This window comes from Candidatus Albibeggiatoa sp. nov. BB20 (genome assembly GCA_016744725.1).
In the GTDB taxonomy this organism is placed as follows: Bacteria; Pseudomonadota; Gammaproteobacteria; order Beggiatoales; family Beggiatoaceae; genus Albibeggiatoa.
In genome coordinates, this window is the sequence record JADGDW010000006.1 from 11,652 (window position 1) to 56,731 (window position 45,080).

Annotated in this window: 40 protein-coding genes; 19 read left to right on the forward strand and 21 right to left on the reverse strand. The window is 38.1% G+C overall.

Features of this window, described 5'->3' with window-relative positions:
• Window positions 1-225: 225 nt before the first annotated feature.
• Window positions 226-1,632: a sigma-54-dependent transcriptional regulator gene (locus tag ABXH34_RS01275; RefSeq protein ID WP_353570037.1), complete on the reverse strand. Its 1,407-nt coding sequence runs from the start codon at window positions 1,630-1,632 to the stop codon at window positions 226-228.
• A 68-nt stretch (window positions 1,633-1,700) separates the two neighbouring features.
• Complete coding sequence (gene metF / locus ABXH34_RS01280; RefSeq protein WP_353570038.1) at window positions 1,701-2,543, reverse strand: methylenetetrahydrofolate reductase [NAD(P)H]; 843 nt, start codon at window positions 2,541-2,543, stop codon at window positions 1,701-1,703.
• A 532-nt stretch (window positions 2,544-3,075) separates the two neighbouring features.
• Here metF and ABXH34_RS01285 point away from each other — a divergent pair.
• Window positions 3,076-6,873 carry an Npt1/Npt2 family nucleotide transporter gene (locus tag ABXH34_RS01285; protein WP_353570039.1) on the forward strand — a complete coding sequence of 1,266 codons (3,798 nt, stop codon included), beginning with the start codon at window positions 3,076-3,078 and terminating at the stop codon, window positions 6,871-6,873.
• Between the two features lie 47 nt (window positions 6,874-6,920).
• Here the strand turns inward: ABXH34_RS01285 and ABXH34_RS01290 are convergent, their stop codons facing one another.
• The 7 genes from ABXH34_RS01290 to ABXH34_RS01320 form a co-directional block, all read right to left on the reverse strand.
• Window positions 6,921-7,472, reverse strand: a complete 552-nt coding sequence (locus ABXH34_RS01290) for a HEPN domain-containing protein (protein ID WP_353570040.1) — start codon at window positions 7,470-7,472, stop codon at window positions 6,921-6,923.
• Window position 7,473: 1 nt separating this feature from the next.
• Window positions 7,474-8,649, reverse strand: coding sequence for a GmrSD restriction endonuclease domain-containing protein (locus tag ABXH34_RS01295; RefSeq protein WP_353570041.1), 1,176 nt, complete (start codon window positions 8,647-8,649; stop codon window positions 7,474-7,476).
• Between the two features lie 62 nt (window positions 8,650-8,711).
• The gene (gene ilvC / locus ABXH34_RS01300) at window positions 8,712-9,728 is read right to left on the reverse strand and encodes a ketol-acid reductoisomerase (protein ID WP_353570042.1); all 1,017 of its coding nucleotides are present in this window, start codon (window positions 9,726-9,728) and stop codon (window positions 8,712-8,714) included.
• A 102-nt stretch (window positions 9,729-9,830) separates the two neighbouring features.
• The gene (locus ABXH34_RS01305; protein ID WP_353570043.1) at window positions 9,831-10,367 is read right to left on the reverse strand and encodes a ComF family protein; all 537 of its coding nucleotides are present in this window, start codon (window positions 10,365-10,367) and stop codon (window positions 9,831-9,833) included.
• 340 nt (window positions 10,368-10,707) lie between these two features.
• On the reverse strand, window positions 10,708-11,094 hold the full coding sequence (locus ABXH34_RS01310; RefSeq protein WP_353570044.1) for a hypothetical protein: 387 nt from the start codon (window positions 11,092-11,094) through the stop codon (window positions 10,708-10,710).
• A 133-nt stretch (window positions 11,095-11,227) separates the two neighbouring features.
• Complete coding sequence (locus ABXH34_RS01315; protein ID WP_353570045.1) at window positions 11,228-13,495, reverse strand: LPS-assembly protein LptD; 2,268 nt, start codon at window positions 13,493-13,495, stop codon at window positions 11,228-11,230.
• 296 nt (window positions 13,496-13,791) lie between these two features.
• Complete coding sequence (locus ABXH34_RS01320) at window positions 13,792-13,911, reverse strand: DUF3418 domain-containing protein (protein ID WP_353570046.1); 120 nt, start codon at window positions 13,909-13,911, stop codon at window positions 13,792-13,794.
• Between the two features lie 123 nt (window positions 13,912-14,034).
• Between ABXH34_RS01320 and ABXH34_RS01325 the strand changes: the two genes are divergently transcribed.
• The 5 genes from ABXH34_RS01325 to ABXH34_RS01345 all read left to right on the forward strand — a co-directional run bounded on the left by ABXH34_RS01325 (window position 14,035) and on the right by ABXH34_RS01345 (window position 17,035).
• On the forward strand, window positions 14,035-14,265 hold the full coding sequence (locus ABXH34_RS01325) for a type II toxin-antitoxin system MqsR family toxin (RefSeq protein ID WP_353570076.1): 231 nt from the start codon (window positions 14,035-14,037) through the stop codon (window positions 14,263-14,265).
• 2 nt (window positions 14,266-14,267) lie between these two features.
• A complete protein-coding gene (locus ABXH34_RS01330; RefSeq protein WP_353570047.1) occupies window positions 14,268-14,672 on the forward strand; it encodes a type II toxin-antitoxin system MqsA family antitoxin in 405 nt (134 codons plus the stop codon).
• Between the two features lie 304 nt (window positions 14,673-14,976).
• Window positions 14,977-15,756 carry a reverse transcriptase domain-containing protein gene (locus tag ABXH34_RS01335; protein ID WP_353570048.1) on the forward strand — a complete coding sequence of 260 codons (780 nt, stop codon included), beginning with the start codon at window positions 14,977-14,979 and terminating at the stop codon, window positions 15,754-15,756.
• Window positions 15,757-15,760: 4 nt separating this feature from the next.
• Complete coding sequence (locus tag ABXH34_RS01340; RefSeq protein WP_353570049.1) at window positions 15,761-15,955, forward strand: hypothetical protein; 195 nt, start codon at window positions 15,761-15,763, stop codon at window positions 15,953-15,955.
• Between the two features lie 324 nt (window positions 15,956-16,279).
• The gene (locus ABXH34_RS01345; protein ID WP_353570050.1) at window positions 16,280-17,035 is read left to right on the forward strand and encodes a hypothetical protein; all 756 of its coding nucleotides are present in this window, start codon (window positions 16,280-16,282) and stop codon (window positions 17,033-17,035) included.
• Between the two features lie 327 nt (window positions 17,036-17,362).
• Here the strand turns inward: ABXH34_RS01345 and ABXH34_RS01350 are convergent, their stop codons facing one another.
• The 8 genes from ABXH34_RS01350 to ABXH34_RS01385 all read right to left on the reverse strand — a co-directional run bounded on the left by ABXH34_RS01350 (window position 17,363) and on the right by ABXH34_RS01385 (window position 28,350).
• On the reverse strand, window positions 17,363-17,488 hold the full coding sequence (locus tag ABXH34_RS01350) for a DUF3418 domain-containing protein (protein ID WP_353570051.1): 126 nt from the start codon (window positions 17,486-17,488) through the stop codon (window positions 17,363-17,365).
• Window positions 17,489-17,528: 40 nt separating this feature from the next.
• Entirely contained in the window at window positions 17,529-18,527 is a 999-nt protein-coding gene (locus tag ABXH34_RS01355; RefSeq protein ID WP_353570052.1) for a virulence RhuM family protein, read from the reverse strand.
• A gap of 31 nt (window positions 18,528-18,558) precedes the next feature.
• Window positions 18,559-22,470: an ATP-dependent RNA helicase HrpA gene (gene hrpA / locus ABXH34_RS01360; protein ID WP_353570053.1), complete on the reverse strand. Its 3,912-nt coding sequence runs from the start codon at window positions 22,468-22,470 to the stop codon at window positions 18,559-18,561.
• 59 nt (window positions 22,471-22,529) lie between these two features.
• On the reverse strand, window positions 22,530-23,267 hold the full coding sequence (locus ABXH34_RS01365) for a hypothetical protein (RefSeq protein WP_353570054.1): 738 nt from the start codon (window positions 23,265-23,267) through the stop codon (window positions 22,530-22,532).
• 345 nt (window positions 23,268-23,612) lie between these two features.
• On the reverse strand, window positions 23,613-25,067 hold the full coding sequence (gene gatA, locus ABXH34_RS01370; RefSeq protein WP_353570055.1) for an Asp-tRNA(Asn)/Glu-tRNA(Gln) amidotransferase subunit GatA: 1,455 nt from the start codon (window positions 25,065-25,067) through the stop codon (window positions 23,613-23,615).
• 265 nt (window positions 25,068-25,332) lie between these two features.
• Window positions 25,333-25,698 carry a CoA-binding protein gene (locus ABXH34_RS01375; protein WP_353570056.1) on the reverse strand — a complete coding sequence of 122 codons (366 nt, stop codon included), beginning with the start codon at window positions 25,696-25,698 and terminating at the stop codon, window positions 25,333-25,335.
• Window positions 25,699-26,245: 547 nt separating this feature from the next.
• The gene (gene argF / locus ABXH34_RS01380; RefSeq protein ID WP_353570057.1) at window positions 26,246-27,163 is read right to left on the reverse strand and encodes an ornithine carbamoyltransferase; all 918 of its coding nucleotides are present in this window, start codon (window positions 27,161-27,163) and stop codon (window positions 26,246-26,248) included.
• An 11-nt stretch (window positions 27,164-27,174) separates the two neighbouring features.
• On the reverse strand, window positions 27,175-28,350 hold the full coding sequence (locus ABXH34_RS01385; RefSeq protein ID WP_353570058.1) for an aspartate aminotransferase family protein: 1,176 nt from the start codon (window positions 28,348-28,350) through the stop codon (window positions 27,175-27,177).
• Between the two features lie 260 nt (window positions 28,351-28,610).
• On the opposite strand from ABXH34_RS01385, the gene ABXH34_RS01390 reads away from it, so the two are divergent.
• A complete protein-coding gene (locus tag ABXH34_RS01390; protein WP_353570059.1) occupies window positions 28,611-29,501 on the forward strand; it encodes a PfkB family carbohydrate kinase in 891 nt (296 codons plus the stop codon).
• Between the two features lie 29 nt (window positions 29,502-29,530).
• Here ABXH34_RS01390 and ABXH34_RS01395 read toward each other — a convergent pair whose 3' ends face one another.
• Together ABXH34_RS01395 and ABXH34_RS01400 are read right to left on the reverse strand one after the other, a co-directional pair.
• The gene (locus tag ABXH34_RS01395; protein WP_353570060.1) at window positions 29,531-29,782 is read right to left on the reverse strand and encodes an HP1242/YdcH family protein; all 252 of its coding nucleotides are present in this window, start codon (window positions 29,780-29,782) and stop codon (window positions 29,531-29,533) included.
• A gap of 180 nt (window positions 29,783-29,962) precedes the next feature.
• Window positions 29,963-30,184 carry a hypothetical protein gene (locus tag ABXH34_RS01400; RefSeq protein WP_353570061.1) on the reverse strand — a complete coding sequence of 74 codons (222 nt, stop codon included), beginning with the start codon at window positions 30,182-30,184 and terminating at the stop codon, window positions 29,963-29,965.
• Window positions 30,185-30,483: 299 nt separating this feature from the next.
• Here ABXH34_RS01400 and ABXH34_RS01405 point away from each other — a divergent pair, with 299 nt between their 5' ends.
• From ABXH34_RS01405 to ABXH34_RS01460, 12 genes are all read left to right on the forward strand, one after another.
• Window positions 30,484-30,645 carry a hypothetical protein gene (locus ABXH34_RS01405; RefSeq protein ID WP_353570062.1) on the forward strand — a complete coding sequence of 54 codons (162 nt, stop codon included), beginning with the start codon at window positions 30,484-30,486 and terminating at the stop codon, window positions 30,643-30,645.
• Window positions 30,630-30,881, forward strand: a complete 252-nt coding sequence (locus ABXH34_RS01410) for a hypothetical protein (protein ID WP_353570063.1) — start codon at window positions 30,630-30,632, stop codon at window positions 30,879-30,881. The genes ABXH34_RS01405 and ABXH34_RS01410 overlap by 16 nt, the downstream gene beginning before the upstream one ends.
• A 47-nt stretch (window positions 30,882-30,928) precedes the next feature.
• A complete protein-coding gene (locus ABXH34_RS01415; RefSeq protein WP_353570064.1) occupies window positions 30,929-32,311 on the forward strand; it encodes a PhoH family protein in 1,383 nt (460 codons plus the stop codon).
• Window positions 32,312-32,714: 403 nt separating this feature from the next.
• Window positions 32,715-34,934 carry a TonB-dependent receptor plug domain-containing protein gene (locus tag ABXH34_RS01420; protein WP_353570065.1) on the forward strand — a complete coding sequence of 740 codons (2,220 nt, stop codon included), beginning with the start codon at window positions 32,715-32,717 and terminating at the stop codon, window positions 34,932-34,934.
• A 186-nt stretch (window positions 34,935-35,120) separates the two neighbouring features.
• Complete coding sequence (locus ABXH34_RS01425; protein WP_353570066.1) at window positions 35,121-35,930, forward strand: OmpA family protein; 810 nt, start codon at window positions 35,121-35,123, stop codon at window positions 35,928-35,930.
• Between the two features lie 223 nt (window positions 35,931-36,153).
• The gene (gene rlmH / locus ABXH34_RS01430; RefSeq protein WP_353570067.1) at window positions 36,154-36,624 is read left to right on the forward strand and encodes a 23S rRNA (pseudouridine(1915)-N(3))-methyltransferase RlmH; all 471 of its coding nucleotides are present in this window, start codon (window positions 36,154-36,156) and stop codon (window positions 36,622-36,624) included.
• A 3-nt stretch (window positions 36,625-36,627) separates the two neighbouring features.
• On the forward strand, window positions 36,628-37,206 hold the full coding sequence (locus tag ABXH34_RS01435; protein ID WP_353570068.1) for a Maf family protein: 579 nt from the start codon (window positions 36,628-36,630) through the stop codon (window positions 37,204-37,206).
• Window positions 37,207-37,281: 75 nt separating this feature from the next.
• On the forward strand, window positions 37,282-37,938 hold the full coding sequence (locus ABXH34_RS01440) for a DUF302 domain-containing protein (protein ID WP_353570069.1): 657 nt from the start codon (window positions 37,282-37,284) through the stop codon (window positions 37,936-37,938).
• A gap of 149 nt (window positions 37,939-38,087) precedes the next feature.
• A complete protein-coding gene (locus ABXH34_RS01445) occupies window positions 38,088-39,692 on the forward strand; it encodes a sensor histidine kinase (RefSeq protein WP_353570070.1) in 1,605 nt (534 codons plus the stop codon).
• Window positions 39,692-41,095, forward strand: coding sequence for a sigma-54-dependent transcriptional regulator (locus tag ABXH34_RS01450; protein WP_353570071.1), 1,404 nt, complete (start codon window positions 39,692-39,694; stop codon window positions 41,093-41,095). Before ABXH34_RS01445 ends, ABXH34_RS01450 begins: the two co-directional genes overlap by 1 nt.
• Window positions 41,096-41,174: 79 nt before the next feature.
• Window positions 41,175-42,443, forward strand: a complete 1,269-nt coding sequence (locus ABXH34_RS01455; protein ID WP_353570072.1) for a glycosyltransferase family 4 protein — start codon at window positions 41,175-41,177, stop codon at window positions 42,441-42,443.
• A complete protein-coding gene (locus ABXH34_RS01460) occupies window positions 42,440-43,660 on the forward strand; it encodes a glycosyltransferase family 4 protein (RefSeq protein ID WP_353570073.1) in 1,221 nt (406 codons plus the stop codon). The genes ABXH34_RS01455 and ABXH34_RS01460 overlap by 4 nt, the downstream gene beginning before the upstream one ends.
• A 191-nt stretch (window positions 43,661-43,851) precedes the next feature.
• Here ABXH34_RS01460 and ABXH34_RS01465 read toward each other — a convergent pair whose 3' ends face one another.
• Entirely contained in the window at window positions 43,852-44,118 is a 267-nt protein-coding gene (locus ABXH34_RS01465; RefSeq protein WP_353570074.1) for a DUF4389 domain-containing protein, read from the reverse strand.
• A gap of 41 nt (window positions 44,119-44,159) precedes the next feature.
• A complete protein-coding gene (locus ABXH34_RS01470; protein ID WP_353570075.1) occupies window positions 44,160-44,936 on the reverse strand; it encodes a hypothetical protein in 777 nt (258 codons plus the stop codon).
• Between the last annotated feature and the right edge of the window lie 144 nt (window positions 44,937-45,080).

The window sequence follows — 45,080 nt, forward strand, 5'->3', positions numbered from 1 at the left end:
GCTCATTATATAAGCAACTAACTTATTTGGAAGTCTGTTTAAAAATAAAAAAGGCTGACAATTATTCAACTGACAGCCCAATCTAAATATATTTGAGATATAGTCAATTTCGTTTTGGGTGTTAGGACTGGCAGTCCTATAAAACTTTAAATATCAATTGCTTTTAAAACTAAGGACTGCCAGTCCTGTATCATCTTAGAATAAAACGACTATACAAGCTTAAAATTACATATTGTTTTTATTTAAGCGTTGCATTTTACTATATAACGTAGTGCGGTTAATTCCTAAAATTCGAGCGGCTTGACTTAAATTGCCTTGGCTTTTATTTAACGCAGCATCAATATAACGTCGTTCCCATTGCAACAATACGTCATCCAGTGAAAAACCACCTTTACTCAATTTTTTACTAATCGCCTCATCACTATCCAATTCCAGCTCTTGTTTATCCATAAACTCATTTTCAAGCTCTGGCTCTAATTGCATACGAGTGATTTTTTGATTTGGATATTTTGCACCTAGACGAATCACAATATTACGCAGTTCTCGTACATTGCCCGGAAATGAATATGTGCCCCAAATTTTATGTGCCGCTTCATCTAATTGGAATAATGTCCCCATTTCGCCGTAAAACTTCTGAAAGTGGGTTAATAGCAAAAATTTATCTTCATCACGATCACAAACTGAAGGGACTTTCACGGTTAAAACGCTTAAGCGATGATACAAATCCGCTCTAAAATGGCCTTTTCGCACTTCATCACGTAAATCTCTATTGGTTGAGGCAATAATCCGTGCTGACGATTGACGCACACGGGTTTCACCTAAACGATAATATTCGCCATTTTCTAAGACACGTAATAATTTAGATTGCAAAGGCAAAGGCATCTCACCAATTTCATCTAAAATCAAACTGCCTTGAGATGCTTCTTCAAAGAAACCTGCTCTGGCAGTACCCGCACCTGTAAACGCCCCTTTGGCATGACCAAATAATTGGGCTTCAAGTAATTCAGTTGTAAACGCCGCACAGTTCAAAGTTAAACAAGGTTCACTCAATCGCTTACTTTGAATGTGTAAACACTGGGCAACTAGCTCTTTACCAGTCCCGGATTCCCCTTCAATTAATACTGAAAAAGGTGAATCGGCAAATTGTTTAATTTGCGCCCGCAAAGTATCCATCGCTGCACTTTGCCCCACTAAACCACATTCTTTTTGTTTAGCTTGGGGCTGTTTATGCCGCTCGGCTTCGTGGATCATTAATTGGTGACTCAAACGCGCTTTTAGCAATTCCATATCACAAGGCTTCGGAATAAAGTCAACTGCACCTAACGTCAGTGCGTGACGTACATTGTCCTCACTGTCTTGCCCTGATAACATCAGAATCTTCATGGCTGGATTAAATGTCAGGAGTTCTGACACTAAAGCAAACCCTTCATCTGGTGTATGCGGTGTCGGTGGTAATCCTAAATCCACTAACGCCACATTAGGCAGCACAGGCATTGAATATAATAGATGCTTTGCTTCTTCTCTCGTAGAGACTGCATGAACCTTAAATCTATCCCTTAATACAAAAGCAAATGATTCTGTAATAATCGGATCGTCGTCGATTAACAATAAGCTTGGTAATTCCTCGGTCATAAGCAATCCCTTCTAAGCAAAAGCATAATTGAGTCTCATAGCGCAAATAGTGTTCCAGTTTGAGTATTTTATTGTGTCAGTCCGATATTTCGAGCAATATTCAGCGTTAAGTTCGCTTTATTTAAGGTATAAAAGTGTATACCTGGTGCACCACCTTGAATCAAGCGTTCACACAATCGTCCGAGAAATTCTGCCCCAAATTTTTGTAAACTGTCACTATCATCTTTAAAAGCGTCTAGTTTCCAACGCAACCAACGTGGGATGTCCGCACCACAGGTATCGGAAAAGCGGCTTAACTGCTCAAAATTGCTGATGGGCATAATCCCTGGTACAACAGGAATATCAATGCCACGTTTTTGACATTCATCCATAAAATAGAAATAGGAATCAGCATTATAGAAATATTGCGTAATTGCTGCGTTCGCACCCGCTTCTACTTTTTGTTGAAAATATTTAAATTCTGTTTCAGCCGTTTTTGATTGTGGGTGAAATTCTGGGTAAGCTGCCACTTCTAGGTGAAAATAGTCACCCGTTTCTTCTCGAATAAAGCTAACCAATTCATTTGCATAAGAGAATTCACCAATACTGCCTAACCAACCTGACGGTTTATCGCCACGTAAAGCCACAATCCGGGAAATACCGTTATCTTTATAACTTTGCAAAAGTGCTCGAATATTGTCTTTAGCACTGGCAATGCAAGATAAATGGGGAGCGGCTTGTGAGCCAGATTGCTGAATATGTACAACCGTTTCAAGGGTTTTTTCTTGAGTTGAGCCGCCTGCCCCAAATGTGACAGAGAAATATTCTGGGTTAAGTGCTTGGTTTAATTTATCGTGAACTCGTTTAAGTTTTTCCATACCTTGTTCAGTACGAGGTGGAAAGAATTCGCAGCTAACAGGTGTTGTTGTCATGGCATCCATCCGTTGATCTTTTATTTAATTTCCTGAAAATATTGTACCATGAGGATTGTTACCAGTCGCATTTTATCAATCAGAATCTTAATAAGATGGCTTTGGTTATTTGGATTGACCCTGTGATTATTGGAAGATAGGGTTTTATCGAGAACCATCATTATTTTCGCATCGATTATTTAGAGTATTTAAGCTTTTAAGAATTGATGAGCTTAAGATGCAAAATTTAAAATAATATAGGGGCGTGACTGCATATTTTATCTGCTCAAATATCCTGATTCAATCTTCCTCATATTTCAATGTTTTTAAGCACTGTTTTGGGACTAAAACACGTTTCTATCACAAGTTATTTACCCAATATGCAGCAATAAAGGAAAATATTGTTATCTTAAGTTAATCCGTGTAGGCTATCGGTCTACACCTCGTGCCGTTCTGATATGGGCATACTTCTTGCGAAATAAGCACCAGAAGTCAAAATGCTGTTAGTAAAACAAACAGTGCGAACAGGAGTCAAAACGCTTTGGTGCGTTGCATGTTAAACCATCTATTTTTGATATTCAGCCAACTGGTCGGCAAAAACACAAATACCACTACTCGAAATGGTTATTTTTTGCGCAAATCTCTCGTTAAACTATTTAACTTAGAATTTGGAGAAGAACGTTTAGTTTTTCTTAATTTTTTGCAATCTGTGTTTGTGGGAATGCCTAAGTTGTTCACCCTTATGGTAGCGAACTCATTATTTTTAGAAAAGTTCTCTGCCGAAAACTTGTCCTATGTCTATCTAGCCTCTTCATTACTCCTGCCATTAACAGGTTTGCTGCATTTATATTTTGAAAAGCGCATCTCTTATATCAAGTTGCAAAGCGGTACGCTGTTCGCTATGTCAATGGTTTCACTATTATTTTTAATAATGCTATGGATGACCCAAGCAACTTGGCTGATTATCGCGTTGTATATTTGGCTAGCGGTAGAAATTGCCATGACCGACATTGTGTTGTGGGGCACAGCCAATCGATTATTTACAGTACGTCAAAGCAAACGCTTATTCGGATTAATTGGTACGGGCGGAATTATTACAGTTATTGTTGGTGGTTTGCTTACGCCTTATCTCGTGGCTTTGATCGGCACGCGCGGTTTATTGTTTTTCTCATTTGCAGGCTTCATTTTAGCGTTTTTCAATCTGCGTTATATGAATGTGGTATACCATAAAAAACTGGTGCAAAATTCAGGTAAGCAAGACAATAATAATGACAGCTCACAATCATTTATCTCATCATTTACCTCATTATTTAAAAACCGCTATTTAGTCCTGATCTTCTTGTTTTTCACACTGTATTCACAAGTGATCTATTATTTTCTGGATAATATTTTTTATTTTCAGATTAATAGCTATTTCCCTGATGCTGATGAATTATCCAGTTTTATTGGTCAATTCTGGGCAGTATATGGCATTGGTAGCTTATTATTTCGTACCTTTGCTGCGGGACGTTGGATGAGTAAAGTGGGTTTACACGGTGGGATGCTGACAGCCCCATTAATCGTAGGCTTTAGCATGTTAGGCGTTATTGTCGTAAGCGTATTTGATCTATCTCCTCAAGCGGTTTTAATCTTCTGGCTGATTGCCATTACCAAACTATTTGACCGAATTTTAACGGGCTCTGTCACCACGCCTGCTTATCATACTTTATACCAGCCTTTTTCTTTAGAAAGTCGTACCCGTGTTCAAACCTTGACTGAATCAATTGTAGGCCCTTTAGGTGGGATTCTAACCAGTCTATCATTATTATTTCTCACCAAAGTCATGGGACTCAATATTGAACAGCTTACAGGCGTATTACTTGCCATCGTGGCCTTATTTGTATCTGTCAGTATTTTGACAATCCGTGAATATCGTAAAGCGTTAACCACTGCATTGAGTCGGCGCGGCTTAATCGGCACTGATTTATCCCTGGATGACAATTTCAGCGTCCAGATTTTAGAAAATGGATTGCAAAGCCATCGCCCCAAAGAAATTCTATATTGTTTAAAACTGTTAGAAGAAGTCAAACATCATCATTTAAAACGCCATTTATTCCGTTTGATTCATCATGAAAATGAAGAAGTACGTGAAGGTGCTTACAGCGTGCTAGAGCGTTCGGGTTATGAAGAGGGTTTCTTGTCATTAAAACGCCGTTTGGCAATTGAAGATAGTCCCTATTTACGAGCCGCTTTATTGCGTTCATTGGCTGCAACCAGTGAAGCTGAAGCATTTGATATTATTGAGCCTTATTTGGAATCGCAGGAAAGTGTAGTCCGTCAAGGCGCGATGGTGGCATTGATTCGTTATTGTGGGATTGAAGGCGCGGTGCGAGCAGGTAGCGTATTAATGGAATTGCGCGAATCGAAAAACTCTCAAGAGCGTGAATTTGCTGCCACAGTGTTAGGTCAAGTAGGTATTTCTAGTTTTTATCGAAGCTTATTACTATTATTACGTGATGAAGATATTGAGGTGCGAAAGGCTGCATTATTGGCTGCGGGTCAGTTAGATAATCGAAAATTATGGCCATTGGTGATTGAAAGTCTGATACAACTCCCAACCCGTGAAGTGGCTGCCAAAGCATTGATTCATGCGCGTGAGTCGGCTTTCCCCGCATTAGAAGAAGCATACGAAGGTAACAGCAAAAATATTAAATTACTGCGTGAAATTATTCACATTTATGGACGGATTAAAAGTAAAAAGTCGATTACCTTATTGCTGCAAAAATTGAATGAGCCTGACCGTAATTTGCGTTATGAAATTCTCTGGTCGCTGTATTTATGCGGTTATCAAGCGAATTCTACTGACTTGCACGTTATAGAAAATCTACTCACAGATGAAGTGTTCTATGGCGTAAGAGTGATTAATATGCTGCAAGACTTTGTCGGTGATATTCAAAGCACCTTATTATTTACCGCATTAAATTATGAATTAGTCAAAACCCAAGCTCGTATTTTCTTGCTATTAGCCTCGATTTACCCTGCTGAATTGATTATGAAAGTATGGAGTAATTTTCGTGAATCCTCGGTTGAAAAACGGGATTTAGCCTTAGAATTACTTGATAACTCGGTGAACAAAGCCCACAAAGCAATTGTGTTGCCCGTATTAGAAGTGAGTTTAGTCCAAAATTTACCTGTGGGAAAATATGAAGATGTCGGCTCTATTGTGCAATGGATTATTGAAATCTTATCTACAGATATAGGCTTAGGTAGCAATGCGTGGATTAAGACCTGCGCGATTGATGCTGCGATGCAATTGTCTTCTTTTGAGGTCATGCAAGAGTATTTGACTCCGTTGCTACACGATAACGATAATTTGGTGCGTGAAACAGCTTGGACCGTATTTTTAAAACAAGAGCAAGAAGATCATCAAGCTTTAGATGCTGTATTGGAAAAAGTCAAAATATTAAAATCGGTCAGTATTTTTTCACAAATTCCTGATGAGATTTTAGCTGAAGCCACTAATTTTGTAGATGGAATAGAGATTCAAGAAAATGAGAATGTATTCCAAAAAGGTGAACTCGGCACAACGATGTATGTGATTGCAGATGGTTTATTTCGTGTACATGATAAAGCGGATACTTTAGCAGTGTTAGGCAAAGGCCATATTTTTGGTGAACTCTCTGCACTTGACCCTGAGCATCGCACCGCATCCGTTACCGCAATTGAGAAGAGTTATTTATTCAAACTATCGCAAGAAGAATTAAATATTTTAATTGAGAGTCATATTGAAGTGGCAAAAGGGATTATTCAAATTCTTTGTCAGCGTTTGAAAACCTCGATTAATCGTACTCATAAAGAAGATAAAACTGCGGATAAAAAGCCAGAAAAAATACCTGTTCAACTTGAAGAAGAAAATACAATTGATCCTGATGCTTTATATCAGTACAACGAAGTTCGCGACGAATTAACGTTGATTGAAAAAGTCATTATTTTGAAAACAGTAAGTATTTTTGCTGATACACCCGATAATATTTTGTCAGATATTGGACATTTAACCAAAGAAGTCTATTTAGCCAAGGATGAGACTTTATTTAATAAAGGTGAAGTGGGTACTTCCATGTATGTGGTGGTCAGCGGCAAAGTCAAAGTGCATGATGGCGAACAAATGATTGCTGAATTAGGCGAGCGGGCTTTGTTAGGGGAAATGGCGGTATTATCGTCTGAGCCGCGTACAGCCTCAGTTACTGCCAGAGAGGAAACCTTATTATTATCTTTATCCCAATCATCACTATTTGAGCTTATGTGGGATCAGCATAAAGTGGTGCGTGGCATTATTCGGGTATTGATTCAACGTTTACGTAGTTTTAGCTGACTGATTCATTATAAGCCGCCATATCGGTTGACAAAATGTACAGTCAATTATTTTATTTGAATTTTAAATTCACAAGCCAAGTGTTTAAATTGATTTATAAAAGATTGTGCACTGCTGAATTTTTGCTGAATTTCTTCAACCGTCAAATTAAGTAAAAAAGTGACATAATTATCGTGAACCAGTTTATTTCTCAATCTGCCCAATTCTAAAAAATCTTCTATTGCTATTTTAAATTGCTCATTATCTTTAACCTGTTGTTTCATGAAAATTTTGAAATCATCACCAAATAATCCAAATAATCCAAAGAAGCTATTTGCATTTTTATCATCCCATCGGAATAATGTATGATATTGACGGGTTAAGGCTTTTTTTGAAATGAATGAATAGGTTAAAGGGCAAGTTTGAGTATTGAGTGTATCAAGTAATATCTTAGTTAATTTTGATTCAAAGTAGCTGGCACAAGCCAATAAAACGATTTTAGCAAATTGATTTTTATAATCATTGGCGAAACTTATTTCACCCTTATCTATCAATAAAGCGTAATTCTCAGTGTAATCTGAAAAAAGTTTCTCTATTGCTGATAACGCGTCATCTTGCACACTATAACCCTCTTAATAAATCATGTGCTCGATTTAAACGTCCTAACATATTATTTTTTAAAGTCGGTTTATCTTGAATAAATCGTTTAAATTGCTCATCATTTTTCAAATTTTCAATAAATTGTGCTGTAATAGTGATTGTTTCAAGAGAGTTATTATCAAAAGCATCTTTAGTTGAGGCATAAAAAATGGATTCAAAAAGCATAATACTAAAGCGGTTAGAAGTTAAGATAATTTCAGCTTGTGTAAGCCCTTTGCAACTTTGTAAAAAATGTGTCCATAATGCTTGGTAATATTCAATTTTATCTTTATCTTGGTTAAATGATTTGGCATGATTAGAAAATTTATTCAAAAAGCCTTGTATTCTTGATTTATATTCATGTAAATACGCGATTAACGCGAATACTCTTAAAATTGCTTCCACATCATTTAAGTGAATATTAGGTTCATCTTTACCCCAAATAATGCGCCATTGAGGGTTTTTATTCATTTCTAATAAAATACTCAAAAAATCTGAATGGTATAAACTCATTCGTACTTCTTGCATTCCTAAATTCATACCACCACTGTTTAAACGATTAAATATTTCAAACATAGCTTCATTTTCTTCATTATTTACAACAGGTTTAACAATCATATTGCGAATAGTGGCAAGCTTTAAGCTGGTTTGATATTCATCATCTAAAGTGTCATAGCTTTTCCCAGCAAACCGATTTGAATGATCTTCAATAATACCATCAAGCTTAAGTTTGAAATTTTGGAATAAATCATTATCCTGCATCACTTCTTCAGAAATATAGCCTTCTTTATCAAATATTTCACCAACTTGTACACGCTTCTCCATTTTAGGAAAACGCCCTTTTACAAAATAGTAAAGAGTCATCAAACGTTGTTGACCATCGATAACCAAAAATTCATTACGGCTACTTTCATATAAAAATATTTGAGGAATCGGGAGACCAATTAAGAGGGATTCAATTAGTTTAGAGGCTCGTTTTAAGTCCCAAACATAATGGCGTTGAAAGGAAGGAATTTTAAAAACTTTGGACTCAATAAAGCTAACAATGGTTAATATATTGAAATCATTAGGGGTAGTGGTGAGTTGATATTCATTAAGAGGATAGCCTTCTTCTTCATCTTCTTCAGTAGTTGATACTAATTCTGGACTACCTGTCATTATTTTACTCCAATAAGTTAAGGTAGGAGAGACTTTAACAATCTTTCCTACCTAAAAACTAATTAGTTCATGTCTTTGTCGACAAGCTGATTGGCTTTAATCCATGGCATCATACCACGCAATTTAGTACCAACTTCTTCAATTGGATGCTCTTCAGAAATACGGCGTTTTGATTTCAACGTTGCTGCATTGGCTTGGTTTTCTGCGATAAATTCACGCGCAAACTCACCATTCTGAATTTCTTTAAGAATCTTAGCCATTTCAGCTTTAGTTTCTTGAGTAATGATACGAGGGCCGCGTGTTAAATCACCATATTCCGCAGTATTAGAAATTGAATAACGCATGTTAGCGATACCGCCTTCATACATCAAATCAACGATTAATTTCAATTCGTGCAAACATTCAAAGTAAGCCATTTCAGGTGCATAACCTGCTTCGGTTAATGTTTCAAAGCCCGCTTGAACCAATGCAGTTGCGCCACCACATAATACCGCTTGCTCACCGAATAAATCTGTTTCAGTTTCTTCACGGAAAGAAGTCTCGATGACACCTGCACGGCCGCCACCATTTGCACTTGCATAAGATAATGCGATCTCTTGTGCTTTACCAGACGCATCTTGATGAACTGCAATTAAGCTAGGAACACCACCACCTTGAGTGTAAGTAGAACGTACTAAATGACCTGGGCCTTTTGGTGCAATCATAATCACGTCTAAATCTTCATTAGGTTCAATTTGACCGAAATGAATGTTAAAACCATGAGCAAATGCTAGCGCAGCACCCTTTTTGACATTTGGTGCAATTTCGTCACGGTAAATGCGTGCTTGATGTTCATCTGGTGCTAATATCATGATGACATCAGATTCTTTCACTGCTTGCGCTATTGGTAAATGTTTTAAGCCTGCTTTTTCTACTTTTTGTGCAGAAGCTGAGTTAGGACGTAAACCAACAACAACCTCAACCCCAGAGTCTTTTAAATTGTTTGCATGAGCATGGCCTTGAGAACCATATCCAATAATCGCGACTTTTTTGCCTTGAATTAATGAGAGGTCAGCGTCTTTGTCGTAATATACGTTCATGTACGTTCCTTTGTTTATTGTGCATCTCAGGTAAACAGTTAACTTTAACAGAAATAGAGGTTATATATCAATGATTCCGTATCATTTTTTAACATGATTCTGTTACTCATTTGTAAAACGCGCAGCACAACACCATACCGTAATTTGTTTCACCCCTACTGACTTCAGGACCTTACTGATTTCATCAACCGTTGTACCCGTGGTCAGCACATCATCAATTAACAATACATGTTCCCATTCAGTCGGCCATTGCTTGATTGCAAAGGCATCAGCCAAATTAGTTAAACGTGCTTTGCCATTTAAACCTACTTGAGGCACGGTATAACGAATCCGTTGGCAATGAGAATAATTCAACGGCAACTTAAGTTTATTGCGCACCATTTTCGCCAACTCTACGGATTGATTGTAACCACGCTGACGTAGCCGTTTAATATGTAAAGGAACAGGAATAATCACATCGGGTATTTGTTCAAAATCAAGGTGTTGCGCCATTAATGAGCCCAGATAATGTAACACAACTAAGTTATTGTAGAATTTTGCACTTTGAATCAGACGGTTAACAGGATAAACATAATCGAAAACAGCATAAGCATGATGAACATGTTTAAAGGCTCTGGCTGATTGTATTGAGATATCCAAATAGGGCAGCTCTTTTGAACACGCTGCACATACTGGTTTAGGTGCTAAATTACCACATAAAAAACAGCTTTGGGGAAAGAGAGTATTGAGTATTTGAGAAACGGAAGAAGGCAGGTTTGCTTGCATAATTGAGGATGATTTAACACACAGGAACACTGGATATTGTCGTAATACAGGAACAGCGTGGCAAAGGATGTAGTGATAGGTAGGAGCACAGACTGTACTGCACTCCCAATAGAAATAAACAACTCAAATTACGGCTGGAATAGTCCAAAAATTAAATGGGTGAATACATCATCACGCACGGTATTCCACCACGTCACTTAAGTAAATCATTATTCTATTTAGCTTGTTCTTCAGCATACATTTGTATCATTGCTTCATAGCCACCACGTAAAACGGCAGCATCTTCTTCACTGACAGACTTTGATTTTAAATTAACATACGCTTCTAATGCAGGAATTCCTTCTTCTTCGGTTTTTGCTTCTAATACAGCTTTAGCCGCAGCTTGTAATGCCGCATCTTCTGCCTCTGCATCTTTTTCAATATGCCCCATTAAAAAGGACATTTTTTGCATAGGCTCTAATGCTTCTTCAACTGCTTGTTCTACATCCACTTTTGCAGCTTCTTCAGCAGCAGCCTGTGCTGCATCCGACTCATCTGCATAAGATGTTAAAGGAAAACTTAACACCGCACTTAATACAATTGCTAATGGAAACTTAGACATAAACTTGCTCCTATTTGGACTCGCGAGATCATTTATAATTATCAATGAACAGCGCACAATTATCAATCTTAAGTGTACTGTTCAGGACGGCCAAACCTCGATTATCACATCATAAAGCAATTAATATTCCTATTTAGAAGTTATCGTAATAACCTGGAATACTTTGCTCAAGTAGAATATCAGCTTTTTGACCTACACCACCTAAGCCTTTTAAGTGGAATTGCACAAAAATACCATTGACAAAATCACTACGTTCGACATCGGTTAAATAGCGGCGTGCTACGACACGTAATGCCCAACAACAAGAGTCATATTCAACCCCAACAAATGTTTCAAGCTCGGTATTGTACAAAATTGATTGATTCCAACGCCCTAAAATCCGCCAATTTTGGCTTAAAGGCCAATGGAATGAAACATCAGTTTGTTCGAGTTGTCCATCACGTAAACGATAAGCCAAATTTAAAATATGTTTTTTGTTCTTATTATGATAACGGGCACGAACGACTGAATATTCATTGTTATTCTCATTAGGATTCCAGCGTATAGTAGTTGAGAGTTTCCATGAATCAGAAACTTGGCTAGCAACTTCACCGACAATACTTGATGATGAAGTGGTATCTTCCACAAAGCCATCGCTAGGCAATACAACACGACGGTCTTTAAAATAATAAGTTTGGCCTAAACTGGCACGTAAACGTTCTTTACCATTTTGTTTTTCTAATAAACGAGTGGTAACCCCAAAAGTGACTTGATTCGTGTCTTGAACTCGATCGGGTCCACTATAGCTGTGTTCACGGAACATCTGACCATAAGTTAAATCATAGCGCACCGTATCAAAAATAGGAATGTTATCTTGCTCTTCATAAGGGGCATAACGGTACAATAAGCGGGGTTCTAAAGTATGGAGTAAATCCGTTTTAAATAAAGAAGTATCGCGGTCAAAAATCAGTCCTGAATCTAGGCTTGCATTCCAAGTCACACGATTAATTTGACTATCAACAGGATTTGAGCCTTCTTCATCTAAATCATAGCGGGTATAACGCGCTGCTAGGCGTGGCACGATAAAGCTACCGGGTTTGCGGAAAGGATAGCTTAGAGCAGTATATACATCTAAGCGGTTACCTACTGGATTCGGAGCGATGTCAGTATCACGTTCAAAGCGGTTAAAATCAAAATGGCCTTCGATATTGAGTTGCTTGTTACGCTCAGGTAAACTGGTTTTAAGCAATAATTGGGGTGCGCGATAATAAGGACGCGCTGCAGAATCATCGGTTAAAGTTTGATACGCTTGAATTCGACCTAATCCAGTCCATCCATTACCAAAATAGTATAAGTCAGCACGGCGTTCCACATGGGTAATACTGCTTAATTGTAAATCATAACCTAAGTCTTCAAAATAACGATCATCAGATAAATAATTGTAATTAATATCTGTATACCAGCGGCTATCCTTAATGAGTTTGCCACTATGGGCAAATGAGACCGAAGCACGTTTATCATCAAAATGCTTGTCGTGGCTCATATAGCTGGCATTCAGCTTGCCACCTGAGTTAGCAAGTAAATAGCGAAATTCACCATCCAACAAAATACCACGCTTTGACATCGTCCGCATTCCAACAGTCGCATCATAGCTTGGGTGAAGATTGAGATAATACGGAATCACATATTCATAACCAACACTATCAGATGTGCCAAAGCTCGGTGTTAAAAACCCTGTTTTACGGGCATCATTGAGCGGATATGAAATATATGGTGTGTATAAAATGGGGATGTTTAAGAAGTCAATGCGCACATGTTTTGAGATACCAATACTTTTTTCTTTATCTAAAACGGTCTTTTTTGCACTCAGCTTCCAGTATTCATTTTCTTTGTCGCAAGTGGTATAAGTTGTATTGAGTAATTCAATTTTGCTACGGCTCTTTTGTGAAGCTTGCTCTGCTTCGCCATGTGCATTGCCAGTATTTTCGTCAAATTTTTGCAATAACCAATAATTTGCATGAGTCACTTCGCTTTGATGGTTTGGTAATAGTTTTAAGCGATCACCTTGCACCACAAAATTATCATCCCAATAGGTAAATCCTGTCAGTGCATCTACGCTGTTATCTTTATTATTATAAATAACCACTTCGCTGCTTAAAGTTTGGTCATCACGCTTAAATAATACATTACCCGCAAAAGTGGACAGCTCACCTTCTTGTTGTTGCACAAAGGCGGTGTCTGAAAATAGGCGAATTTGATTTTGTTTTAAAATAGGAAGTTTAAGCTCTAACTCAGGCAATTCAGGTATTCGAGGCGTAACCTCTTCAATGGGTACGCAATATTGTCCTTCAGCCATAGCAAGCGGGGAAAGAAGTAACACACTAATATAAATAATATTTTTTAGCGTTTTGATGCAGCTCATTAGGGTTGTTGTATTTTTGACAAATGATTGTGCATGTTAAACGTTTTTAATAGATAAGAAAAGCGAGATTAAGGGATTTTCAATACTGAACGGCTGGCATACCAAACGCCCAGTAGTACAGTATATCAATGCTCATCTCTGAAAAAGCCAGTTATTTAGAATATGAACATGTCATCGAAGCCAAACCTGACTGTCTATAGCTTCTTGCTAACACAGTCGGCAGTTCAAGTGGCAGTTTCATCCTGATCCAGCTCATTATTCAAACTGTTTAAGAAACCAACGCTTTCCATATTTTCTCAATTCGTGCTTATGGAAATCGGTTGCGGGATTTTTAGTTCTTGAGCAAATGTCGCCACATTCAACTCCTCCAATGTCCAACGGAAATCTAACAGAGTTGGAAGTAGATAATTTGACAAAACAACCTTTAAGGTTAGTAATGTTATTACCTGCCAATACTACAATGTGGTATGGAAAAAAGAAATCCCACTTATGATCTGGAACAAATTCAGATTGCCTTTTAGTCAGTTGATGACTTAAGAATTACACGTACTGCAAGACGTTATATTACAGAGTTAAATATTGATTTAGAAGATGTTATTTTTATTATTCAATCCATAAAACGGCAATATTTTTATAAATCTATGACAACTTATGCAGATCATAAAATTTGGCAAGATGTTTATCATTACCAATATAACGACATAGTATTTTATATCAAATTTATGGCTGATGATGATGGGCATATTATTGTTTTATTTAAGGAAAAGTAATAATGAAAAAATGTCCTTTTTGCAAAATAGGTTATTTAGAACGTAAAACAATGATTGAAACTTATCATTATCGAGAACAAAAGCTTGAAATTGAACAATCAGGAGAGTTTTGTAATTCTTGTGAAGAAGGCATTTTAGATGCGAATGACTTAAAATCAACTGATAAAGCCATTCGTACATTTCGTGCTAAAGTTGATGGTCTATTCACACCAGATGAAATTCGCCAAATTAGAAAAAAACTAGGTTTAACACAAAAACAGGCTGCCCATTTATGTGGAGGTGGTGTCAATGCCTTTAGTCGCTATGAACGTGGAGACGTAACACCTGTTAGAGCTGTGAATAACTTGTTTAAATTACTTAATAATCCCCCTGAATTCTTAAAAGAACTAACCAATTCAAAAATTTAAGCAGTCAACGCTTTCCACATTTTTTCCACTCGTTGAATCGAAATAGGGTTAGGGTAGAATTTTAATCTATTAATTTGAAATATAAAGAAAAAATTTATTAGGTAAGGTTTTACTAGGCAGGGTTGCTTACAACTTTAGTTGTATTTACATGCAGTGGTATTTGTCTTATGATATTTTCCATGAACGATATGCAGTATCTTTAACTTATTCTTACTATTTTTATAGGTAAAATATGATTAAACATACGCGATTGTTCTGGGTGATAACCATTTGGCTTAGTTAACAGCAAATTATTAGTAATTTTATGGGTTTGATTGAGCTGATTGTGGCAGCGGAAAATATTCAAGCGGCTTGGGCATGGTTGGTGAGTCGGCGTAACGATAGTCATCACAATAGTGATTATTGGCATTTACGTCATCATCGCCAAGTGTTAGAGCCACAGGTGATTGCTGCGATTCTCAATGGGACTTATCAGTTTAGTCCCTGTAAACAGTATGAAAGTGCTTTAGTTTGGTGTGCGCAAGATGCTTTGGTCTTGAGAGCGATAGCTCAGGTGTTAAGCCCTTATCTCAACCCGCAGTTGAGTCAGCATTGCTTCCATTTGGCAGGCAATGGCGGGGCTAAGGGTTGTGTGAATGCGGTGAGTGAGACGGTGGAGGATTATCGTTTTGTTTGTCGCAGTGATGTCAATTCGTATTATGCGACGATTGACCACGGCATTTTAATGAAGCAGTTACGGGGATTGATTCCTTGTGAAACGGTGCTGGCGTTATTAGGTCGTATGTTGGATCGGTTGGATGATGTTCAGGGTGTTTTGCATTCTGTTGAGATTGGCATTACTAAAGGTAATCCGTTGTCGCCGTTGTTGGGGGCTGTGTATTTGCAGGCATTGGATGAGGAACTGGGTCAGTCGTTCGGCACATGGTTTTATGGGCGTTTCATGGATGATTGGGTGATTCTGTGTCGCACACGGCAGCAGTTACGGACGGCGGTGCGGATTATGAACAGGGTGTTAGACCGCGCTAGGATGACGAAACACCCTTACAAAACTTTTATCGGACGCATTAAGGAGTCTGGGCTTTGATTTTTTGGGGTATCGAATCGGCAGTCGTTTGCGGCAGGGATTGGATATCGCTTGGAAAACCTGGGCTAACCATCAAGGCAAACTGCACCAGCTTTATGAGCAAGGTGTTTCGGCAACGGACATTGGGCAGTATGTTGAACGGTGGCAGCGTTGGGTGAGAAGTGGCGTAGATGTGGTTGATGGTTGGTATGAGGGATAGGTTGGTGAAACTAGATTAGAAGAAGTTCGTAACAATTTCTACCAGAAATTACCAGTTCGACAACTGATACTAAATTTATGGCTATGATTGGTTAGTATGCTTTCAACGCCTTCGTGATCTTGCGTCGCGTTAACATGCTGTAGCTCCCTTACAAATTTACCGCGCATTAATAAATTTGTAACTCATTTTTTGGTGAATCTCTTTGGCTAACGCTTGCGACATGTATTGGAAATCTCTTGGACGACAACCGCTAACAGTAGTGGCTTACTCGAGCATAATTATAATCAAGCAGGTTCGGAAACGGATACATATAAAGGAAACTACATGACCGAAATTTACTTGGATGACTATATTAACGCATTTGAAAATGCTGATCTTTCTACTATCTTAATTGGAAAAGACGAAAATGAAACGGTTATTACCCATAATGATGATTCTTTGGGATCGTCAAGTATGGTTAACGCCCTTAAAAAAGCAGTTACCAAACAATATCAACGACATCGTTTCTTCTACAACGATTTGTGGAAAGGGACATCCACGCTACCTAAAGACAACAAACATCTAATACAGAAAGAGTGTTCCTATACCGAAAATCTGAAGAAAAAAAATATTCCTCAAGGATTTTCATCTAATAGCTTAATGATTCTAAAATCGCTACCTCTCGATAAACCTATGAGAGAATTTAGGGAGAGTACTGTATTTACTTCAGTTATTGCTGGCATTAACGTTGGAGCTGGTTTCATTTTAGGAGTTGAAGGCGGCATGGGCGTTGCTCTCGATACTACCTTTCACGAGTACCCTAAAGCCTATGCTTACGGGATGGTTAAAGTGGGAATTACTGTAACCGTTAATGCGAACCTACAAGTTGGCGTTCTAACAAGAACTCCTTCAGAACTGGACGGCTTAAGCATTACCGCTGCTGTTATTAAAATCCACTACGTAGGCGGGGCTGGGATTATTTGGTTCTTTACTAAGTACCCTAAACTTGAGTACATAGGCTTCGCTGTCTGTATTGGCATTGGGGTTGGGGGAGACTTTTCAATTAACGCTGGAAAATTTATAACTTTAAACAAAACTTAGTAATCATTTTCTCGCTACCAAACTCAGTTTGGTAGGGGATGTTTGAGAAGCTCTGCTTCGAGCTGTTATCTTAATTGAATAATGCCGTGGTGCTTTCCACAAACCATTTATCGTTGATAAAATTATTTGTTTATCACTCATTTTTAATAAACCAACACTTTCCACATTTTCTCCACTCGTTGAATAGAAATCGGTTTAGGGGTTTTTGCTCGCTACCAAACTCAGTTTGGTAGTGTATGTTTAAGAAGCTCTGCTTCGGGTTATTGTCATCTTACAGTTTCTTAATTCCTCAATCCTTCACTCATTAAATAATATTTTTCTAAACACTTACTTTAACGTAACCAACACTTTCCACAATTTCTCCACCCGCTGAATCGAAATAGGTTTTGGGGATTTCAACTCTTGGGCAAAAGTTGCTACATTAAGTTCTTCCAATGTCCAGCGAAAATCCAATAATGCTTGGCTGTTGATAAATATTATTTGTACCCTTTAATTAACGTTGCTTAAGCTGTTTCTCAAGTTGATGTAACTCGGTTTCATCCATTTTATCAGCAATTTCTGCATCTTGTTGTTTACGATGAGCATCGAAACGTTCATATTCTGTTAATGCAAATTGTTCCATTTGTTGCTTACTCACACTACCTTGACCTTGTAATAAAGCAAAACCATTTGATTCAATTAACTGTTCAGCCTGTTGCCGCCAAAAATTCATTGTGGTATCAATACGATTTTTAGCACGTAATTCGGCTGTTTCCAAGAAAATGACCACTAAACGGTTTAAAGTATCAATTTCATCAGCGTTAAGATAATTTTTAGCAATATAAATATCTTGTTTGCGCACCACAGAACCTTTCCAAGTTGTTAAACCCATATTGTTTTGTTCAGCACTCGCACGGGTCATGATAATTTCAGCAGCCGTTTGTTGAGTTACTGCAAATAACAGTTTATTTTGTATCTCTGCAAAGAACATTTGTGTTGCTTTATCTGAGTTATCATAGTCACTACTCAAAGCAAATAAATCTCGAATTTTTTGATAAAAACGCTTTTCTGAAGCTCTAATATCACGGATACGCGCCAGCATTTCATCAAAATAATCTGGGCGACCATCAGGGTTTTTCAGGCGTTCATCATCCATAACAAAGCCTTTAATTAGATAAGACTGTAAATGACGATTTGCCCACTGACGAAATTGTGTGCCACGAATACTGCGCACTCGAAAACCAATTGCCAAAATCATAGGTAAAGCATAGTGCTGTACAGGATATTGCTTACCATCTGTTGCAGTAGTCAAGTAATTTTTGACAACTGAATTTTCCTCTAACTCTTTGTCTTGTAATATATTAATAATATGGGAACTAATATTTTGCTTAGAGGTGGCAAAAAGTTCAGCGAGTTGATTTTGAGTAAGCCACACATCACCATCACGCACATAAAGCACGATATTCACTTTGTTATCTTGAGTTTGATAAATAATAATATCTTGTTGACTCATAGCTTATGCCTTAGGTTTAAAAATTATCATTTCAAGAAACCAACGCTTTCCACATTTTTTCCACGCGCTGAATCGAAATGGGTTGCGGGGTTTTCAGTTCTTGGGCAAAAATTGCCACATTCAACTCCTCTAACGTCCAACGGAAATCCAATAATGCTTGACTCGGATTTTGGGTTTTTTCTAGCATTTTTCGATAATTTTCCCAAAATGGACGTATTTGTGTGGCTTTTACATCATCTTTTGCAGGCATTTGCTCCAATTTCTGTAAGCGCAATCCCAACGCTTTCACATAACGCGGACAGTGTTTCATATTGGCGAGCGGGGTTTTTTGCACAAATCCTGAATACACCAAACTATGTAAATGCTGGCGAATTTCAGTGACATTGCGACTGCTGCGTTTTGTATTATTCAAAGCCAAAATCACATCATGATAAGCCGACAAAGTTTGCTCCAAATAACGCGCATAATCATTGGCAGTGGTCATCAATTGCTTATTGCCTTCACTTAAACGTTTGTCAAAATCCGCTTGAGTACGTGGCAAGGGTTCATGTAAAAACACAGCATCCACCGCCGCAATTAACACATCCTGTTTCAACTGGTCGCTATTGCCTAAACTCATGTAACGTAAACACATTTGATGACTAATTGGCATTTGTTTCACCAAACGTTTTGCCGCAATATTGAGCAAAAATAAACGCCGTAAACCCGTATAAAAATGCTGTTGTGCCAAATCGGGATTATCCAATACCGTTAAATCAACATGCGTTTCTTGGTCAATAAAAGTAGGAAAACCTTGCACCGCCACTTCATTCACCACCAAATTCACACTATCAGGTAAATCACCAAAATCCCAACGTTTTAAGTTTTTACGCTCTAAACCACTGGTATCTGCAATTTTTTGCTGTGACTGCTGACTGGCATAATTACCCCATTGCTTTTGTAACGCAGCTAAATCTCGGCTTGTTGCTAAAATTTCATTATCAACGCCGATTAAACGAAAATTCATAAACAAATAATCTGGCAATCGAATAATATCAAACGCATCATTCGGCAATGGCGAGCCTTTACGCCTATGTAAAAAATGTAACAATGTATTATATAAACCATCTTTAAAACTATTGCTAGATTCTTGATAGTATTTATCTTTTAGTTCACAAAATGCGGCTTTTGCTACATCAGGTACAGGTACAAATGATTTACGTAGTGGTTTTGGTAAACTTTTCAATAAAGCGGTGATTTTTTCTTCAACCAATCCCAGCACCAACCACTCAAAAGATTCAGCTCTAAGCTGATTTAACAAGGGCAAAGGCACATTAACTGTGACCCCATCACGTTCATGCCCTGTTTCAAAATGATACGAAAATGCTAACTCTATCTCATTGATAAACATAAAATCTGGAAAGCTTTGCTCAGTGACAATATCTGCCATTGGAGTCATCAAGATTTGTTCGGTTAAAAACAATAATTGAGGATTATCCATTTCGGCCTGTTTACGCCATTTCTCAAACCCATGACCACTATAAATATATTCTGGTATTCGTTCAGCGTAAAATTGATAAACAGTCTCGTCATCCACCAAAATATCTTGACGGCGGGCTTTGTGCTCCATGCGCTCAATATCATTGAAAAGCTGTTGATTATGTTTAAAAAACGGGGCTTTAGAATAGAAATCACCCGCAACCAAGGCTTGACGTAAAAATAATTCATGTGACACTTCAGGATCGATTGCCCCAAAATTGATTTTTCGTTTCGGAACGATGGTTAAACCATATAAGGTGACTTTTTCAAAAGCAGCCACTTGTGAGGCTTTCTTCTCCCAATGCGGTTCAAAATAGAATTTTTGACATAAATGTCCTGCTAATTTCTCAACCCATTCTGGCTGAATTTTCGCCACACAGCGTGCAAATAACTTTGAAGTTTCAACCAGTTCTGCACTCATAATCCATTTGGATGGCTTTTTAAATAAACCTGAACCGGGAAATACAAAAAGTCGAGTATTACGCGCACCTTGATAGTGTTCTTCTTTAGATTTATACGCAATATTGCCTAGCAGTCCTGATAATAATGCACGATGTACAGCATCATAAATTGCCGTAAATTCAGCTTTCTCCAATTCAAAAATAGCTTTAGGTTCATTAGGATGCCAGCCCCATTGTTTGACTAAATTAGCTAATTGGTGATGCACATCAAACCATTCTCGCATACGCAAATAAGATAAAAAATGTTCATGACACAACTTACGCAATTTATTTTGAGACAGGTGTTTTGCATTATTTTGATGAAAATCCCATAATTTGATAAAACTCAAGAAATCTGAATGTTCATCTTTAAATTGACGTTGGGCATTATCCGCCGCATCTTGGGCATCCATTGGGCGTTCACGCGGGTCTTGAATACTCAAAGCACTGGCAATCACTAACACTTCATGTAAGCAGCCTTCTTGTTTTGCAGCGAGAATCATTCTTGCAATTCTGGGGTCAATCGGCATTTTTGCTAATTGTCGACCTGTTTCTGTTATTTTTCGCTCATTATCCACCGCACCTAATTCAATCAATAAGTTGTAACCATCATTAACCATCTTCTGATTCGGCGGTTCAACAAAGGGAAAGTCTTCAATATTGCCTAAACGTAAAGCCAACATTTGCAAAGTCACAGAAGCCAATGAGGTGCGTAAAATTTCGGGTTCAGTAAATTCAGGACGCTGGTTAAAATCTTCCTCAGAATAAAGGCGAACACACAGCCCTTCAGCAATCCGACCGCAACGCCCTTTACGTTGGTTAGCACTGGATTGTGCAATCTTTTCAATCGGTAAGCGTTGTACTTTGCTGCGTACTGAATAACGACTGATACGGGCTAGGCCTGTGTCGATCACGGCTTTGATTCGGGGCACAGTTAATGAAGTTTCTGCCACGTTGGTGGTTAAAATGATGCGGCGTTGTGAACTGGGATTAAAAACCTTATTTTGCTCTGAATTGGATAAACGGGCATAAAGAGCTAGAACCTCAGTATTTTGTAATTTATGTTTGCGTAAACTTTCAGTTGTTTCTCGTATGTCTCTTTCACCACTGAGAAAAATCAAAATATCTGCATTGTGGTTATAACGTGAAATTTCATCAACGGCATCAATAATGGCTTGTTGCATATCACGGTCTTGCTCGTCTTCGTCTTGGGTGTTCAGTGGACGATAACGCAGTTCAACGGGATAGGTTCGCCCCGAGACTTCTAAAATTGGGGCATCATTGAAATGTTGGGAAAATCGTTCGGTATCAATGGTGGCTGAAGTGATAATTACTTTTAAATCAGGACGCTTTGGCAGGATGTTTTTTAAATAACCGAGTAAAAAATCAATATTAAGGCTGCGCTCATGGGCTTCATCGATAATCAGGGTGTCGTATTGTTCTAAAAACTTGTCATTTTGGGTCTCTGCCAGCAAAATCCCATCTGTCATGAATTTTATATAACTTTGTTCGCTGATACGGTCAGTAAAGCGTACTTTGTAGCCCACAGCGTGACCAAGCGGGGTTTTTAATTCACTGGCAACACGGTCGGCAATGGTTCGTGCTGCAATCCGTCGCGGTTGGGTACAGCCAATCAGTCCACTGACACCTCTTTGTAATTCAATGCAAATTTTTGGAATCTGGGTGGTTTTACCCGAACCTGTTTCACCTGCGATAATCACCACTTGGTTGTCACGGATGAGCTGGGCAATTTCGTCTCGATGTTCAGAAATCGGTAAATCATCAGTGAATTCAGGTTGTGGTAGATTTTGTAAGCGTTGCTGACGTTTTTTAAGCGAGGTTTCAATATCCACCGCCAATTTTTCAAACCGTTGAATATCCAGCTTTTTCTGTAATTGACGCACACGATTGTTAAATTGAAATTGGTCAACACGCATGGTGTCTTTGATGATTGTTTTTAAAGTATTGAGTTGATTTTGGGGCATGTTTTAATTTTCATTTCCAATGCAGAACGTAAAATTACATAATTACAAATAACTAAATACTATAGTTTTTTTTGCAACTTTATATATTCTGCAAAGAGTTCTTTTTCTCTTTCTTGAATCCAAGGAGGGTGAGGGAATTCTAATTTCTCAAACTCCAAAGTTTTAAGAGCCCATGGTTCTTGTTTTTCATAAAGCTTATCCATTGAGTATAAATCATGTAAAACAGGAGCAAACTCAATTTGCTGTACAGTGTAAGTATCTAAAACTTTATAAAAATAAGTGTTTGTAATCTTTTTAAATTCCTCTAAATCATTTAAGGAACTTTCTTCTAACACATGGATAGTGCCAAGCTCTTGCATGTATTTAATAATTCTAGGGGATTTTGTAGCATCCTCCCACCAAATTGATGGCATTGCAAGTAGAGCATTGTTGTGTTGGTTAGATGGATGTAAAGGTAAGTAATGGATTGTCAAATCTACCCATTCATAAAATTCAGTTTGTAGCCATATATGATAGTCATCACCCCAAAAGCCTTCCCATCCAAATTGCTTACTATTTTCAAAAACTTTAGGTACGCAAACAGCTCCTTGAATAATTGTTGATTCTATTTGAATTTTTTCTAACACCATCTGAATTACTAGACTAGATTGGAAGCATTTCATGGAACGGTCATTACCATAATGATCTTTCAAAGCTTGGTCTACTACCATGAATACCAGTTTTTTTAAAAAATGGGAGGTTTTACCTTCTCTCTTTGATTTATTTATTTGTTTTTTCAAGAAAGATTCTTTAATCATAATTACTCCAGCAAATTGAATAAACACAAGAGCTTTCACTCAAGGTATATTCTATGACACAATCCTCAAAATCAAAATAGGTAAGTCAATATTGGAAGCACCGCAATTTTTTAGATGGTTTTTGGGAAAAATGAAATATTTCAAATGGAAAGTGTCTAAGAATTTGTGGCTTTATAGTAGTTAATTTATACGGATTTTTTGATAAGATTGCCCAGATGCGTTTTTGGATGCTCTTAAAATTTATTCCTAATATCAAAATCTAGAAGGGAGTGCCGCATTTATTCTACGTGAAGTAAAACAAGCTTTGCACTCCTGAAAACCTAGGCATTACTTACGTGTTTAAATTTAAGCAAATTGCTCTGGGGCTTGACGATGCCAATCAGTGCATTGTTGATACTGATGTGCAACATTTAATAATTTCGCTTCATCAAAATAGTTACCGATTAACTGCATCCCAATAGGCAATTTATTTGCAAAGCCTGCGGGTAATGACATTGCTGGCAAACCTGCTAAATTTACTGCAATCGTATAAATATCAGATAAATACATAGTCACTGGGTCGTTGGCTTTTTCCCCAATTTTAAATGCAGGGGTTGGTGTGGTTGGACCTAAAATCACATCAACTTTCTTGAATGCGGCTTTAAAATCATCACTGATTAAATGACGAATTTGTTGTGCCTTCAAATAATAAGCATCGTAATAACCCGCTGATAATGCGTAAGCACCCACCATAATCCGACGTTTTACTTCTGCGCCAAAACCTTCACCACGAGAACGTTTATACATATCAACCAAATCAACAGGATTTTCACAGCGATAACCAAAACGGACACCATCAAAGCGAGATAAGTTTGAAGAACATTCTGCGGGTGCAATAATGTAATAAACAGGCACAGCTAGTTTATTATTCGGTAATTCAATCTCTTCAAAGGTTGCACCCATTTTCTCTAATTCTTTAATCGCCACTTGTAATGCTGTGTTGACTTCAGGGTCTAAGCCTTCACCGAAATAATCTGTAGGTAAACCAATTTTCAAGCCCCGAATATCATTATTTAAACTGGCACTAAAATCAGTGACAGGACGATCAATCGACGTGGAATCGCGCTCATCAAATCCAGACATAGCCTCTAATAATAACGCTACATCTTCAGCACTGTGTCCCATAGGCCCACCTTGATCTAAGCTAGATGCGAAGGCGATCATGCCATAACGTGAGACTAAGCCATAAGTTGGTTTTAAACCTGTGATACCACATAATGCAGCAGGTTGACGAATTGAACCACCTGTATCTGTGCCTGTCGCAATTGGAGTTAAACGCGCAGCGACAGCAGCGGCTGAGCCACCAGAAGAACCACCAGGAACGGCTTCTATATTCCAAGGGTTTTTAACCGTGCCGTAAAAACTGGTTTCGTTAGATGAACCCATTGCAAACTCATCCATATTGGTTTTACCCAACATGACCATGCCTGCTTTTTGTATGTTTTCGACTACGCCAGCATTATAAGGTGCAATAAAATTATCCAACATTTTAGAGGCACACGACGTTCTTACACCTTGGGTGCAAAAAATATCTTTATGTGCCATTGGAATACCTGTTAATTTCCCCGCGTTGCCTTGTTTTATCAGTTCATCTGCGGCTTTTGCTTGTTCTAATGCGAGTTCAGGTGTCACCGTAATAAAACTATTGAGCTGGCCATCATGCTGCTGAATACGGTCTAAAAAGTATTGGGTTAATGCTTGGCTTGTAATTTCGCCAGATTGAAGGGCTTGGGATAATTCAGATAAGGTTTTATTGTGCATAGCTTTTTATCAGTTTTGAGTTCTAAAATATTTGCTGCTGTCGTGACGTTTTGGCTTAAAGACTGTGAGTCTGGAATGTAAATAATAATGCCCATTGTAGCAGAAAACGAAGTATTTCTATGCGATTGTTTTACATATCGAAACTAAGTTAGCTTAAAAATATGGCACTATTGCTACTAAAACGAAATATGACCCATTCTATTGGGTGTTAACTTCAACCCTGTTTTTTGAGCTTATGCAGCATTGCCTAATAACAAACTAAAATTTAAAACTGTTGAGTTTGTAACATCACTAAAGTGCAGCCTTTAACCACTTCAATTCCTTGTTTTTCAGCTTCTTTTTTTAATTGTTCATTTTCTGTACCAGGATTCATAATAATACGTTTTGGCTGTAATGCTAAGATTTCATCTAATATTTTATTAGAACGCTCTTCACCCACATACAAAGCCAAAGTATGAATAGGCTGTTGTATTGATTCGAGATTTTTATAGCAAGTTTGCTCATGAATTTTATCGGTATTGGGATGAATAGGTAAAACCTCATGATGATACTCTAAAAGCATTTTAACGGCTTTGTTAGAATAACGCTCTGCTTTAGGTGATGCGCCAAGCACCGCAACTTTATAAGACACTATTCTTTCTCCCACTGGTATAGTTAAATTGATTATCTAATTCAAGTGACATTTGCTGGAAAATACGAGGCGATTCTGTTCTATAGTCAATTCCGTCTTGAGTGTGAGGACTGGCAGTCCTGAAATGTTTTAAATATCAAATAGTTTTAAAACATAGGACTGCCAGTCCTGTATCATCTTAAAATAAAATGACTATAGCAGTTTTTATTATTCTTCTAATTGCAAACGGATTGTTTACGTAACTTGGATCATCTCATTTGAGCATGATATATCAGAATGAAGTGGTAAATATAACAAATTATTTTGCATAACTTAAGCCAGATCACAAACACTAAAAGCTCATCTCAATAAATAAGCAATAAATGAAAGTGTGGCAGTTAAGATGACAATGCGTAAGTAAAAGTATAGATGTGAAAGGACAAGTTTAAAGATTGAATGTGGTTTTTTTAATATTTTTAAGTATAAATACGTGGCATTTTGCCAATCCATGAGTAAGAATGATTGTTTTTCACTCCTAACAGGACTGACAATTTTTAAGCCTTATAGCTTATTTTTTACCAAGTAATAAAAACTCAAGCAAAGCTTTCTGAGAATGCAAACGATTGCCCGCTTGTCCCCAAACCACACTTTGTTCACCATCAATCACACTGGCTGAGACTTCTTCTTCTCGATGTGCAGGTAAACAGTGCATAAATAATGCGTCTGATTTTGCCAATGACATCAGCATTGTATTGACTTGATACGGTTCAAAAGCACGAGCGCGTTTATTTTGCTCTTCTTCTTGCCCCATACTTGCCCAAACATCAGTTGTGACTAAATCAGCCTCAGCCGCTGCTTGTGCAGGATCATGACAAACTTCAACATGTTCTTTTCCTGCTGTCACTACTAATGCTTCATTTGGACAGTAATTAGGCGGGCAAGCCACATGCAATTTAAAGCCAAACAATTTTGCAGCGGTAATATAAGAATGACACATATTATTGCCATCACCAATCCAAGCCACTTTTTTGCCTTGAATAGAACCACGATGCTCTACATAGGTTTGGACATCAGCCAAAATCTGACATGGATGATACATATCAGATAAAGCATTAATCACAGGTACAGATGAATTTTCTGCAAACGTTTCAATCATTTCCTGTGAAAAGGTGCGAATCATCACACAATCAACCATTTGAGATAACACTTTGGCAGTATCTTCAACAGGTTCACCGCGTCCAAGCTGCGTATCGCGTGGAGATAGGAAAATTGCACCACCACCAAATTGCAACATGGCTGATTCAAATGAAACGCGAGTTCGGGTTGAGGATTTTTCGAAAATCATTCCTAAAACACGATTTTTCAACGGCTCATAAATTTCACCTTTTTGGTGAATCGCCTTTAGTTGAATTGCGCGTTCAATAACGTAATTTAATTCCTCAGACGAAAAATCGGATATGGTCAAAAAATGACGAGGAGTGGCCATGTTCATCTCCTTCAGTGCATGGCAAGAAAACTTTTAATCAAGCCACTGACTGTTAGAATTATTTTATCTGCTTGACTATCAGTCAAAATGAATGGGGGTAGCAAACGAATCGTATTTCCAGCGGTCACATTAATCAGCAGGTGTTGTGCTAACGCTTGTTGTACTAATTCTGCACAAGCTTGGTCAAGCTCAATACCAATCATAAGCCCTTTAACTCGAATGGATTGAACACCTTGTACGTCAGACAACTGAGTTGCAAAACCTGTTTCAAAATGAGCACTTAATTCATTGACACGTTGTAATAAATTATCTTGCTCAATGCTCTCAAGTACGGCGAGTGCTGTTCGACAGGCTAATGGATTACCACCAAAGGTTGTACCATGTGTACCAGGGGAAAATAGCTCAGCCGCGATACCACGTGCTAAACATACCCCAATAGGTACGCCATTACCTAAGCCTTTAGCAAGACTAACTATATCTGGCAAAATTTGATTGTGTTGATACGCAACCCATTGTCCCGTCCGCCCAATGCCTGTTTGAATCTCATCTAGCATTAATAACCATTGTTGTTGGTCACAAAGTGTGCGTAATTGATTCAAATAATCATGCGCAGGGATATTAACCCCACCTTCACCTTGTACAGGCTCAACCATCACGGCCACAATATTTTGCTGGGTTTGTGCTAATTGCATAATGGCTGCAACATCGTTATAAGGAACGTGAATAAAATCTGGGACTAAGGGTTCAAAACCTTGCTTTATTTTCGGATTACCCGTAGCACTTAAGGTTGCCAAAGTACGCCCATGAAACGATTGATTGGTGACTACTATCGCTGGATTCGGAATATTTTTGCGACGCGCGTACAAACGTGCCAACTTAATCATGGCTTCATTCGCTTCTGCACCAGAGTTACAGAAAAAGCTATTTTCCATACCTGTTAAAGAAGTTAATTTATCAGCTAATCGTCGTTGGTGTTCAATACCATAAATGTTTGATGTATGAACTAACGTTTGTGCCTGTTCGCAAATAGCGGCGGTGACTTTGGGATGTGCGTGACCTAAATTGCACACAGCAATGCCCGATAGTGCGTCTAAATAAGCCCGCCCTTCGGTATCCCATAATAATGCACCTTCGCCTTTGGTAAACGTCACTGGCAAACGTGCGTAATTTGACATTAAAGTTGCCATGATGTACCCCCAAAATGAAAAAGCAGCCCCGAAGGACTGCCTTAAACTAAATTTCGATTTTATCGCTTACGCTTTGAAAATGCAAGACTCCAATTTTGGCGATAAGCAATTAACTAAATATAAGACATTATAAAATAGTTAATTTAATGATGTATAAATAAAAACTTGCACATTCAACATTTTTAAGGTAAAAATTTGTCTACTTCTAGTAGATAGTTCTTAAATCTCTTAACTTATCAAAATAAAATTAGATTTTGCTCATGAGTCATATTCTTGCTGTTGGTATTGCAACTTTAGACGTTATCAATATAGTTGATGAATATCCCAAAGAAGACACCGAAATGCGAGCCAGTGGGCAACGAATTTGCCGTGGTGGCAATGCAACTAATACGCTTGTTGTATTAAGCCAATTGCAGCATCAATGTACTTGGGCTGGGGTTTGGGTAGATGAGCCTGATGGGCATATCATACTGGCTGATTTACAGCGACATAACATTAATACACATTATTGCCACATTGAGAAAACAGGCAAAGTGCCGACTTCTTATATTTTACTCAGTCAACAAACAGGTACACGAACCATTGTGCATTACCGCAATATTGGTGAATTCAGTTTTGAGCAATTTCAAAAAATCGATTTATCCAATATAGACTGGCTGCATTTTGAAGGGCGCAACGTGATTGAGACCCATAAAATGTTGCAATGGGTAAAGCAGCAGCAACCTTATTTGCCGATTTCGTTGGAAATTGAAAAACCGCGCTTGGGGATTGAACGATTATTCCAATATGTGGATTTATTACTGTGTTCTCAAAGTTTTGCAAATCATCATGCTTATTACAATGCGACGGAATTTTTACACGATTTACGGCAACAAGTTGCAGATACTGATTTAGTCTGTGCTTGGGGACATTTAGGAGCGTATGCGATTGATAGACGTGGAAAAGTGTTGCACAGTCCTGCTTATCCACCACCTCAAGTGATTGATACTTTAGGGGCAGGCGATACATTCAACGCAAGTTTGATTGATAGTTTTTGTCAGCAGCAAGATTTATCAACTGCATTACATGAGGCTTGTTGGTTAGCAGGGAAAAAATGTGGGCAAGTGGGGCTAGAACGACTCTCTCGTGCCCAAATCTTGAAGTCTATTTGATAACCTCAAGATATGGTCTGATGAGAAAGTTAAGCGGTTGCGTTCTCTTCAAGTATGCGGTTGTAAATACGATCTTTTAACAAAGCACGCTTTTTCTTTAACTCTTCAGCATAAGTGTCTGATGTGGCCTCGACATTTTGCTCGATTTTCAAGATTTCGTCATCTAGGCCGTGGTATTCAACATACATCAACTGGAAATCAGAGTCTTCTTCACATAATCTTTTAATCACATCCTTATATTCAGGAAATTCTTTTGGAATATCATGGTGTTCGCCGAACATAACATGCCTCCTTGTTGTTAAAGTTGGTTATTACATACGAAATGTATCAATTTGAATACAGTCACTATTATTCTCGACCTTGAGAATATCCTGTATTAATCCCTCAAAACAATTATCAATGAACAATGCACAATTATCAATCAATGAAACAAAAATTTTGAGGTTTTTTAGCTAAAAATCTTAAGGTGTTGCACGATCATCAATAGTTTTGCATTCAGCTCGATTATTTACATCATCACAATCGATTTGTCCAGAACCTTGTAGAGGGGCAATGTTGTTTGCTGTTGAGTTATCATCTAATAAATTACTGCGTTTGCAAGCGGTCATCATTCCAAATGAAGTCAATAAGCTAGCAATAACAAGATAACGAAAGCTTGATTTTAAAATAGCGGCTGAATTCATGTGGTAACCTCGCTAAAAATAAGTTTATTAGACATTACAGGTTGGCCTCAGCTAATAACAGCCGACCTCATTTAAAAATTTTATTTTAGTGTAAAGGAATTTAAGTCTACAACCAAGCTCTTTTTACTCAGCCTGCTAAAACCGTGAAAAACCATTGAAAGAAGACTGTCTTTTTGGGTTTTAACGGGCTTTTTATTCACAGTTTGAATGGTCGTTAATGTTAAACTCAAAGTCTTCAGGTTATAATTGTTTTCTATCAGTTTTTACGCATTTTAAGAATAGTTTTTTAGGAGGCCTTTATGTCGGTTGAGTTATTATTGAATGTCAGTGATTGTACTGAATTTGAGCAAGATTTACAGCAGGCATTATTACGAGAATTAAATGACGGGGATATTGCAGAATCGGTTACGTTAGTTAAAATAGATGGCGTGGTGCAAAAGGGGATTTGCTTGAAGCAATAAAAGTACAACTTCAGCCAAAAAACTTAAAGGTTCTGGTTAAATCTGTATCAGATATTTTTTGGCAATTCAGTGTGCCACCTGCCATTATTGTGAGTGTTGAAGGTAAAAAAGTACAAGTGCGAGTCAATCGCAAAGAAGATTTAGAACAGGCTGTACAGCAGTTGAAATCATTGCTGGAAAAACAACTTAAGTCTGATGGTCATTTTAAATTGAAACTTTACACCCATATTTATTAGAATAGTAGTATCAAACTTATCACACCTTGCTTTTATAATAGAACAATATGCAAAAACGTCTCTTTATTTTAGATACCAATGTGTTAATGCACGATCCGACAGCTATTTTTCGCTTTCAAGAACATGCCATTTATTTACCAATGATTGTTTTAGAAGAGCTTGATGCAGCCAAAAAGGGCATGTCGGAAGTGTCACGCAATGTGCGTCAAGTCAGTCGATTTTTAGATGATTTGATTAGCTCCGTTGATAATTTATCTGCTGGTGTCGCCTTACCTATTTCGGGTGAGCAAACCGATGCTGGTAGCCTTTATTTTCAAACTGAACTTTTAGCTGAGTCTGATTTAACCCGTTCTTTACCCGGTAACAAACCTGATAATACCTTGTTAAGTGCTGCCATTGCGCTTAAGCAAGCAGGGAAATTTAAAGATGTCACCTTGGTATCCAAAGACATCAATATGCGCATCAAAGCCCATGTATTGGGAATTCATGCAGAAGACTATACCAGTGATAAAACCTTGGATGACATGGATTTATTGTATACAGGTATGGCAAATTTAGAACCTGACTTTTGGGAACAGCACAGCAAGTCATTAGATTCTTGGAAGGAAGAAGGCCGCACTTTTTACAAAGTTAAAGGCCCTGCGGTCAAACAATGGTATACCAACCAATTTTTATATTCAGAAGATGAAAGCAATTTTAACGCGATTGTCCGAGAATGTGGTGAAAATGATGCCACTATGGAATTGGCGAAAGATTTTACCTTGGAAAATAATAGCGTGTGGGGTATCAATGCGCGTAATTTAGAGCAAAATTTTGCGTTGAATCTGCTCACTGACCCTGAAGTTGATTTTGTCACTTTAGTCGGGGCAGCAGGTACGGGTAAAACCTTGCTGGCATTGGCTGCGGGTTTAGCTCAAACCTTAGACCAGTCTTTGTACCGCGAAATTATTGTCACTCGGGTTACAATTCCTGTGGGTGAAGATATTGGCTTTTTACCAGGAACGGAAGAAGAAAAAATGACCCCTTGGATGGGCGCATTAGTTGATAATTTGGAAGTGCTTGCACCCACGACACAAGAAGGTGGGGATTGGGGACGTGCTGCAACTGCCGATTTATTGCACAACCGAATCAAAGTCCGCTCGTTAAATTTTATGCGGGGTCGAACCTTTTTAAATCGCTATATCATTTTGGATGAAGCGCAGAATTTAACCCCAAAACAGATGAAAACCTTTGTCACACGTGCAGGACCAGGTTCAAAAATTGTTTGTTTAGGTAATGTTGCACAAATTGATACACCGTATTTGACTGAAACCAGCTCAGGTTTAACTTATGTGGTTGATCGTTTTAAACAATGGGAACACAGTGGCCATGTGACATTACAACGTGGTGAACGGTCTCGTTTAGCCGATTTTGCCTCACAAACCTTGTAAATCACAAAATATGAAAGCAAGTGATTAAAATACATTTAAATTTTAATATGCTTGTTTTCTATTTAATTGCTTAAAAAAATATGATTGCTCCAGGATAGTGTGTCATTCTAAAAATACCAACCCTATTTCCATCAAATCGACATTTATTGACCTAAATAAATATTGTTCTCTGGGATGGTAATTTAATATAAGTTAATAACCAGCCGATTTAAAAACACTTATCCATAGATATGATGTGATCCATATAGCCTCTTTTTTGTTTAAGTTAGAATGCCGAAATTAATCTATTTAGATTAGGTTTTTTTACAAAATAAAAACCTACTCGTTTCAAATCAAATGCTTAAACAGTGCCTAAAAATTGCTTCTTTCGTGCTAAATAAATCAATTTACTTGGTAAGCCAATATGCAATTACGACTATCTCGATCGACGCTCTGTGTTATTCAATTATGTGCATTATTGCTTAGCTTATCCCTAAATACAGCCACATCGCGGGAATTAGTCGATGCTGAGATTAGCCAGTTATTACAATTATCTTTGATGGAATTATTAGATGTTTCTGTTACAACTGCATCAAAAATGCAAGAAAGCATCAAAGACACTCCTGTTTCCACTTTAGTGATTACAAAACAACAAATTCAAGACAGAGGTTATCGTAACCTATTAGATGTAATGCAAGATTTACCGGGGTTCGATGTACAAAAATACAATCATCAAGTTGAATACCATTCAGTGGCAATGCACGGTCATGTTGGCAGTCATAAATTTCTAATTTTGCAAGATGGAGTGCGGATAGATTCGCCAACAGGAGAAGCGATTGCGATTGCAGATAATTTTCCTATTGCTCATGCCAAACAAATTGAAGTTGTCTATGGGCCTGCTGCTGCATTATACGGTGCTGATGCGTTTGGTGGTGTCATTAATATTATTACTGAGCCTTACCCTGAATATCAATCGCTTAGCCTATCCGTTGGTACAGATAATTATCGCCATTATGCTTTTCAAGCAGGCGGCGTATTAACCTCCAAACTGTCATTTAATATCAGTGGTCAATTACAAAAACAGGATTATTCTGATTTATTCAATGATTATTCTGATTTGTATCAAATGGGCGATTTAACCACTTTAGGACAAAATGTTTATCAAACTACGGATGAGCGAAATCCATTTTATGCGGCGGATGAAAGCAAACATTTCTTTGCCAGAGTTAACTATGATGACTGGTTAACGGTTGGTTTTAACCATAGTTTTCTGCGTAATCCAAGCACCACGGGCAGCAAACCAAACAGTTCCGCCTATGGTTTTGATGAGGTATGGAATACTGAAATTAATAGTGTTTTTATGCGCTTAACCCATGATTGGACTGATGCCTTACAAACTGAAACTTTGGTTAATTACTCAGATTATGAGATTGATCCCATTTCACGGTTTAAAAATATTTATGTGGATTATTTGGATAGTTATATTTATGCCAGAGGTGAGAAATATAGTTTTGAACAACAGTTCAGTTATCAACTTAGTGAAAAACACCAATTTATTGCGGGCTTAAGTTTTGAGAAGTTCTATAGTATTCCTAAAACAACGGATTTGCCTCAGCCTTATGATAAAACCAAAGCACCAACTGAACAAAATTTGTATCACTTAGGCAGTAATGACAGCTTGCCGATTGATATTTATGAATTACGCTATCATAACTCAGCCTATTATTTTCAGTGGCAAGCCGCATGGCGTGATAATTTATCATCGAGTGTTGGGGTTCGCTATGACCAAAACTCACGTTATTCGAGTACTCTGAATCCACGTTTAGGTCTTGTGTATCAGCCCAATGACAAAACGATTTTAAAATTATTTTATGGTGAGGCTTTTCGTTCGCCTTCGCCAACCGATACTAATGAAGTGTTTGGGATTTTCTCAGGTTTACAAAATGAACAAGGGGAATACCTTAGCTTTTTCTTTCATACTTTGAATGAGGAGCTAGAGCCTGAAAAAGTACGTAGTGTGCAATTTAATGCGATTCATAGCCTACAAGATAATTTACAACTGTCTCTCACCGCTTATTACACCACCATCAACGACCGCATTTTAGGTATTAACGAAGCCGAATCCACACAATTTATTAATGGTGGTCAGATTTTATCCTCAACTCAGAATCAGAATTTTGGGCGAGCAAAACAGTATGGGGCAGATTTAAGCGTGTTATATCAAACCCAATTAAGTGATAGCTGGGATACGGATTTATGGGCACATTACAGTTATATAGATGGTTATAATCAGCAACAAGGCGAGAATTCAAAGCAGAAATTACGTTTGATTTCACCACATAAATTAAAGTTAGGTGCAACTTTTCGTTATCAAAATCGTTATGTTATTACACCAAAGCTACGTATTATTGGCCGCATGAACAATGGTATCGCTGCTGATGATATAGATAATACTACATCGGGCTACACGGTTATGGATTTGCATTTAGGAGCTTACGTTTCAGACAATTGGTCTGTGAGTGCAGATGTTTATAATGTGTTTAATCGTCGTCATTATCATGCAGGGCTAAACTTATTGGCTAATTTGGCTGATAATGCGCAACCGCTACGTAGTATTATTTTGTCAGTGCGTTACCAGTTTTAGGTTGTGATTAGATGTGTTCTTAGATACACTTTATGTCTGTTTTATATTGAATTTATTATTTTAGATTAACTGTTTCATTTGATCGAAGTTTGAATCAGTTACCACATTTCTGAATATAAAGACCGACTAGAATAAGTCAAATAAATACCTTATTATGGGTAGCGTATCTGAGAGAGGGTTTTACTGATGCCGACTATTGTTCGTATCACTATTTTGAGTTTAATTTTAGTGTTGGAAGCGTGTAGTAATTTTCGATTTGATGACACTCAAGCCTTTATTACAGCTGCAAGTTATCGCTCTCAACCAGAACCACCGATTGTTGCAGCGCGCCTGTTAGCCGAGCCATTATCTGAGCTGCCTGTTTTAGCCTCTCTTTCAATTGAACCCGCTAAACCGATCATTCCTGATATTGTAGAAAATATTTTATTTGAATCGGATAGCTCTGCATTATCTCCTGTGGCCATTGCACAACTAGATGGTTTTGCCATTGTTGTTGCTGATGGTGGCTATCAAATTAGGGTAGAAGGGCATACTGATAGTTCCCATAGCTATGAGTATAATCACGCATTATCTGAAGCCCGTGCCTCAACAGTGAGAGAAGCTTTAATTGCCAGAGGTATATTAGAAAATCGCTTAGTGGTTGATTATCATGGTGAAATTCAGGCAGTTGCAACGAATACTAATGCCCAAGGTAAACAGCAAAATCGCCGTGTTGAATTGAGACCGGTTAAACCATTTTCACCTCTTGCGCCTTTCATACCAACAGATGCTAGCTCACACTCACAGCCCAACTCATCTTTTACAGCAACAGATACCAGCTTAAAGCCAATATCATCATCCACAACAACCAGCTTGAAGCCTCTGTCATTGCAAACGACGACATCTGATGTTGAAGTGATTGATGTACAACTGAAAACACCAAAAAAATTAGAAGTTCAAGTTGATGCTACATCTCCTACCACGGCTAATGCAAAAGCTTCTGCTGACTCATATTAAATCTTTTTGATCGAGAATGAAATAGTGCTAAAGTATATAAAATACTGGTATTATTCCATTTTCAACGCCCAAGATTTTTTTCATCATTCATGTCATATAGTCAATTTCGTTTTGGGTATTAGGACTGGCAGTCCTATAAAATTTTAAATATCAATCACTTTTAAAACCAAGGACTGCCAGTCCTGTATCATCTTAGAATAAAACGACTATAGCTCAAAGAAAAATGCGTATAAACTTCATTTGTATGGGTCAAAAAATGCCGTCTTGGGTACAGCAAGGCTATCAAGAATATGCCAAACGTCTCCCATCTCAATGTGAACTCAATTTAATTGAAATCCCACTGACACGGCGTGGTAAAAATGTGGATATTCCACGAATTCAGCAAGATGAAGGCAAACGCATGTTAGCGCAAATTGGCCATGATAGTTTTATTCTGGCTTTAGATGGACGGGGCAAAACGTGGGATACTCCAAAATTATCGCAGCAATTGAATCATTGGATGCAAAACTATACTCAAGTGGCGTTATTGGTTGGAGGGCCTGAAGGGCTTGCACCTGAATGCTTACAACAGGCTCAGCAAAAATGGTCATTATCTGCTTTGACTTTGCCACATCCTTTGGTACGTGTTGTGGTGGCAGAACAGATTTATCGGGCTTGGACTTTACTTAATAATCATCCTTATCACAGAGCTTAAAGCATGTTATATCTTGCCTCAAAATCACCGCGTCGTAGGGAATTACTTGAGCAAATCCAAGTGGATTATCAAACCCTAACCGTAGACACTGATGAATCTGTGCATACAGGTGAAGCCGCAGAAGCTTATGTACAAAGAGTCGCGTTACAAAAAGCCCAAGCAGGCTATGTGCTACAGCCACAAGGTTGTGTATTAGGCGCGGATACCAGTGTCATTTATCAGCAACATATTTTAGGCAAACCTGTTGATAAAGCGGATGCTCAGCGCATGTTACAAACCTTATCAGGCCGGACTCACCAAGTGATGACCGCCGTTGCAATTGTCAGTGCAAACCAGCAGTTATCCCAATTAAATATTAGCCAAGTAACATTTCGAGTTTTAGCTAATGCTGAAATCCAAGCCTACATTGAAACCCAAGAGCCGATGGACAAAGCGGGAAGTTATGCGGTGCAAGGTTTGGCCAGTATTTTTATTGAAAGAATTGAAGGCAGTTATTCTGGAGTAATGGGTTTACCTTTATTTGAAACTGCTCAGTTGTTACAACAAGTAGATGCGTCGTTGTTGCATTGGTCAAAAACATAAACACCCGTATGGTTACGGTAACCTGTCAAAGTTGCTCATTATTAAAAGTCTAAAACATAGTATGCCGTCATAAAAATGATTGAAAAATTAAAACAAATCCCCCAACTTTATCAAACTGCAAAATTGTACTGGCATTGCTATCAGCCTCCAATTATTTGGCGTTACTTACAGTATTTTTTCATCAGCTTTGGTGTTGTAAGCTTTAGTAGCTTATTATTTTTATATTTCTTAGGTTATCAAGCGGTACAATCATTTGACAATCAATTTCCTTATGTATTTAAACAATTCATTCAAACCAGTTTAGTTGAAGATGTGCCTAGCGCCTTGATTTTAAAATATCCACTGGCCAAAGGTGTGAGTTTAGCCCAAGCGGAAAAATCACTCTTACTCGCAGCCAAGCAAAATCAACTGACCCTGATTCATACTGAATTATTAGATAAAATATTATCGACTGAACAAATAAAGTGGAAATTAAAAATATTCTCACTATTATCGATTACAGCCAGCCAAAAGTTATTACAACAATATCCCTATTTTGCAGCACACTTACCTTTTCATATCGTGTTATACCAAGATTTACAAGGGCAAGCATGGGTTGCAATGCCTAATATCGCGTTATTGATTCATGGCTTAAAATATGATTCCACATTATATCAATTAGATGTCTTAACTGCCTACGAAGCGATGTTTAAAACCTTAATGGCAAGTGTTTATGGGATAGAAGAAGAGTAGTTTACCATTTCGTGAAATCAGTCTAATCCGCCTTTTTAGTTTTCAATTATAAATATTTGAATTAAAAATCAGCCATTTTCGTATAATAGTTATCTATCACTGACAATTATAAAACGAGGCACATTTTGGAAAAGCAAAATCTCTCGGAAATGATGACAAAACCTGACAATAGCCGAGATGATTGGAATCCACTGTATTTATTTAATATTTACAGAATTATTATTTCAGCTTTTTTTTGGGTATCCTATTTATTTGGTGTTGCACCTAACTTTTTTGGTCAGCAAGATAAAAGTGCATTTTTCCTCTTATCCCTTGCCTATTTTGGCTTAGCCCTGCTTTTTAATCATGCCATTCGGCGACGTTGGCTTAATTTTGATATTCAGGTTATTACTCAAGTATTAATAGACATCGCAATTATTACCTTGTTGATGCACTTCAGTGGTGGCCTGAATAGTGGGCTGGGGATGTTATTGGTTGTGGCTATTGCAGGTGGAAGTTTGTTGACTCAAGGTAAAACCGCGTTCTTTTTTGCTGCGATGGCCAGTATTGCGGTACTCACTCACGTCACTTTAGTTGATATCTATCGATGGTTTACAACCACAAGTTATACTCATGCAGGGATGTTGGGGATTAGCTTTTTTGCTACGGCATTTCTTGCCCATTCATTAGCTCGGCGGATTCGGGTCAGTGAAGCTTTGGCGGAAGAGCGTGGCCAGCATGTACAATATTTATACGAACTAAATCGACAAATTGTAGAGCATATTCAATCAGGTATTATTGTGGTAGATAACACCTTATTTCGTCGTGTCCAATTATTTAACGATACCGCACAAAGTTTACTGGGATTGAGTGAACAACCTAAATATGGTGATGAATTAGGCAAATGGTCGCCAGAACTGGTGGAAGAATTAAATCAGTGGCGACAAATTAAAGAATATCATCCGCAACTTTTTCATCCTCCTAAAGCCGAAGTTGATTTATTAATTAATTTCATGCGTTTAAATAGAGCGGGGCAAATGGGAACTTCTCTGATTGTTTTAGAGGATGCGACCTTAACTGCACAACGGGCGCAACAACTCAAGCTAGCCTCATTAGGGCGTTTAACCACCAGCATCGCGCATGAAGTTAGAAATCCATTAGATGCCATTTCACGCTCAGGGCAGCTATTGGCCAGTTCCCCCAATATTCAAGATAATGATGACAAACGCTTGCTCCAAATCATCGCCAATAATATCCAGCGGGTGAATACTTTAATTGAAAATATTTTACAATTTACGCGACGCGGCCAAGTTTATACTCAGTATATTGATTTGGATGATTGGGTGCATCAATTTATTGAAGAAATCACCTTAGAGCGACATTTAAATTCTGGCGATATTAGCTTAGATATTGAAACATTACCGCAGCGGATTGGATTTGACCCGATTCAACTTTATCAAGTGGTGACCAATATCTGTGAAAATGGTTTACGTTATAGTCAAAATAATCAACCAAAGTTACACTTTAGGCTTAAACTTAGCTCTGAGTCCAAACGCCCTTATTTAGATATTCAAGATTTTGGTAAAGGGGTTGATGCAGAGAATAAAAGCAAAATTTTCGAACCTTTTTTTACTACAGAAACCCGAGGAACAGGTTTAGGCTTGTATATCGCCAAGGAAATTTGTGAAGCCAATCAGGCTGTTTTACACTTGATTGAAAGTGAGCAGCAAGGTTGTTGTTTCCGAATCACTTTTACTGAGCTTGAGAAAGTATAATGAAAAAATTTAGCTGCTTGGTTGTCGATGATGAACCCGAATTATTAGAAACCTTAATCATAGATTTACAGCGCAATATGGATATTAATTGCCAATCTGCGGAAACATTGTACGAGGCCAAAACTCTATTAAGCCAAAAAAACTATGATTTGTGTATCACAGATATGGCATTGAATCCACCAACAGGTAAGGAAGGTTTAGAGTTAGTGCAGCATATCCAAACCCATTATCCAACCATGTCAACAATTATTATTACAGCATTTGGAGACATGGATAGCGCGATTCAGTCTTTTAGACATGGTGCTTTTGATTATATAACCAAACCATTGGATTTTAATGCACTCCATAAAGTGGTAAAAAATGCCTTACCAAGCTTGGTTAATTCCAATGCACCAATCATTAAGCCTCCTGAATTGATTGGAACATCAAAGCCTATATTGGAATTACGTAAACAAATTCAAAAAATTGCTCGCAGTGAGGCATCGATTCATATTGCAGGTGAATCAGGTTCGGGTAAAGAATTGGTAGCACGCTCAGTTCATCATTATAGTAATCGCAGCAATAAAGCATTTGTACCTGTGAACTGCGGGGCAATTCCTGAAGATTTAGTCGAAAGCGAGTTATTTGGACATAAAAAAGGCAGTTTTACAGGCGCACATTCGGATAGAAAAGGCTTATTTGAAGAAGCAAAAGGCGGCACACTATTCTTGGATGAAGTGTCGGAATTACCATTGAATATGCAGGTTAAATTATTACGGGCTTTACAAGAAAAAGCGATTCGTCCCGTTGGCACGAACAAAGAGCTTTTGACCGATATTCGCATTATCAGTGCAACCCACCAGAACTTACTAGATTTGGTTAATGAAGGGTTATTCAGAGAAGATTTATATTTTCGGATTCGAGTGTTTGAGTTGCAAGTACCCTCATTACGGGAACGCAGCTCTGATATTAAATTGCTGGTACAACACATTATGCAACGCTTACGGCCTAAGCAACGATATACTTTGACGGCCAAAGCATTAACTGATTTGGAACACTATCATTATCGTGGCAATGTGCGGGAGTTAGAAAATATTATTGAAGCTGCCATGACTTTATGTACAGCTAATACGATTAAACCTAAAGATTTAGAATTTATTGGACAAAGCGCGAGTTTTAATAACAATGCGACTGAGAACGCTGCATTGCAACAATCTCAACCGCGTCTCTCGCCAACAGATGATATTAGCCACTCATTGAGTGTTAAAAATGACAGGGAAAAATTTGATTGTCATAAAATGTTAATTGCATTGAATCAAACAGGCTGGAATAAAACTCGAGCCGCTAAATTATTGGACATGCCATGGGGTAAATTTCGCCATCGCTACGATAAATATGGATTAGAAGCGGTAAAGCCGTTTTAAGGTATTTACCAACTGTTTTAAACAAGACATTTGCCTATTTTTCAGTTATATTGCTTTTTAAACAAAATTTGAATTGGTTATGAGCATGACATCGCAGCCTAGAGTTTTATTATCCGCTTATCAGTGTGGTCCAGGAATGGGCTCAGTTTCACAAATTGGCTGGCAATGGTATTCACGTTTAGCCGCAAAATTACCTGTTACCTTAGTCACCCATGTTAGAAATCGCGAAGCCTTAGAAAATGCGGGCGCACCTTTGGGTGATTCTCAGGTCATTTATATTGATACGGAATGGTTTGCAGCCCCTTTGTATAATTTTTCCACACGTTTATTCCCCAAAAGCCAACACTCTGCCTTTTTATTGTCTTCAGCAGATTATTATGTATACGATCGTGAAGTGGTTAAACAGCTTAAAAATCAAGCGAATAACTGGGATATAATTCATGTGCCGACACCCGTTTCTCCAAATGCTGCGACGCGTTTATATAAACTCGGATTACCTATGGTAGTAGGTCCTTGGAATGGTGGGATTCAATCCCCTAAAAACTTCCCTGAAATTATGAAGCAAGATTCCATGTGGTTGTATCCACTACGAAATATAGGTAAATTAACCAATAAAATATTGGGTGGCACTCGCAATGCCAGTAAAATTCTAGTTGCGAATCAAACAACAATGAATACTGTGCCTAAAGCCCATCAGGCTAAATGTGAAATTCTATTAGAAAATGCGGTTGATTTAGATTTATTTGCTGCGGCGACTTATCCTGTCTTTCCTTCTAAAAAATTAAAAAAACCCTTAGAACTGGTTTATGTTGGACGTTTAGTGCCATTTAAAGGCATTTCCATGTTATTGGAAGCCATGGCACAAGTTAAAGACAAGCTGCCAATTAATCTTACGGTGATTGGTGAAGGGCCGCTTGCTAATGAGTGGCAATTATTGGCTGATAATCTAGGGATTAGTGAGCAAGTTGATTGGTTTGGTGCGGCTGATGTCGATAATATCGTGGAGAAATTACATGCAGCCCATGCGTTTTGTTTGCCTTCAGTGCGTGAATCTGGTGGCGCGGTATTATTAGAAGCCATGTCTTGTGCTAGACCAGTGATTGCGATTGCATTTGGAGGGCCTGCCGAAGTGGTCGATGAAGAAGTAGGTCATGCGATTCCAGCAGAAGGCAAAGAAGTGGTGATTAAAGAATTAGTTAATACCTTTTATAGCATTTTTAAAGCCCCCGAAGCATGGCAACGCCGAGGGGAAGTAGGCCGCCAACGTGCTGAGCAATATTATGGTTGGCATAGTAAAATTAACCACGCAATTCAAATTTATCAGGACTTAATTCAGAAACCATCATGAAGCCGATTCGTTTAGCCTATTTAGTCAGCCGCTATCCCGCGATTTCGCATACATTTATTTTGCGTGAAGTACGGACTTTGCGCCAAAATGGGTTTGAAATTGTCGTAGCCTCAATTAACGCACCAGATCGCCAAATGCAAGACATGACGGCGGCTGAGCAAGAGGAAATGCAGAACACTTTTTATGTGAAATCCTCAGGTTTATTTGGTGCATTACAAGCAACAATGATGACTTTGCTGACCCGTCCGCTGCAGTTTTTCCGTGGTTTAGGTTTTGCGCTGAGTTTGGGTAAAGGTGATATAAAGAAATGGCTATATGGTTTATTTTATTTCATTGAAGCCCTGATGATTGGGCAATGGATGCAAAAGCATCGGCTTAATCACATTCATGTGCATTTTGCTACGCCTGCAGCCACTGTGGGTATGATTTTAAGCCGTACTTTCCCCATGACTTATTCAATGACCGTACATGGCCCCGATGAGTTTTATAATGTCAAAGATTACTATTTAACTCAAAAAATTAATTATGCTGATTTTATCTGCTGTATCAGCCATTTTGCGCGTAGCCAATTGATGATTTTATCACCTGCATCCGATTGGGATAAATTTGAAATTTCGCCATTGGGTGTCAATCCTAGCATTTTTAAGCCCGCTCCGTTTCGTGAGCATCCTGACCCATTTGAAATTGTCTGTGTTGGGCGTTTAGTGCCTGTGAAAGGCCAGCATATTTTATTAAAAGCTGTAGAGAATTTACTATCTCAGGGACGACAAGTCCGTTTACGTTATATCGGTGATGGGCCTGATAGAGGCGGCTTAGAGCAGCAAGCAAAGCCATTGGGTAAAGCGGTTCGATTTGCAGGTGCAGTAAATCAAGATCAAATTTTAGATTTTTATAAACAAGCGGATGTGTTTGTATTGGCCACTTTTGCAGAAGGTGTGCCCGTGGTTCTAATGGAAGCAATGATGATGCAAATTCCTTGCGTGACGACGCATATTACAGGTATTCCTGAATTGATTCATCCTGGTGAAGGCTTATTGGTTGCGCCATCAGATGTTGAAGGTTTAACCGCTGCGATTGAGGCATTAATGGATAGCCCTCAATTACGCCAAGATATTGGACGCAAAGCCAGAGCATCAGTATTAGCACATTATGAATTGGAAAAAAACACCTTGCGTTTAGGCGATATTTTCCGTAAACGATTGAGTAACAACATATAGCAATTGGATTTAATACAGGATACAAGCTCAGTTTCTCACTCATAACGAAAACTAATTTCAAGCAGCAATAAGGGTTTGGAATATTTAAGTTGATGGGTGGGCTAGATTTGATTACGTCATTGAGCCAGCAGATGGAAGCAAGAAGTGGTTCAAAAAGACATTAGGTTGTTAATCGTATGAATTTATAAGGGTTATGGCCAGCGAACAAAAGGGAAAGGGCGTTTTTCTGTGTTGTAGGTTAAGTATAGCAAAACATCTTTCATGTAGTCGCTGAGTGCTTTACCAAAACGTAGTAAAGCTGCATTGAGCTTACCTGATAGCAAAATCGAAATAAATTGATACAAAATAATCCCGCACAGCAATAATACCACTAAGCATAACATGGTTGCCAATAACAACATGACAAAACCACGTTTCCACGTCTTTTCCTCAGTAATGTGTTTTTTCATCGCGTTCATGGCAACCAGATTAGCAAGCACATCCTTGTGCTGACATTCCGTTATTTCGCTTTCATAATTTCTAACATTTCCTGTAAAGCAGCTTCAATGTTTTGGACACTTTGTTCCATTTTTTGATGATGTTCCATTTTCTGTTGCATCATGCCATGTTTTTTCATATTACAATGCTGGCCTTGATTCATCATAGACGATTGGGACATAGGAGAATGGTCATAACGTGGCGCAGGTGCATAATAACCACCACCATAATAAGGTGCAGGTGGCATTGAATAATCATAACGAGGTGCTGGCATTGGCGCATAGTTTCCGTAACCATTCATACCATACATTTGTTCACGATATTTCTGTGCTGCTTCCATACGTTGTTGCATCATTTGCTTCCATTCTTGTTCAGACATTTGAGGAGGGAGCATTGGATTAGCAGGTGCTGTTGGCATTTCAGGGCGCATTAACTCTTGCATTTCTTGATGATGTTTTTGCATCAATTTCATGCGTTCTTGCATTAATGTTTGGCGATCTTCTTGAGTTTTCGCCTCTTTGATTTTTTCCATCAACGCTTGCATCGCTTCTTGATGCGCAGTACGGTTTGCTTGTACCGCTTCCATTCTTGCTTTAGATTTAGCTTGAGCCGCTTCCATTTTAGCTTTGGCTTCAGCTTGAACTTTAGCAATATGTTCAGGCACTACTGGAGCTTTAATTTCAGGAACACTGACTTCAGGCATTTTGATTTCTGGAGCTGGTGCGGTTGCTTCATCTGCTAATGCAAAAGGACTGGTTAAAGCTAAAGATACGAGAGTAGAAACAATATAATTTTTCACAAAGTTCTCCTTGAATGAATGTGGTCTATGAGTTTATATTTCTTTATTACATCTTTTAATTAATGTATTAAAATTTAATTGTCCTATCATACCTCAACTGTAGCAACATTAGATGAAAATTTTATTAAGTGTATATAATTAAGA

What these genes read in the sequence shown, in the direction of transcription:
- ABXH34_RS01275 (WP_353570037.1), bottom strand. Translation starts at nt 1,632, where the DNA reads ATGACCGAGGAATTACCAAGCTTATTGTTAATCGACGACGATCCGATT.
- metF (WP_353570038.1), bottom strand. Translation starts at nt 2,543, where the DNA reads ATGACAACAACACCTGTTAGCTGCGAATTCTTTCCACCTCGTACTGAA.
- ABXH34_RS01285 (WP_353570039.1), top strand. Translation starts at nt 3,076, where the DNA reads ATGTTAAACCATCTATTTTTGATATTCAGCCAACTGGTCGGCAAAAAC.
- ABXH34_RS01295 (WP_353570041.1), bottom strand. Translation starts at nt 8,649, where the DNA reads ATGACAGGTAGTCCAGAATTAGTATCAACTACTGAAGAAGATGAAGAA.
- ilvC (WP_353570042.1), bottom strand. Translation starts at nt 9,728, where the DNA reads ATGAACGTATATTACGACAAAGACGCTGACCTCTCATTAATTCAAGGC.
- ABXH34_RS01310 (WP_353570044.1), bottom strand. Translation starts at nt 11,094, where the DNA reads ATGTCTAAGTTTCCATTAGCAATTGTATTAAGTGCGGTGTTAAGTTTT.
- ABXH34_RS01315 (WP_353570045.1), bottom strand. Translation starts at nt 13,495, where the DNA reads ATGAGCTGCATCAAAACGCTAAAAAATATTATTTATATTAGTGTGTTA.
- ABXH34_RS01330 (WP_353570047.1), top strand. Translation starts at nt 14,268, where the DNA reads ATGAAAAAATGTCCTTTTTGCAAAATAGGTTATTTAGAACGTAAAACA.
- ABXH34_RS01335 (WP_353570048.1), top strand. Translation starts at nt 14,977, where the DNA reads ATGGGTTTGATTGAGCTGATTGTGGCAGCGGAAAATATTCAAGCGGCT.
- ABXH34_RS01345 (WP_353570050.1), top strand. Translation starts at nt 16,280, where the DNA reads ATGACCGAAATTTACTTGGATGACTATATTAACGCATTTGAAAATGCT.
- ABXH34_RS01355 (WP_353570052.1), bottom strand. Translation starts at nt 18,527, where the DNA reads ATGAGTCAACAAGATATTATTATTTATCAAACTCAAGATAACAAAGTG.
- hrpA (WP_353570053.1), bottom strand. Translation starts at nt 22,470, where the DNA reads ATGCCCCAAAATCAACTCAATACTTTAAAAACAATCATCAAAGACACC.
- ABXH34_RS01365 (WP_353570054.1), bottom strand. Translation starts at nt 23,267, where the DNA reads ATGATTAAAGAATCTTTCTTGAAAAAACAAATAAATAAATCAAAGAGA.
- gatA (WP_353570055.1), bottom strand. Translation starts at nt 25,067, where the DNA reads ATGCACAATAAAACCTTATCTGAATTATCCCAAGCCCTTCAATCTGGC.
- argF (WP_353570057.1), bottom strand. Translation starts at nt 27,163, where the DNA reads ATGGCCACTCCTCGTCATTTTTTGACCATATCCGATTTTTCGTCTGAG.
- ABXH34_RS01385 (WP_353570058.1), bottom strand. Translation starts at nt 28,350, where the DNA reads ATGGCAACTTTAATGTCAAATTACGCACGTTTGCCAGTGACGTTTACC.
- ABXH34_RS01390 (WP_353570059.1), top strand. Translation starts at nt 28,611, where the DNA reads ATGAGTCATATTCTTGCTGTTGGTATTGCAACTTTAGACGTTATCAAT.
- ABXH34_RS01395 (WP_353570060.1), bottom strand. Translation starts at nt 29,782, where the DNA reads ATGTTCGGCGAACACCATGATATTCCAAAAGAATTTCCTGAATATAAG.
- ABXH34_RS01400 (WP_353570061.1), bottom strand. Translation starts at nt 30,184, where the DNA reads ATGAATTCAGCCGCTATTTTAAAATCAAGCTTTCGTTATCTTGTTATT.
- ABXH34_RS01405 (WP_353570062.1), top strand. Translation starts at nt 30,484, where the DNA reads ATGTCGGTTGAGTTATTATTGAATGTCAGTGATTGTACTGAATTTGAG.
- ABXH34_RS01415 (WP_353570064.1), top strand. Translation starts at nt 30,929, where the DNA reads ATGCAAAAACGTCTCTTTATTTTAGATACCAATGTGTTAATGCACGAT.
- ABXH34_RS01420 (WP_353570065.1), top strand. Translation starts at nt 32,715, where the DNA reads ATGCAATTACGACTATCTCGATCGACGCTCTGTGTTATTCAATTATGT.
- ABXH34_RS01425 (WP_353570066.1), top strand. Translation starts at nt 35,121, where the DNA reads ATGCCGACTATTGTTCGTATCACTATTTTGAGTTTAATTTTAGTGTTG.
- rlmH (WP_353570067.1), top strand. Translation starts at nt 36,154, where the DNA reads ATGCGTATAAACTTCATTTGTATGGGTCAAAAAATGCCGTCTTGGGTA.
- ABXH34_RS01435 (WP_353570068.1), top strand. Translation starts at nt 36,628, where the DNA reads ATGTTATATCTTGCCTCAAAATCACCGCGTCGTAGGGAATTACTTGAG.
- ABXH34_RS01440 (WP_353570069.1), top strand. Translation starts at nt 37,282, where the DNA reads ATGATTGAAAAATTAAAACAAATCCCCCAACTTTATCAAACTGCAAAA.
- ABXH34_RS01445 (WP_353570070.1), top strand. Translation starts at nt 38,088, where the DNA reads ATGATGACAAAACCTGACAATAGCCGAGATGATTGGAATCCACTGTAT.
- ABXH34_RS01450 (WP_353570071.1), top strand. Translation starts at nt 39,692, where the DNA reads ATGAAAAAATTTAGCTGCTTGGTTGTCGATGATGAACCCGAATTATTA.
- ABXH34_RS01455 (WP_353570072.1), top strand. Translation starts at nt 41,175, where the DNA reads ATGAGCATGACATCGCAGCCTAGAGTTTTATTATCCGCTTATCAGTGT.
- ABXH34_RS01460 (WP_353570073.1), top strand. Translation starts at nt 42,440, where the DNA reads ATGAAGCCGATTCGTTTAGCCTATTTAGTCAGCCGCTATCCCGCGATT.
- ABXH34_RS01465 (WP_353570074.1), bottom strand. Translation starts at nt 44,118, where the DNA reads ATGAACGCGATGAAAAAACACATTACTGAGGAAAAGACGTGGAAACGT.